At 63.1% G+C, this 53,432-nt stretch carries 66 protein-coding genes and 1 tRNA gene (2 of these 67 cut by a window edge); 33 read left to right on the top strand and 34 right to left on the bottom strand.

From position 1 onward, the window contains the following. Positions 1–70, bottom strand: the start of a protein-coding gene (locus DXY02_RS11475) for a circadian clock protein KaiA (protein WP_114989468.1). 815 nt of this gene lie to the left of the window's left edge; only the first 70 of its 885 coding nucleotides appear in the window; the start codon lies at positions 68–70; the stop codon falls past the left edge of the window. A gap of 132 nt (positions 71–202) precedes the next feature. Between DXY02_RS11475 and rplU the strand changes: the two genes are divergently transcribed. After that, on the top strand, positions 203–568 hold the full coding sequence (gene rplU, locus DXY02_RS11480) for a 50S ribosomal protein L21 (RefSeq protein WP_011365073.1): 366 nt from the start codon (positions 203–205) through the stop codon (positions 566–568). Positions 569–613: 45 nt separating this feature from the next. After that, the gene (gene rpmA / locus DXY02_RS11485) at positions 614–880 is read left to right on the top strand and encodes a 50S ribosomal protein L27 (RefSeq protein ID WP_114989469.1); all 267 of its coding nucleotides are present in this window, start codon (positions 614–616) and stop codon (positions 878–880) included. Between the two features lie 82 nt (positions 881–962). Here the strand turns inward: rpmA and DXY02_RS11490 are convergent, their stop codons facing one another. Beyond that, positions 963–1,715 carry a bifunctional 2-polyprenyl-6-hydroxyphenol methylase/3-demethylubiquinol 3-O-methyltransferase UbiG gene (locus DXY02_RS11490; RefSeq protein WP_114989470.1) on the bottom strand — a complete coding sequence of 251 codons (753 nt, stop codon included), beginning with the start codon at positions 1,713–1,715 and terminating at the stop codon, positions 963–965. A gap of 41 nt (positions 1,716–1,756) precedes the next feature. On the opposite strand from DXY02_RS11490, the gene truB reads away from it, so the two are divergent. The 3 genes from truB to DXY02_RS11505 all read left to right on the top strand — a co-directional run bounded on the left by truB (position 1,757) and on the right by DXY02_RS11505 (position 3,738). Further along, entirely contained in the window at positions 1,757–2,665 is a 909-nt protein-coding gene (gene truB / locus DXY02_RS11495; protein WP_114989471.1) for a tRNA pseudouridine(55) synthase TruB, read from the top strand. A 53-nt stretch (positions 2,666–2,718) separates the two neighbouring features. Then, positions 2,719–3,462 carry a YebC/PmpR family DNA-binding transcriptional regulator gene (locus DXY02_RS11500; protein WP_114989472.1) on the top strand — a complete coding sequence of 248 codons (744 nt, stop codon included), beginning with the start codon at positions 2,719–2,721 and terminating at the stop codon, positions 3,460–3,462. Positions 3,463–3,567: 105 nt separating this feature from the next. Then, complete coding sequence (locus tag DXY02_RS11505) at positions 3,568–3,738, top strand: Nif11 family protein (RefSeq protein ID WP_071823080.1); 171 nt, start codon at positions 3,568–3,570, stop codon at positions 3,736–3,738. Between the two features lie 30 nt (positions 3,739–3,768). On the opposite strand, the gene DXY02_RS11510 is transcribed toward DXY02_RS11505, so the two are convergent. Genes DXY02_RS11510 through DXY02_RS11520 form a run of 3 tightly spaced genes read right to left on the bottom strand, consistent with a single transcriptional unit; the run spans position 3,769 to position 6,266 of the window. Further along, complete coding sequence (locus DXY02_RS11510) at positions 3,769–4,032, bottom strand: hypothetical protein (RefSeq protein ID WP_114989473.1); 264 nt, start codon at positions 4,030–4,032, stop codon at positions 3,769–3,771. 19 nt (positions 4,033–4,051) lie between these two features. Further along, the gene (locus DXY02_RS11515) at positions 4,052–4,819 is read right to left on the bottom strand and encodes a glucosamine-6-phosphate deaminase (protein ID WP_244276319.1); all 768 of its coding nucleotides are present in this window, start codon (positions 4,817–4,819) and stop codon (positions 4,052–4,054) included. After that, positions 4,779–6,266: a SpoIID/LytB domain-containing protein gene (locus DXY02_RS11520; RefSeq protein WP_114989475.1), complete on the bottom strand. Its 1,488-nt coding sequence runs from the start codon at positions 6,264–6,266 to the stop codon at positions 4,779–4,781. Before DXY02_RS11520 ends, DXY02_RS11515 begins: the two co-directional genes overlap by 41 nt. Positions 6,267–6,271: 5 nt before the next feature. On the opposite strand from DXY02_RS11520, the gene rnz reads away from it, so the two are divergent. Continuing rightward, positions 6,272–7,231, top strand: a complete 960-nt coding sequence (rnz, locus tag DXY02_RS11525; protein WP_114989476.1) for a ribonuclease Z — start codon at positions 6,272–6,274, stop codon at positions 7,229–7,231. Positions 7,232–7,304: 73 nt separating this feature from the next. After that, positions 7,305–7,817 carry a photosystem II cytochrome c-550 gene (gene psbV / locus DXY02_RS11530; RefSeq protein WP_222929014.1) on the top strand — a complete coding sequence of 171 codons (513 nt, stop codon included), beginning with the start codon at positions 7,305–7,307 and terminating at the stop codon, positions 7,815–7,817. Between the two features lie 14 nt (positions 7,818–7,831). Here psbV and DXY02_RS11535 read toward each other — a convergent pair whose 3' ends face one another. The 4 genes from DXY02_RS11535 to serA form a co-directional block, all read right to left on the bottom strand. Further along, positions 7,832–8,254: a hypothetical protein gene (locus DXY02_RS11535; protein WP_114989565.1), complete on the bottom strand. Its 423-nt coding sequence runs from the start codon at positions 8,252–8,254 to the stop codon at positions 7,832–7,834. 99 nt (positions 8,255–8,353) lie between these two features. Then, positions 8,354–8,653, bottom strand: coding sequence for a ferredoxin (locus DXY02_RS11540; RefSeq protein WP_006043345.1), 300 nt, complete (start codon positions 8,651–8,653; stop codon positions 8,354–8,356). Between the two features lie 155 nt (positions 8,654–8,808). Then, positions 8,809–9,696, bottom strand: a complete 888-nt coding sequence (prmA, locus tag DXY02_RS11545; RefSeq protein WP_114989478.1) for a 50S ribosomal protein L11 methyltransferase — start codon at positions 9,694–9,696, stop codon at positions 8,809–8,811. Then, positions 9,696–11,282, bottom strand: a complete 1,587-nt coding sequence (gene serA / locus DXY02_RS11550; RefSeq protein WP_114989479.1) for a phosphoglycerate dehydrogenase — start codon at positions 11,280–11,282, stop codon at positions 9,696–9,698. The genes prmA and serA overlap by 1 nt, the downstream gene beginning before the upstream one ends. Before the next feature lie 106 nt (positions 11,283–11,388). Here serA and DXY02_RS11555 point away from each other — a divergent pair, with 106 nt between their 5' ends. From DXY02_RS11555 to DXY02_RS11580, 6 genes are all read left to right on the top strand, one after another. Beyond that, positions 11,389–11,889, top strand: coding sequence for a hypothetical protein (locus DXY02_RS11555; RefSeq protein ID WP_114989480.1), 501 nt, complete (start codon positions 11,389–11,391; stop codon positions 11,887–11,889). Beyond that, entirely contained in the window at positions 11,889–12,665 is a 777-nt protein-coding gene (locus tag DXY02_RS11560) for a photosystem II S4 domain protein (RefSeq protein WP_170951577.1), read from the top strand. The genes DXY02_RS11555 and DXY02_RS11560 overlap by 1 nt, the downstream gene beginning before the upstream one ends. 72 nt (positions 12,666–12,737) lie before the next feature. After that, positions 12,738–12,809: transfer RNA gene (locus tag DXY02_RS11565), tRNA-Val, on the top strand. A 42-nt stretch (positions 12,810–12,851) separates the two neighbouring features. After that, positions 12,852–14,237 carry a UDP-N-acetylmuramoyl-L-alanine--D-glutamate ligase gene (murD, locus tag DXY02_RS11570; RefSeq protein ID WP_114989482.1) on the top strand — a complete coding sequence of 462 codons (1,386 nt, stop codon included), beginning with the start codon at positions 12,852–12,854 and terminating at the stop codon, positions 14,235–14,237. 85 nt (positions 14,238–14,322) lie between these two features. Beyond that, entirely contained in the window at positions 14,323–14,769 is a 447-nt protein-coding gene (locus DXY02_RS11575) for an EVE domain-containing protein (RefSeq protein ID WP_114989566.1), read from the top strand. After that, positions 14,753–15,481: a hypothetical protein gene (locus DXY02_RS11580; protein ID WP_170951578.1), complete on the top strand. Its 729-nt coding sequence runs from the start codon at positions 14,753–14,755 to the stop codon at positions 15,479–15,481. The genes DXY02_RS11575 and DXY02_RS11580 overlap by 17 nt, the downstream gene beginning before the upstream one ends. Here the strand turns inward: DXY02_RS11580 and DXY02_RS11585 are convergent. From DXY02_RS11585 to DXY02_RS11600, 4 genes are all read right to left on the bottom strand, one after another. After that, positions 15,433–15,678 (bottom strand): DUF2811 domain-containing protein, encoded by a 246-nt coding sequence (locus DXY02_RS11585; RefSeq protein ID WP_114989484.1) that lies wholly within the window; start codon positions 15,676–15,678, stop codon positions 15,433–15,435. The genes DXY02_RS11580 and DXY02_RS11585 overlap by 49 nt on opposite strands. A gap of 313 nt (positions 15,679–15,991) precedes the next feature. Then, a complete protein-coding gene (locus DXY02_RS11590) occupies positions 15,992–16,363 on the bottom strand; it encodes a DUF1818 family protein (RefSeq protein WP_114989485.1) in 372 nt (123 codons plus the stop codon). A gap of 10 nt (positions 16,364–16,373) precedes the next feature. Further along, positions 16,374–16,601 (bottom strand): DNA-directed RNA polymerase subunit omega, encoded by a 228-nt coding sequence (locus DXY02_RS11595; protein WP_025362489.1) that lies wholly within the window; start codon positions 16,599–16,601, stop codon positions 16,374–16,376. A gap of 42 nt (positions 16,602–16,643) precedes the next feature. Beyond that, the gene (locus DXY02_RS11600) at positions 16,644–16,928 is read right to left on the bottom strand and encodes a hypothetical protein (protein WP_114989486.1); all 285 of its coding nucleotides are present in this window, start codon (positions 16,926–16,928) and stop codon (positions 16,644–16,646) included. Positions 16,929–16,990: 62 nt separating this feature from the next. On the opposite strand from DXY02_RS11600, the gene DXY02_RS11605 reads away from it, so the two are divergent. The 3 genes from DXY02_RS11605 (at position 16,991) to DXY02_RS11615 (ending at position 19,764) form a co-directional block, all read left to right on the top strand. Continuing rightward, positions 16,991–18,565 carry an Hsp70 family protein gene (locus DXY02_RS11605; protein WP_114989487.1) on the top strand — a complete coding sequence of 525 codons (1,575 nt, stop codon included), beginning with the start codon at positions 16,991–16,993 and terminating at the stop codon, positions 18,563–18,565. A 101-nt stretch (positions 18,566–18,666) separates the two neighbouring features. Next, on the top strand, positions 18,667–19,512 hold the full coding sequence (locus tag DXY02_RS11610) for a hypothetical protein (protein ID WP_114989488.1): 846 nt from the start codon (positions 18,667–18,669) through the stop codon (positions 19,510–19,512). 30 nt (positions 19,513–19,542) lie between these two features. Beyond that, positions 19,543–19,764: a ferredoxin-thioredoxin reductase variable chain gene (locus DXY02_RS11615; RefSeq protein WP_025362490.1), complete on the top strand. Its 222-nt coding sequence runs from the start codon at positions 19,543–19,545 to the stop codon at positions 19,762–19,764. On the opposite strand, the gene pyrR is transcribed toward DXY02_RS11615, so the two are convergent. Then, positions 19,748–20,299: a bifunctional pyr operon transcriptional regulator/uracil phosphoribosyltransferase PyrR gene (pyrR, locus tag DXY02_RS11620; RefSeq protein WP_114989567.1), complete on the bottom strand. Its 552-nt coding sequence runs from the start codon at positions 20,297–20,299 to the stop codon at positions 19,748–19,750. The two genes, DXY02_RS11615 and pyrR, sit on opposite strands and share 17 nt — an antisense overlap. Before the next feature lie 107 nt (positions 20,300–20,406). Here pyrR and gpmI point away from each other — a divergent pair, with 107 nt between their 5' ends. Both gpmI and secG read left to right on the top strand, forming a co-directional pair. Next, the gene (gene gpmI, locus DXY02_RS11625; protein WP_114989489.1) at positions 20,407–22,044 is read left to right on the top strand and encodes a 2,3-bisphosphoglycerate-independent phosphoglycerate mutase; all 1,638 of its coding nucleotides are present in this window, start codon (positions 20,407–20,409) and stop codon (positions 22,042–22,044) included. After that, the gene (gene secG / locus DXY02_RS11630; RefSeq protein WP_114989490.1) at positions 22,044–22,274 is read left to right on the top strand and encodes a preprotein translocase subunit SecG; all 231 of its coding nucleotides are present in this window, start codon (positions 22,044–22,046) and stop codon (positions 22,272–22,274) included. Before gpmI ends, secG begins: the two co-directional genes overlap by 1 nt. Positions 22,275–22,551: 277 nt before the next feature. Here secG and DXY02_RS11635 read toward each other — a convergent pair whose 3' ends face one another. From DXY02_RS11635 to groES, 3 genes are all read right to left on the bottom strand, one after another. Beyond that, positions 22,552–22,905, bottom strand: a complete 354-nt coding sequence (locus tag DXY02_RS11635) for a hypothetical protein (RefSeq protein WP_006851842.1) — start codon at positions 22,903–22,905, stop codon at positions 22,552–22,554. A 213-nt stretch (positions 22,906–23,118) separates the two neighbouring features. Then, positions 23,119–24,753, bottom strand: coding sequence for a chaperonin GroEL (gene groL, locus DXY02_RS11640; RefSeq protein WP_006851861.1), 1,635 nt, complete (start codon positions 24,751–24,753; stop codon positions 23,119–23,121). A 77-nt stretch (positions 24,754–24,830) separates the two neighbouring features. Then, positions 24,831–25,142, bottom strand: a complete 312-nt coding sequence (groES, locus tag DXY02_RS11645; protein ID WP_006850452.1) for a co-chaperone GroES — start codon at positions 25,140–25,142, stop codon at positions 24,831–24,833. A gap of 222 nt (positions 25,143–25,364) precedes the next feature. Here groES and atpD point away from each other — a divergent pair, with 222 nt between their 5' ends. Then, positions 25,365–26,828: a F0F1 ATP synthase subunit beta gene (atpD, locus tag DXY02_RS11650; protein WP_114989491.1), complete on the top strand. Its 1,464-nt coding sequence runs from the start codon at positions 25,365–25,367 to the stop codon at positions 26,826–26,828. A gap of 74 nt (positions 26,829–26,902) precedes the next feature. Continuing rightward, the gene (gene atpC, locus DXY02_RS11655; protein ID WP_114989492.1) at positions 26,903–27,313 is read left to right on the top strand and encodes an ATP synthase F1 subunit epsilon; all 411 of its coding nucleotides are present in this window, start codon (positions 26,903–26,905) and stop codon (positions 27,311–27,313) included. 169 nt (positions 27,314–27,482) lie between these two features. Here atpC and DXY02_RS11660 read toward each other — a convergent pair whose 3' ends face one another. Continuing rightward, positions 27,483–27,998 (bottom strand): 30S ribosomal protein PSRP-3, encoded by a 516-nt coding sequence (locus tag DXY02_RS11660; RefSeq protein WP_114989493.1) that lies wholly within the window; start codon positions 27,996–27,998, stop codon positions 27,483–27,485. Positions 27,999–28,052: 54 nt separating this feature from the next. Between DXY02_RS11660 and DXY02_RS11665 the strand changes: the two genes are divergently transcribed. Beyond that, positions 28,053–28,823: a TIGR01548 family HAD-type hydrolase gene (locus DXY02_RS11665; protein ID WP_114989494.1), complete on the top strand. Its 771-nt coding sequence runs from the start codon at positions 28,053–28,055 to the stop codon at positions 28,821–28,823. A 41-nt stretch (positions 28,824–28,864) separates the two neighbouring features. On the opposite strand, the gene DXY02_RS11670 is transcribed toward DXY02_RS11665, so the two are convergent. Further along, the gene (locus tag DXY02_RS11670) at positions 28,865–30,190 is read right to left on the bottom strand and encodes an aminopeptidase P N-terminal domain-containing protein (protein WP_114989495.1); all 1,326 of its coding nucleotides are present in this window, start codon (positions 30,188–30,190) and stop codon (positions 28,865–28,867) included. Between the two features lie 87 nt (positions 30,191–30,277). On the opposite strand from DXY02_RS11670, the gene DXY02_RS11675 reads away from it, so the two are divergent. The 5 genes from DXY02_RS11675 (at position 30,278) to ald (ending at position 36,049) form a co-directional block, all read left to right on the top strand. Then, the gene (locus tag DXY02_RS11675) at positions 30,278–31,276 is read left to right on the top strand and encodes a CNNM domain-containing protein (RefSeq protein WP_114989496.1); all 999 of its coding nucleotides are present in this window, start codon (positions 30,278–30,280) and stop codon (positions 31,274–31,276) included. After that, the gene (locus tag DXY02_RS11680; protein ID WP_114989568.1) at positions 31,273–32,568 is read left to right on the top strand and encodes a GTP-binding protein; all 1,296 of its coding nucleotides are present in this window, start codon (positions 31,273–31,275) and stop codon (positions 32,566–32,568) included. Before DXY02_RS11675 ends, DXY02_RS11680 begins: the two co-directional genes overlap by 4 nt. Position 32,569: 1 nt before the next feature. Next, positions 32,570–33,151, top strand: a complete 582-nt coding sequence (locus DXY02_RS11685) for a nicotinate-nucleotide adenylyltransferase (protein WP_114989497.1) — start codon at positions 32,570–32,572, stop codon at positions 33,149–33,151. After that, positions 33,151–34,836: an NAD+ synthase gene (locus DXY02_RS11690; RefSeq protein WP_114989498.1), complete on the top strand. Its 1,686-nt coding sequence runs from the start codon at positions 33,151–33,153 to the stop codon at positions 34,834–34,836. Before DXY02_RS11685 ends, DXY02_RS11690 begins: the two co-directional genes overlap by 1 nt. A 73-nt stretch (positions 34,837–34,909) precedes the next feature. After that, a complete protein-coding gene (gene ald / locus DXY02_RS11695) occupies positions 34,910–36,049 on the top strand; it encodes an alanine dehydrogenase (RefSeq protein WP_114989499.1) in 1,140 nt (379 codons plus the stop codon). Here the strand turns inward: ald and DXY02_RS11700 are convergent. The 14 genes from DXY02_RS11700 to DXY02_RS11765 all read right to left on the bottom strand — a co-directional run bounded on the left by DXY02_RS11700 (position 36,046) and on the right by DXY02_RS11765 (position 45,710). Further along, the gene (locus DXY02_RS11700; protein ID WP_114989500.1) at positions 36,046–36,474 is read right to left on the bottom strand and encodes a YchJ family protein; all 429 of its coding nucleotides are present in this window, start codon (positions 36,472–36,474) and stop codon (positions 36,046–36,048) included. The two genes, ald and DXY02_RS11700, sit on opposite strands and share 4 nt — an antisense overlap. Further along, positions 36,474–37,526, bottom strand: a complete 1,053-nt coding sequence (locus tag DXY02_RS11705) for a DUF3326 domain-containing protein (protein WP_170951579.1) — start codon at positions 37,524–37,526, stop codon at positions 36,474–36,476. Before DXY02_RS11705 ends, DXY02_RS11700 begins: the two co-directional genes overlap by 1 nt. Next, positions 37,523–37,663, bottom strand: coding sequence for a hypothetical protein (locus tag DXY02_RS11710; protein ID WP_244275848.1), 141 nt, complete (start codon positions 37,661–37,663; stop codon positions 37,523–37,525). The genes DXY02_RS11705 and DXY02_RS11710 overlap by 4 nt, the downstream gene beginning before the upstream one ends. 41 nt (positions 37,664–37,704) lie before the next feature. Beyond that, positions 37,705–38,034, bottom strand: coding sequence for a 2Fe-2S iron-sulfur cluster-binding protein (locus DXY02_RS11715; protein WP_114989502.1), 330 nt, complete (start codon positions 38,032–38,034; stop codon positions 37,705–37,707). A gap of 32 nt (positions 38,035–38,066) precedes the next feature. Beyond that, a complete protein-coding gene (locus DXY02_RS11720; protein WP_114989570.1) occupies positions 38,067–38,777 on the bottom strand; it encodes a putative 2OG-Fe(II) oxygenase in 711 nt (236 codons plus the stop codon). Between the two features lie 103 nt (positions 38,778–38,880). Continuing rightward, positions 38,881–39,831 (bottom strand): F0F1 ATP synthase subunit gamma, encoded by a 951-nt coding sequence (locus DXY02_RS11725; protein ID WP_114989503.1) that lies wholly within the window; start codon positions 39,829–39,831, stop codon positions 38,881–38,883. Positions 39,832–39,844: 13 nt separating this feature from the next. Beyond that, positions 39,845–41,365 carry a F0F1 ATP synthase subunit alpha gene (atpA, locus tag DXY02_RS11730; protein ID WP_114989504.1) on the bottom strand — a complete coding sequence of 507 codons (1,521 nt, stop codon included), beginning with the start codon at positions 41,363–41,365 and terminating at the stop codon, positions 39,845–39,847. A 58-nt stretch (positions 41,366–41,423) separates the two neighbouring features. Then, complete coding sequence (gene atpH, locus DXY02_RS11735) at positions 41,424–41,972, bottom strand: ATP synthase F1 subunit delta (RefSeq protein WP_114989505.1); 549 nt, start codon at positions 41,970–41,972, stop codon at positions 41,424–41,426. Beyond that, positions 41,972–42,454, bottom strand: coding sequence for a F0F1 ATP synthase subunit B (locus DXY02_RS11740; protein ID WP_114989506.1), 483 nt, complete (start codon positions 42,452–42,454; stop codon positions 41,972–41,974). Before DXY02_RS11740 ends, atpH begins: the two co-directional genes overlap by 1 nt. Further along, positions 42,454–42,918 (bottom strand): F0F1 ATP synthase subunit B', encoded by a 465-nt coding sequence (locus DXY02_RS11745; RefSeq protein ID WP_114989507.1) that lies wholly within the window; start codon positions 42,916–42,918, stop codon positions 42,454–42,456. The genes DXY02_RS11740 and DXY02_RS11745 overlap by 1 nt, the downstream gene beginning before the upstream one ends. A 69-nt stretch (positions 42,919–42,987) precedes the next feature. Beyond that, on the bottom strand, positions 42,988–43,236 hold the full coding sequence (gene atpE / locus DXY02_RS11750) for an ATP synthase F0 subunit C (RefSeq protein WP_006851467.1): 249 nt from the start codon (positions 43,234–43,236) through the stop codon (positions 42,988–42,990). A 170-nt stretch (positions 43,237–43,406) separates the two neighbouring features. Next, the gene (gene atpB, locus DXY02_RS11755; protein ID WP_006852023.1) at positions 43,407–44,132 is read right to left on the bottom strand and encodes a F0F1 ATP synthase subunit A; all 726 of its coding nucleotides are present in this window, start codon (positions 44,130–44,132) and stop codon (positions 43,407–43,409) included. 24 nt (positions 44,133–44,156) lie between these two features. Next, positions 44,157–44,495: a hypothetical protein gene (locus DXY02_RS11760; RefSeq protein WP_114989508.1), complete on the bottom strand. Its 339-nt coding sequence runs from the start codon at positions 44,493–44,495 to the stop codon at positions 44,157–44,159. Positions 44,496–44,540: 45 nt separating this feature from the next. Further along, entirely contained in the window at positions 44,541–45,710 is a 1,170-nt protein-coding gene (locus DXY02_RS11765) for a class I SAM-dependent methyltransferase (RefSeq protein WP_114989571.1), read from the bottom strand. Between the two features lie 146 nt (positions 45,711–45,856). On the opposite strand from DXY02_RS11765, the gene DXY02_RS11770 reads away from it, so the two are divergent. From DXY02_RS11770 to DXY02_RS11785, 4 genes are all read left to right on the top strand, one after another. Then, positions 45,857–48,808, top strand: a complete 2,952-nt coding sequence (locus DXY02_RS11770; RefSeq protein ID WP_114989509.1) for a phycobilisome rod-core linker polypeptide — start codon at positions 45,857–45,859, stop codon at positions 48,806–48,808. Between the two features lie 406 nt (positions 48,809–49,214). Further along, positions 49,215–49,700, top strand: a complete 486-nt coding sequence (locus tag DXY02_RS11775) for an allophycocyanin (RefSeq protein WP_114989510.1) — start codon at positions 49,215–49,217, stop codon at positions 49,698–49,700. A 39-nt stretch (positions 49,701–49,739) separates the two neighbouring features. Next, positions 49,740–50,228, top strand: coding sequence for an allophycocyanin subunit beta (apcB, locus tag DXY02_RS11780; RefSeq protein ID WP_114989511.1), 489 nt, complete (start codon positions 49,740–49,742; stop codon positions 50,226–50,228). Between the two features lie 5 nt (positions 50,229–50,233). Further along, complete coding sequence (locus tag DXY02_RS11785) at positions 50,234–50,434, top strand: phycobilisome linker polypeptide (RefSeq protein WP_006851140.1); 201 nt, start codon at positions 50,234–50,236, stop codon at positions 50,432–50,434. 57 nt (positions 50,435–50,491) lie between these two features. On the opposite strand, the gene DXY02_RS11790 is transcribed toward DXY02_RS11785, so the two are convergent. Continuing rightward, positions 50,492–51,298, bottom strand: coding sequence for a TlyA family RNA methyltransferase (locus tag DXY02_RS11790; RefSeq protein ID WP_114989512.1), 807 nt, complete (start codon positions 51,296–51,298; stop codon positions 50,492–50,494). Between the two features lie 96 nt (positions 51,299–51,394). On the opposite strand from DXY02_RS11790, the gene DXY02_RS11795 reads away from it, so the two are divergent. From DXY02_RS11795 to DXY02_RS11805, 3 genes are all read left to right on the top strand, one after another. Next, a complete protein-coding gene (locus tag DXY02_RS11795; protein ID WP_114989513.1) occupies positions 51,395–51,595 on the top strand; it encodes a hypothetical protein in 201 nt (66 codons plus the stop codon). Between the two features lie 184 nt (positions 51,596–51,779). Beyond that, a complete protein-coding gene (locus DXY02_RS11800; protein ID WP_371634549.1) occupies positions 51,780–52,943 on the top strand; it encodes an FtsW/RodA/SpoVE family cell cycle protein in 1,164 nt (387 codons plus the stop codon). A 54-nt stretch (positions 52,944–52,997) separates the two neighbouring features. Continuing rightward, a protein-coding gene (locus DXY02_RS11805) for a cytochrome c biogenesis CcdA family protein (RefSeq protein WP_114989515.1) crosses the window boundary here: on the top strand, positions 52,998–53,432 show its 5' portion. 279 nt of this gene lie beyond the right edge of the window; only the first 435 of its 714 coding nucleotides appear in the window; its start codon is at positions 52,998–53,000; its stop codon lies off the right edge, out of view.

Raw genomic sequence — 53,432 nt, forward strand, 5'->3', positions numbered from 1 at the left:
AGGGGCGGCAGGCTTCCACCAAGGCTGGGCTGGCCAGCACGAGAGCAACAGTGAGGGCCGGCCTGGCCATCCGGGCATCCGCATCGTCTAGGTATCTGAATCTTGACGATGGGGCGCGTCAGAGACGAAGATCTTTGTTTGTCTTTCGATTGCGGCTCAGGCCTGAATCGGTTCGCCGAGCCTGAACGCGTCTTTTCACCTTATGGCCGACACCAAACCAGCCGCGGAACAGAGCGGTACCTACGCCATCGTTGAGGCGTCGGGCACCCAGATCTGGCTGCAGCCCAACCGCTACTACGACATCGATCGGCTTCAAGCTGAGGTGGATGACACCATCAAGCTTGAGAACGTTCTCCTGGTGAAGGACGGCAAGGGCACCACCCTCGGCCAGCCCTACGTCAAGGACGCGACCGTGTCCCTGAAGGTGATGGCCCATCGCCGCGGACCCAAGGTGATCGTTTACAAGATGCGCCCAAAAAAGAAAACCCGCCGCAAGAATGGTCACCGGCAGGAACTCACCCGGGTGATGGTTGAGTCCATCTCCGTGGGCGGCAAGGCCATCAGCTGACCTCTCCCCCTCGCTTCATCAACCGCCCCACCAGCATCTCTTCTCATGGCACATAAAAAAGGCACAGGCTCAACCCGTAACGGCCGCGACTCAAACGCCAAACGCCTTGGTGTGAAGGCCTACGGCGGCGAAACCGTCACCGCCGGTTCCATCCTGATCCGCCAGCGCGGCACCTCCGTTCTGCCTGGCGTCAATGTCGGCAAAGGCAAGGACGACACCCTATTTGCCCTTACCGACGGCATCGTGAAGTTCGAATCGATACGCCGCGGCCTGCGCAACCGCAAGCGCATCAACATCACTGCAGCGGTCTGAGTTTCAAGGCCAACGTCAATCCAAAGCCCCGATGCCAGCTGGCACCGGGGCTTTTTTGTTGGGAGCTTGTGTTGCCGCAGCCTCAGGAACGCCGGTACAGCCGAGCCGTGATCAACAAGGGGTGAAACACCTCAAGGAACTGAGCCTGCAGGGTGCGGAAAAACCCATCCACGAGGGCCGGATCATCGAAATGAAAGGGGTACTCGCCCTGATGCCCTTTGAAGAAGTACCAGTTCAGAAGCGCGATAGCCCCGGGGGCCATCCGCTGGTGAAACTCCAGCAACTGCGCCGAGGGATCCGGCAAGTGTTCCAGCACATCGAGGCAGACCACCGCATCGAAACGAACATCGCCCGTGCCGCTGAGGTCGCGATGCACCGAGAGCTTGTCCGCCAGCCCCAGGCTTTGCGCCCGTTGCTGAACAAAAGCCTGGTTATGGGGATTGAGGTCGACAAACCAGACGTGGTCGACCTCCGGCAGCGCCGCCGCTGATAGGGCGTGGGTGCCGATGCCACCGCCGAAATCCAGCACCTGGCCCTGCACCGCCATGCCCTGCAGCCGCAGCGTGTTGGCGATGTAGTCCGCACTGGAGAGGTGCCAGGCCGCCAGCTCCAGCAGGTGTCCCGTGCCCACCGTGTCCTCATAGAAGGCGGTGGCGTCCTCCGGCCGGAACGCACCGGGATGGAGATCCGCCAGGTCGTCGGTGCTGCTGGGCAGACGCTGCTCAAGCTGATCCAGCGTCAGGTCGAGGTAGCGACTGAGGTGTTGCTTGATGCCCAAACCGTCCGCCAGAAAAGCGGAGACGTCCGCGTCCGTGCTGCTGCGGAGCTGGGGCATGGATGGGCATCAGATAGCAGCCAACCTACGCAGCCGGCGGAATGCAACAGTCAGGGCACCCCGCTCCAGCCCCGGTGAACGGCCCCTTCGGCTTCGTGGTGATCGACAAGCCCGCAGGCCTCACCTCCCACGCCTGCGTCAGCCGTCTGCGCCGCAGCTACGGCCTCAAGCGCGTGGGCCATGGCGGCACCCTTGATCCTGCCGTCACCGGGGTTCTCCCCATTGCCCTAGGGCCGGCGACCCGATTGCTGCCCTACCTCCCCGGGGAGAAGACCTACACCGGGGTGATTCAGCTGGGCCGGCGCACCATCAGCGACGATCTGGAAGGAGAGCTGCTGGAGCAGCAGGCCTGGCCATCCCTCAGTGAAGCCGAGCTCAACAGCAGCCTGGAGGCGTTCCGGGGCTCGATTGAACAGCGTCCGCCGCAGGTCTCCGCCGTCCATGTGGATGGCGAACGAGCCCATGCCAGGGCACGGCGCGGTGAAGCCATGGATCTGCCGCCACGGGCCGTCACCGTGCACCGGCTGGAGCTGTTGGATTGGAATGCGGCCCTGGGGCAGCTGAGCATCGAGGTGCACTGTTCCGCCGGCACCTACATCCGCTCGATCGCCAGGGATCTGGGGGAGCGCATCGGCTGCGGAGGTTGTCTGGCCTCCCTGCGCCGCACCCAAGCCCTGGGGTTCCATGCGCATCAGGCCCATCCCCTGCCAGAGCGAGACGCTATGCCGCCCGATCCCCTCTCGCCGCTGCTGGCCCTGGGGGCCCTGCCCCGACGTGATCTCAGCGAAGCCGAGCAGATCGACTGGCGCTGCGGCCGACGCATCGCGATGGATCCAGGGCCTGGAGAGGCGGTGGTGGTGTGCAATGCGGATGGAAGCATGGCCGGCATCGGCCACCGCGAGAGCGAAGGTCTGCTGCGACCCAAGGTGGTCTTCGATGCAGCAGGCTGAAACCAACCGGTCGCTCAGTACTCTCCGAGCGCATCCCGCCCTGCCCTGACGCGATGGCTGGCCACAGCAAATGGTCCCAGATCAAACGCACCAAGGCCGTCGTCGACGCCAAACGTGGTGCGGTATTCACCCGGCTGGGGCGGGAAATCATGGTGGCGGCCCGTGCCGGAGCCGATCCCGCCGGGAATTTTCAGTTGCGCACGGCCATCAGCAAAGCCCGTGCCGCTGGGGTGCCCGCCTCCAACATCGAGCGGGCCATCGCCAAGGGGTCAGGTCAGGCGGGTGATGGAGCCCAACTCGAGGAGGTGCGCTACGAGGGCTACGGTCCCGGCGGCATGGCGGTGCTGGTGGAAGCGCTCACGGACAACCGCAACCGCACCGCGGCGGATCTGCGGCTGGCCTTCAGCAAGAACGGCGGAAATCTGGGGGAAAACGGCTGCGTGGCCTACCTGTTTGAACACCGCAGCGAAGTAATCCTCAACGCCGGCCCCGACGATGAGGAACGGTTACTGGAAAGCCTCCTGGAGCTGGAGGCCGATGGCTATGAGCTGTTGGACGAATCAGTGATCGTGCACGGCCCCTTTGAGGCCTTGGAGAGCCTTCAGGACGGCTTGCGACGGGCTGACTGGAATGTGCGGGAATGGGGCCATCACTGGTCCGCCCAGACCAGCGTCTCTGTGAACAATCCCGACACCGCCCGCAGCTGCCTCAAGCTGCTGGATGCCCTCGACGGGCTCGACGATGTGCGCAGCGTCAGCGCCAACCTCGATCTCGCCGACGGACTGGAGCTCGACTGACGCCTCCTTGAAGTTTGTCGTCAGCAAATCCGTACCAAAGCTTGAGGCCCTGAGCACCGATCGACCCCAGCGCTAGGCCGAAGACATCCCTTCTGGAGGATCGCCATGTCCATGAAACAGCTGGAGACGTTCATGTCGCGGGTGCAGAGCAACGACTCGATCCGCGATGAGGTGCAGCGCTGCGGCAAGGACAACTCCTGCGTGGTCAAGGTCGGGGCCAAACACGGCCACAAGTTCTCGCCAGCACACCTGAGCCGCTGGCAAAAGGAACACTGACACCCGACCAGGCTGGCGGCTGGGGCCCCCTCAGGGGGACTCAGTCGCCTTCTCCTCCTCGCCATCGGGTTGCTGACGGATCATCCGCGCCAGCATCTCCAACTTGGCGTTTTCCGATTCCGAGGCCCGGGTGGCCATCCAGGCACTGGCCGCCTTCTGCTGGGCCAGCTGCTGCACCAACGCCAAGGCCGTCTCGCGCAACTGCTCAAGGTCCTGACAGTCCTGAATGAAGCGCGTCCAGCGTTCTGCCTCAAAGCTCTGCTCAAGGCGCCGTTCCACGGGGTCGATGCTCATCGCCGCTGCTCTCGGCTGTTCAAGCTAAAGCCGCTGCATCGCACCAGAGCCAGACATTGGGATGGGTCAGCAGCCAGCTGGCGGGCAGCGCAGGATCCGGCTCCCTTAAGTCCAACAACCGCTTGAGGATGCCGGCCTTGGCGGCGCCGGTCACCACCAGATGAATCTCAGCAGCCTCGAGGATCTCCCACAGGCCCAGGGTGATGGCCCGCTGCGGCACAGCCTCAACGCAACCATCGAAGAGCACCGCGTTCTGCTGCCGGGTTGCAGGGGTCAGCTCCACCTCATGGCAGTGCTGATCAGAGGGACAAGGCGGCTCGTTGAAACCCACATGACCATTGCTGCCGAGCCCCAGAAGCTGCAGGCCGATGCCGCCACAGCCGCTGAGCTGCTCGCCGTAGCGCCGCGCGGCAACCGCTCCGTCAGCGGCAGTGCTGTCGGGCAGATGCACCGCTGAGGCGGGCAAGCCCAAGGGTGCAGCGAGGTGGTGGTTGATGTAGGCCCTGTAGCAACGGGGATCGTCCGCCGAAAGCCCGAGGTATTCGTCCAGATTGAAGCTGCACCACCGGGCCCGCAGGGCCTCCAGCTCATCGGCAGACCACGACTGCAGCCGGTCCACCAGGGTGCGATAGAGCGGCTCCATGGTGCGGCCCGTGGCGAGGCCCAAGGGCTTCAGGGGATCAGGCCCCTGCCAACTGCGCAGATGACGCTCCAGATGGGCCGCCAGCACAGCGCAGAGATCCGTGTCACTGGAATGGCGTTGCAGACGACAGGGAAACCGTGCCAAAGGGCGAAACCGGCATGTCTCTCCAGAATGGCTTCGTTGGGGGCTTCAGCGCCAGCGATGGATTGTGGTGCGGCTGGTAGGGAACAACCTCAGCCCCGCGGTAGTAGTGCCGAAGAATCGAGCGGAAGTGAGCCCCCTGCTCCGCCAGACCATGGGCTCCCCACTGACTCATGCCAACGCCATGGCCATAGCCCTGGCCCTTCACCAGCAGCTGGAGTCCGCCAGCGGACCAACGACGCACCGACGTCTTGCTAACCAGCACCGGCGGAGGGGCCACCAATAGGGGCGGCCGTGCTCCCCGCTGGCGAGCCACCGATGCGGTGATCCGATCAATGCGGGAGCCCGGGCGGGCGGTTGCAGTCCCCCGCCGCACCGGAAGCTCCACGGGAGAACGCTGCCCCCCCGTGACCATCTCAAAGTTCACCAGCGTGCTTTTGAGTCCCAACCGCTTGCGCAGCTCGCCGCCGCTGAGCACCAGCGATCCGCGGGGCCCGCGCACGCGGGCCTCACGCACCCGTCCACTGGCGGAACGACTCAGCACCTCAACGTCCTGGAGCCCACCGGTTTCGGGCAGCCGCTGACGCAGCCCAGCCGAATCAAACCATTGTTCCCAGCGGTGCACCGGGCTGTGCTGATCGTGATCGGGGACGCTGACCAGATAGGGATGCTGGCGGCGCCAGACCATCCCACTCGCCTCGGTCACCCCGCCAGAACTGCTGTGGAAGACGGCATCGATCAGGCGACCCCCGTGCACGAGCACCAGCGAACGGGTGCTCGCCACCGCCTTGAGTGTGCTCGGCGTTTCCGACTCCACTCCGCGGTACACCTGACTCGCCACCGTGGCCTTCACATCCCAGGCACCACCGCGGCTGCGTTGTTTCAACGCATAGGTGCGAGCGGCCACGGCCTGGGCCTGCAGGGCAGCCAGTGGCCAGCGGTGGGGCATTTCGCTGCCGACAACACTAGCGAGATAGGTCTCAACGCCCAGGCTGTTGACCACCCGCAAGGTGCCGCCGCGGCCGCTGACGCTGAGCACACCGCGGTAGCGACGCCCTCTCAACCAGATGCCCCGTGGATCGTCGTTCTGCACCGTCACCAGGGTGCTGGGGGCCAGCCGCATCGATCGGCCATCCACAGTGGCGCTCAGGCGGGCCCCTTTAAGGCTGAGCTGCAGCCGCTGTGGCCGTCGCTCGCCGCCGGGGAGTCCCTGCACCCGCAGCGGCAATGCGCCATCGGAGTGCAGGCTGACCTGGTTGCTCTCCAGCAGCAGCACGCGCATCTGCGGCTCGCGGCCGCGGGCCAGCACCACCGGTGATGGAGCGATCACAGCGACGAGCACCAGACCGACGGCAACGGAGGCGCTGCGCACGCTGGAGATCAAGAGGCGCCCCAGTGTGCCGCCTGTTCCTGGGTTCAGCCAGATGGCAGCATGAGTCCTGAGGAGCACCGGCCTTGCAGGTCACATTTCTCGGTACGAGTTCTGGGGTACCCACCCGGGCCCGCAACGTTTCAGCCGTGGCTTTGCGCTTGCCGCAGCGCTCGGAGATGTGGCTGTTCGACTGCGGCGAGGGAACCCAACATCAGTTTTTACGCAGTGATCTGCGGCTCTCGCAGCTACGCCGGGTGTTCATCACCCACATGCATGGCGACCACGTGTTCGGCCTGCCTGGTCTGCTCGCCAGCCTCGGGCTCGCCGGCAGCAGCGCCGCAGGGGTGGATCTCTACGGGCCGGACCCGCTGGAGAGCTACCTCAATGGTGTGCTGCGCACCAGCTCCACCCGGATCGGCTATCCCCTCGCTGTCCATAGGGTCCGGGATGCAGCCGAGCAGGGCACGCTGCTGTTCGAGGACGACGACTTCATGGTGCGCTGCACCCCGCTCACTCACCGAGTGCCGGCCTACGCCTATCGCATCGAACAGAAGCCCCTGGCCGGTCGCTTCGACATTGAGAAAGCACGGGAACTGAACATCCCACCCGGCCCCGTGTACGCACAGTTGAAGCGGGGTGAAACGGTGACCCTGGAGGACGGTCGCAGCATCGACGGCACCAGCCTCTGCGGTGAGGAACGGCCCGGTGTGAGCGTCGTCTATTGCACCGACACGGTGTTCTGCGAAGCGGCCGTCGAGCTTGCCCGCGGCGCGGATCTGCTGATCCATGAATCCACCTTTGCCCATGGCGAGGCAGAGATGGCGTTCCAGAAACAGCACTCCACCAGCACCATGGCTGCCCAGACGGCCGCCGAAGCGGGTGTGGGGCAACTGGTGCTCACCCACCTCAGCCCGCGCTACGTGCCGGGCAACCCGGTCACGCCCCAAGACCTGTTGGACGAGGCCAAGGCGATCTTCCCCAACACGCTGCTGGCCAAGGACTTCCTCAGCATTGACGTCAAACCACGCTGCAACAGTTCGTGATCCGGCCACTGAGGGTCACTTCCCCGTGATACAAGAGCTTGGTGCGGTGAATGCGTCACACCCCCTTACCTTCATGGCCTCTGTGTTCTCTTCCTTGCGACGGTCCCTGAAGGGCCTTCTGGTCCTCATCCCGGTGCTGATCGGTTTGGCCGTTATCTCTCCGGCTCAGGCGGCCCAGTGGGACGCTGAGACCCTGACGGTTCCGGCAGATCCCTCCGGCACAGAGGTGACCTTCAGCGATCGTGAAATCGATGCTGGCCGCAAGGTGTTCAACACCAGCTGCGGCACCTGCCACGCCGGCGGCATCACCAAGACCAATCACAACGTGGGCTTGGATCCTGAGACCCTGGCCCTGGCCACCCCGGCCCGCGACAACGTTGAGGCCCTGGTCGACTACATGAAGGACCCCACCTCCTACGACGGTGAGTACAGCATTGCTGACCTGCACCCGAGCATGCGCGACGCTGAGCTCTACCCCGCCATGCGCGATCTCGATGATGAGGATCTGCGCCTGATGGCTGGCTACATCCTGGTGTCGCCCAAAGTCCAGGGCAGCGCCTGGGGTGGCGGCAAGATCTACTTCTGATCAGCTTCTGCCGATCAACTCCAATCAAAATCGTTTGTCCCCGGCGGCCTCAGGTCGTCGGGGCTTTTTGTTGGGGGACTCACCTGCTCAGGGGCCATGGAGTTGGGATGGCGGCTATACCACCACTCCTGCAGATCCCGACTGAAACGAACGGAGAACAGGGTCAGCACGGTGGGTGTAGGCCTGCCCCCTGGTTGCAGCAGTTCCACGGCGTAGGAGGGGCAACGCCGGGCCGCCAGGTCGGGCACAAACCGCCGTCCGATCCGTCGCCAGCTCGGCTCCTTGCTGCGCCAGGCCAGACGACAGCAGGGCCAGGGCAGTTCTTCGCGATCAAACAACCGGCAACAGGGCCCGATGACGCGGAAGCTGTACTGACCGCCGGGGCTGGTGTGAACGCTGCCGGGCTCCAGAAGATCGTCGACTTCGGGGCGGCTCACGGCAGGAGAAGACAAGGGACACGCATGGAAGACGACCAGACCAAAAAAAACCACCCCCGAAGGGGTGGTTGAAGACACGTCCAGTTGAAGGACAGAGGCTCAATAGAGCTCTTCTTCGGCGTGGGTCTTGATGGTGCAGTCGCTGGTGGGGTAGGCGACGCAGGTCAGCACGAAACCAGCTTCGATCTGGTCGTCGTCCAGGAAGCTCTGGTCGGACTGGTCGACGGTGCCAGCGGTGATCTTGCCGGCGCAGGTGGAGCAAGCGCCAGCGCGGCAGGAGTAGGGGAGGTCGATGCCCTGCTCTTCAGCAGCGTCGAGGATGTACTGGTCGTCGGGCACTTCGATGGTCTTGTTCAGACCTTCGCTCTCGGAGACCAGGGTGACCTTGTAAGAAGCCATGATTGATGAATGCGTACAGGGTTCCGGAAAACCCGGTCCTGCAGAACGATACATTTTTACTTCAAATAGGTGCTCAACCTGACGATTCCGGGGGCACTGGGGAGGAGGACCAATCGGAGACCCCACTCTGATAAGCCTGGCTTATAGGGCCAGGTCTAGCGGCGGCGGATCTCCAGCAGCCCCCAGCGGCCCTGTGCCGCCTCGGCGGTGACCGACCAGCCCAAGCCCCCGAGAACCTCCTTCAGGCGCGGTGCCTGATCCACCAGGAGCCCACTGAGCAGAGCGCGCCCATCGGGCTGAAGCAGCCCCTCGAAACCCGGGGAGAGGGCTTCAATCACCGGAGCCAGGATGTTGCAGAGCAGCAGATCAGCGCGGCGGGGCGCGAGCAGATCGCTCAGGGTCTCCACAGAACCGAAAGCCACCTGAAGCTCAGCCTCCGATCGGTCGTTGAGGCCGCGGTTGTCCGTTGTGGCACGCACCGCCAGGGAATCGGTATCAGCGGCCACCACCGACTCCGCCCCCAGACCCAGCGCAGCGAGGCCCAGCACCCCGCTGCCGCAGCCCAAATCGGCCACAAGCGCCCCCAGGGGAGGCGACTGTTCCAACGCCTCCAGGCAGAGCCGGGTGGTGGGGTGACTTCCGGTGCCGAAGGCACTGCCGGGGTCCATCTTGATCACCAGCCGATCGGCATGCTCTGGCGGTACCTCCAGCCAGGCCGGCAGGATCAACAGCCCCGTACCGACAGGATCGGCCTGCCAATGCTGTTTCCAGCTGAGGCTCCAATCCTCGTCGGCCACATCGTCCCAGTGCCCGTCGGGCAGGCTGAGTCCAAAGGGCTCCGCCAGCGGCTGCAGGCTGGCGACCAGCTCCCGCCGCTGAGGCTCCGGCCACTCCGGTTTCGGGAGCCAGACCAACAGCGTCTTGCGATCAGGCGTTTCCGGCGCATGCTGCACCGCATGGCGATGCAGCCCCAGATCCGTCAATTTCCACACCAGCGACTCCTCCAGCTCCGGAGGACATGGGAGTGTGAGGCGCCACCACATCAGAGCGTGACCGGGTGTGCTTCCTGGATGCCATCGATGGCCGTGATCGTCTGCAGCAGATCTGCTGGGATCGGATCATCGATGCTGAGCACCATCACCGCATCACCGCGAACGATTTTGCGGCCCACCTGCATGGAGGCGATGTTGACGTTGTGTTCGCCCAGCAGAGAGCCCAGGTGACCAATGATTCCGGGCATGTCCCGGTGCCGGGTGAACAGCATGTGGCTGCTGGGGGTCACATTCACCGGGAAGGCATCGATGCTGGTGATGCGCAGATCGCCATCGGCAAAGACGGCACCGGTGACGCTGCGGCTGCCCTGATCACCACGGGTGGTGATTTGCAATGAGCCTCCGGCGAAGTCGCGGCTGCTCTCATCTTTGACCTCTAGCACCTGGATGCCGCGGGCCTTGGCCTCGAGCGAGGCATTCACGAAGTTGATGCTGTCACCCAGGCCAGCGCTGAGCAGACCCTTCAGGGCAGCAATCACCAGAGGCTGGGAGGGATGGCTGGCGAATTCACCTTGCAGGCGCAGTTCCATCTCCTTCACATGACCGCCAGCCAGCTGACTGACGAGCAGACCGACCGTCTCGGCGAGCTGGAGATGGGGCTTGAGCCGCTCCATGATCTCGGCGCTGAGGCCGGGAATGTTGACCGCACTGCGGGCCGGCAGACCCAGCAGCACATCACGGATCTGCTCCGCCACATCGATCGCCACATTCTCCTGAGCCTCTTCCGTCGATGCACCGAGGTGGGGCGTCAGCACCAGACCACGCTCCACCGCCCGCAGGGGGGAGTCTTCCGCCAGGGGCTCACTGGCGTAAACATCCAGGCCCGCACCGGCGATCACACCGTTGTTGATGGCTTCAGCGATCGCCGCCTCATCCACCACGCCGCCGCGGGCGCAGTTCACGATCCGCGCCGTGGGCTTCATCGTGCGCAGCAGCTCCGCATTCACCAGGTTCTCGGTGTCCTTGGTGCGCGGGATGTGCAGGGTGACGTAGTCGGCGGTTCGGAACAGCTCATCCAGCTCCAGCAGCTTCACCTGCATCCGTTGAGCCCGGTCAGCAGCAATGAAGGGGTCGTAGGCGATCACATCCATGCCCATGGCCTGGGCAACCCGGGCGACGTGGGATCCGATCTTGCCGAGACCGACCACCCCCAGAGTCTTCTTGTAGAGCTCGTTGCCGACGTATTTCTTGCGGTCCCACTTGCCGGCCCGCATGCCGCCATGGGCCTGAGGGATGTGCCGCGAGAGGGTCAACATCATCGCCAGAGCGTGCTCCGCTGCAGCGATGGTGTTGCCCTCCGGCGAGTTCACCACGAGCACACCCCGCTGGGTGGCCGCAGGCACATCAACGTTGTCGACGCCGACGCCGGCGCGGCCAATGATCTTGAGACGACTCGCCGCCGCGATCACCGCTGCGGTCACCTGGGTGCCGGAACGGATCATCAATCCGTCGTACTCACCGATGATCCCGATCAGCTCCTCCTCCGAGAGGCCGGTGCGCTGATCCACCTGCGCCACTTGGCCAAGGATGTCGATCCCGGCCTGGTCGATCGGATCGGAGACAAGAACTTTCGTCATCGAAAGGCGCAGAACTGCCGCGGTGAACTGTAGAGATCGACATCCACCACCGCCTCCAGTTCGAAGCACAGGGTTCAGAATTCAGCGCATTGGATCTGAATGCCCCATGCCCGTCTGTGTGATGGTGATGGCCGATGCCCCTGCGGCGGAAGGCCTGACCCAGCGGCTCCGGGACACCGATCTGCCGCTGCTGAAGTGTCTGACCATCCCCCCTGATGGGGATGCCATCGACAAGGTTGCCCTGCTAAACCCCAACCTCACGCGCCAACAGCGGCAGCGAGGCATGGCCCGCTGGCTGATGCCCTTCGGTTTCCTGGCAGGGGTCACCTTCACCAAGATCACCACCCTCACCACCTTCGCCAGCTTTGGCCCCTGGGGCGAAACCCTGATCGGCGGCCTGCTGGGCATGGGCTCCGGCCTGATGGGGAGCTACGCCGCAGCCGCCAGCGTGGATTCAGACAACGATGCAGGCGTGCGGATCCTGCGCAACCGCCGCGACGAAGGACGCTGGCTGGTGCTGCTGGAAACACCTAATGGCATCGAAGCCCCCTGGCAGGTGATTCAAAAGTCGCGGCCGCAGCAGGTGGTTCGCCTCGACGACCTGTGATGCTGCCCCGGGAGGAGCTGCTGGCGGGGGCCCAGAACCCGGAAGGGCTGACGTTGCTGGTCGATCTCGCGGAGCAGGTGTTGCGCACCTGGCAACCGGCCTGGAGTCCCTTTCTCAGCGCACCGCTGCGGGAGGAAGCCTTGGCACGCCTGGGCAGTCTAAGTGAATTGACCTGGATCAGCGATGGCGGCTATCCAGGCGCCGAACGCCAACGGCTGCTCTGCCACCGTCGCGACGACAGCCCTGATCCAGCAGCCCCGGTTCAAGGCCTGCTGATTGAAGGCAATTTCCTCTTCGACCCCCTTTCCCCCGAGGATCTGCGCGAAGCGTTGAAGGCCATGGGCGTCGATGTAGACAACATCGGCGATCTCTGGGTGCGCGGCGATCGCGGCGGGCAAGGGATCTGCACCCCCAGTGCTGCCGAAGCCCTGCATGGCCGCCTGGGGGCCGTGCGCGAGGTGGAGATTCGCTGCGAATCTCGTCCTGTGGAGCAGTTGCAGCAGCCTGTGCAACGCAGCGTCCGCACCCTGCAGACGGTGGAAGCCTCCTGTCGCCTGGATGCGATTGCATCGGCTGGATTCGGGCTGTCCCGAGCCAAGATCGTGACCCACGTCAAAGCTGGGCGTCTACGGCTCAACTGGGGCAACGTGCGTCAAGCGAGCCGTGAACTGGTGGTGGGCGACCGGCTGCAGCTGCAGGATCGCGGCTCGGTGGAGGTGCTCTCGCTCACGCGCACCAAACGGGAGCGCTGGCGCGTTGAACTGCGCCGCAGTTGAGTTGAGCTGCCCACCAGCTGCTACTGTTCAACCTCGGTCGTTGAAATCACAAGATTTCAACTGATCGATGTCGGGCGATTAGCTCAGGGGTAGAGCACTACATTGACATTGTAGGAGTCACTGGTTCAAATCCAGTATCGCCCACTTTCCCTGTAGGGACTGCGTTTTATAACTTCAGACCTCGCGATGACACGTACGATTGTCGTTGGCTTGGGTCGCTCAGGTTTGGGAGCTGCGCGTCTGCTCAAGCAGCAGAATCGCGATGTTGTTGTGTTCGAACGGGGCGATAACGAAGCCCTCCAACACACCTCGAAAATCCTCGCCAAAGAGGGCATTGAGGTGGTACTTGGGCAGCCCCTGACCCTGGAGAGCTTTGACGCCTGGCGCGACAACCTGGACGCAGTGGTGATCGGCCCTGGCATCCCCTGGGATCATCCAACCCTGGTTGAGCTGCGAGCCGAGGGCATCCAGGTGCGCGGCGAGATGGATCTGGCCTGGGATGCCCTTCAACAGATCCCCTGGATCGGCATCACAGGAACCAACGGCAAAACCACGGTCACCCATCTGCTCAACCACGTGCTGGAAGCCTCAGGCCTTACGGCACCGATGGGGGGAAACATGGGCCTCTCCGCCGCTGAACTGGCCTGCCAGATCAGCGGCGGAGCCACACCGCGGCCGGATTGGCTCGTGATGGAACTGAGCAGCTACCAGATTGAGGCGGCGCCCGCCGTGGCCCCAAAGATCGGCATCTGGACCACGCTGACCCCAGACCATCTCGAACGCCACGGCAGCATGGAGGCCTACCGGGCCATCAAACGCGGGCTGCTTGAACGCTCGGCGTGCGCCCTCTTCAATGCCGATGATCCAGACCTGCGCCAGCAGCGCAGCAGCTGGAACCGCGGCACCTGGGTGAGCAGTGAAGGCGCGCGTCCGGACAACCAGCCCGCCGACCTCTGGATTGATGACGAGGGCATGGTGCGCAACACCACCACCCGCTTGTTTACGGCTGATGCCCTGGCGATGCCGGGCTGCCACAACCGCCAAAACCTGTTGCTGGTGACAGCTGCCGCCCTCGAGGTCGGCCTCTCCCCCCAGCAAATCGCCGACGCCTTGCGCACATTTCCGGGCGTACCGCACCGGCTTGAGCAACTGGGCACGTTGGCAGGAGCTAGCGTGTTCAACGACAGCAAAGCCACCAATTACGACGCAGCCGAGGTTGGCTTGCGGGCCGTGCAGGGGCCCGTCGTGGTGCTGGCCGGGGGGCAGACCAAACAGGGCGATGCCAGTGGCTGGCTCGAGCAGCTGCACACCAAGGCCTGCAGCCTGATCCTGTTCGGTGCGGGGGCCGATGAGCTGGCCAGCCTGGCCAAAACGGCTGGATACCCCGGCGAACTGCTGCAGTGCCCGGAGCTCGAGAGCGCTGTAAACCTGGCTGAAACGGCCATACAGCGGCATCAAGCCTCATCGCTGCTGCTGTCACCGGCCTGCGCCAGCTTTGATCAATACAGGGATTTCGAGGCCAGAGGAGACCACTTCCGCACCCTGATCACCCCCCTGCTGGACGTCGCCTGAGACCAAACGAACGCAATGGGATGCATCTGGGCCTAACGGTCCGATGATGGTGTGAAACAAGCCTTGCGACGTGGCCTTCTGGTTGATGAAAAGCGAACCCGACGCCTACGGGATCGATGATCTGCGGCGCGAGGGCACCACGCTGTGGGACGGCATTCGCAACTACCAGGCCCGCAATTTCATGCGCAGCATGGAGGTGGGAGACCAAGCATTTTTTTATCACTCCAATTGCAAGCCCCCCGGGATCATCGGGCTGATGGAAGTGATGAAGACCGGCCTGGTGGACCCCACGCAATTTGATCCCACGGCCAAGTACTACGACCCCAAATCAAGCCCCGAGAAACCACGCTGGGACTGCGCACGCCTGCGATTCCTCGGCGAATTCGACGCCCTGCTCAGCCTCGACCAACTGCGGGAGCTCTACAGCGAAGAGCAGCTGCCCGTGATCAAACGCGGCAACAGGCTCTCGATCCTTCCGGTCCCCACCGATACCGCCAACGACCTCCTTTCACGGCTTGGCCAGCTCCACTGAAATCCCACTGGTCACGCTGCTGCCACGGGCCTGGATCGGCTTCAGCCGGGGGCCCTGGCGCTGTATTGGCTTGGCGGCGCTGGTGTTGATCAGTGCCAGCGGCCCTGCGGTGATCGGCCACGACCTGCGCCTGGCGGGATCCCCATGGCTCAATCGGTTGGGGGACCTCTCAGTGTTGATCGGCCTGGTGCTTCCGCTGCTGCCTCTCCTGGGCCTGCTGCAACTGACGGATGGCCTGCTCCCCGACCGACGCGACGACCGCCCCCAACAGAGCTGGAGACAGCTGCTGCGCCGGGCCTTCACCCTGGTGATGCTTGAGCTGGTGCTGGTGCTGGGGGGCGTCGGATTGATTCAGTCGTTGAGCTGGGCGCTCGGACGCTGGAGCACGGCCTTGGCAGGTCTGAGCGTGCTGCTGGGGGGAGTGGTGCTGCTGAGCTGGCTGTTCAGCCAAACCCTGGCCCTGCCCCTGCTCGTGCACGAGCGCTGCCGAGCGCTTCAGGCGATGGACCACAGCCGACAGCTGGTGCACCGCAATGGGCTCAAGGTGCTGGCGCTGTTGGGGATGCTGCTCGGCCTCAATCTTCTGGGGCTGATCGGGGCCACCCTGGGGCTGCTGCTCAGCCTCCCATTCAGCGCCCTGGTGCTGATGGCCTGCTGCCGGCCTCAGACCCCATTGATCAGCGTTTCTCGGCGGAACATGTTTCCGACGTAAACCCGGGTGATCTCCCGGGATGCCTGACCATTCTGCATCAGGAAGCCGGCAAGCGCCGCCTGAACCAAACGGTATTGATCCCAGTTCGGATGTTCTTCGATGAAGTGGGTCATGGCCTGCTGGAGGGGCTGCGGCACTTCCGATTGGAAACTCACAACACTGGTCTCAGCCGCGGCTTGCTCAAGGCCTTCCGGCATCTTTTCACTTCGAAACGAACACTAGTTCTCCACACCACGGCGCCGCCGTCAAGAGCCCCCAACACGGGGCCATTCTCACGAATCTCCAAGCGAGATCCCTGCCAGAAAGCCACTCCTGCACTGGTCGAAGCGCCGGCCTAGACGGAACTGCGCAGCCCGCTGCCATCGTCAAGCAAAAACAACGACAAACGGGGGATTTCCACAGAAACCCGCCAGGGCGGCGTTAACGGCCCATGGCCTGTGGAAAAACTGTGCAGAGCGACAGGCAAAGGGCGGGGGAAATCAATGACTCAAAAACGATTAGCTGGATTAATCAATGCTGCGAGTCCCACAACGTTCTCAAGGCCGCTGCGGCCGCCGCCGCCGCTGGGGCCGGCCACTCCCCCTGCGCCGCACGTCCCTCCAACGGGGTGAGCAGGATGCGCAACTCCCATTGGCTGCGATCACCGCTCAAGCATCCCCACCACACGCCACGATCCAGCTCCAGCTCAATCGATTCCTCGGGCATCAGTTGGTCAACCAGACCCCTGTGCTGCTGCTCCAGGGTTGCCACAAGATCCACCAGATCCCGCCACTCCGACTCGGTCAACTCAAACGCCCAGCGCTCTCCCCCCACAAGAACGCAAAATTCGCCGCGGGAGGGGTCGTGCGACACCCGCCATCCGTCCCCCTCCTGCTGAATCACAGCCGATGGATCAACCAGGCAGCAGATCGGGCTGGTCTTGCTCGTCGCTCAATTCCACGATGGCCCGTTGCACCGGCTTGACGCTGGACTCCTCCAGCAGACCGTCGAAGTCGTCGAAGCGGCGCTGCTTGGCCCGGAAGGCGATCCGCACCGTCGTCAGATAGCGGTTACTTGATTGACGAATCAAGCTTTCGCCACGCTTGGCGAGATCCTTGGAATCCACTCCGGCCGAAAGCACAGGCTTCTTGATCAAACAAGTTCAGATTAATTGGTGACCGTCTCAGGCCAGCTGATCGGTGTGAAAGGGCACGTGCATGGGGTAAGCCCGCTGACGGGAGCCTGGAACCCGCAACACGATCTGGCGCCCCATCCCCAAAGCCGCCAGGGGCAAGCGCAGATCAGCGACCAAACCACTCAATTCCTCGAGATGCGCATCATCGATGCACTCGATGCGGATGCTGCCCCAGCTGCGACGCATGCGACAGCTCCGCAGCGGCTCCAGCCTCTCCTGCAGTTCAGGATCTTCCCGGTAGAAGGAGAAGATCAGCTGTTGCAATCGATCCATCGCCGCCAGTCCCCCTAGTCTCATCCTGACTTCACCGTGCCCTGAGCACGGTCAGAGATCGCGTGGGCGAAGAAAAGCTTCAGCATTCAGACCAACGGGGCGGAACACTCGCCATCGATTTGGGCAGCACCACCACGGTGGTGGCCTATCAGGGACCGACCTCCACAAGGGCCGATCTGCTGAACCTGCCCGCCATCTGCAGCCGGGCCGGTGAAATTCCCACCCTGGTCTGGGAGGCATCCCAATGCCCCCTAATTGGTCGGCAGGTGCTCGAGTCAGGCCTCAATGACTCCGTTGACAGCCGTCTGCATCGCGACTTCAAAGGCCGCATCGGTCAAGCGGATGCCCCAGAGCAGGACGCAGCCCGCTGGGCTGGAGAACAGCTGCTTCAACAGATCTGGAGCCGGCTCCCCAGCGATCTCCCGGTGGAGCGGCTGGTGCTGACCGCCCCGGTGGAGTGCTACCGGGCGTATCGCAGCTGGTTGCTGCAGGCCTGCACCACGCTGCCGGTGGCCGAGATCGCCCTGGTGGATGAACCCACAGCAGCCGCCATGGGTGCAGGGCTTCCCGCTGGTTCCACTCTGCTGGTGGTGGACCTGGGCGGAAGCACGCTGGATCTGGCCCTGGTGGCTCTGGAAGGAGGGGAAGGTCGTGCCGCACCGATAGCCCAATTGCTGCGGCTGGGGGGGCGCAGCCTCGGGGACAAAAGCCGCCAGATGCTGCGCACAGCAAAGGTTCTGGGCAAAGCCGGGCTGCGCCTCGGGGGCCGTGACATCGATCGCTGGATTGTGGACCGCTGCTGCCCGGGTCAACCCGCCAGCACCCCCCTGCTCAATGCCGCCGAACGGCTCAAATGCCGGCTGAGCAACACCGACTTAGGCGAACGCGAGCCCCTGATGGAGTTGGCGGTGGATGAGCAGGAGCATGAGCTCCGCCTGTCGCGCAGCGAACTCAACGCGCTTCTGCTGGAGCGCGGCTTCGGAGACGCCCTCGAACAACTGCTGGAGAGCTGTCTCGCCGGCGGTCGCCGCAATAACTGCAGCCTTGAAGATCTGGAGGGCGTAGTGGCCGTCGGCGGCGGTGCCCAGCTGCCCCTCCTGCGCCAGTGGCTCTCCGAGCACACGGCGCCAGCGCCCTTGCTCACCCCGCCACCGGTGGAGGCTGTGGCCCTGGGTGCGCTTCAACTCACGCCAGGGGTTGCCATTCGGGATGTGCTGCAACACGGTGTTTCCCTGCGTTTCTGGGATCAGCGCAGCAACAGCCACCGCTGGCACCCCCTCTTCGTGGCCGGTCAACCCTGGCCGAGCCCCGCCCCCCTGGAGCTGGTGCTGGCCGCCAGCCGCACCGGTCAACGCAGCTTGGAGCTGGTGCTGGGGGAGCCCATCCCGCAGGGGAGCCACAGCGTGGTCTTCATCAATGGTTTGCCGACCCTGCAGGAGCAGACCGCCGGGGAGGTCTCCCATCAGCCTTGGCCCGGCATCGAGCTGGTGCTGCCTCTGGATCCCGCCGGAGAGCAGGGCGAAGACTGCCTACGGCTGCGCTGGAGCATTGATCAAGAAGCGCAGCTTCAGCTGGAGATCAACGATCTGCGTTCAGGTCGGACGTGGTCCCAGCCAACGCTGGGGGCTGTCCGATAAGACTGACCCATAAAGACTGTCCGATAAGACGTCCGTCCACAGGCCCTTGGAACGGGAGCCGTCACTCCATAAAACAGAACCAACGTTCAGCTCCACCCTTCGTGGCGGCACCGCGTCAACTGCTGCTTCGGCTCTGGGGTGTTGGAACTCTGGGATTGGTGCTGGCGATTGCGACAGGTGCCTATTGGTGGGAACAACAACTGCCGAAGCGGCTGCAGAGTGCCCTCGCTGCCAACGACTACGAGGCCTGCATCCGCACCAGTGAGCAACTCGCCTCCCTGCGCTGGTTGGGACAGGGCGCACCGCAGGAGCAGGCCCTCTGCCGCCAGAAGCACGCCGAACATCTCTGGGACCAAGGCGATGCGATCGCTGCCCTCACGCTGCAGCAGCAACTGGTCGCCTCGGGCCATGGCGACCTTGCCCTCCATCGCAAGACCCTCGAACGCTGGCGCCAGGCTCTGATGGATCAGGCGATTGCTCTGTTTCGTGAGGGAGACCTGCAGCAGGCACTCGCGTTGCTGGATCCCCTCAAAGGCAGCGCGCGCAGCTCCATCAGCCAACTCAGTGCAACGCTGATGGAGATCTGGAACCGCAACCAATTGGAACAGCGTCGGCTAGTTCAACTGGTGGAGCAAGAACGCTGGTGGGAGGCCTTGGACAGCCTCAACAAACTCGACCATCCCTGGTGGCAGCAGCAGGCAAGTGCCACCCGTCAAGAGGTGGAGAGTGCCATTCAGGCCCTCGATGAGGCCCAGCAACACCAACAGCACCCAGCGGTGCGTGCCGACGTCATCAGCGGTGACCGGCTGGATGCCGCCGTCGAGGATCAGTTGCTCCAAGGTCTGGACCCCTGGACGGCCTTTTCGATGGGCTGCAGCGACCTTGGCGGTCGCGTCGAAGAGGACGGACCGGAAAGTTTCTGTCGACGCTCGTCCCCGAGCCCGTGACAAGATGAACCCGTGGATGACTCAGGTGCAATGCAGGCGGGCGACAGGGTGACGGTGGAGGCATCCGTCGTTGTGTTCAACCATCCCGAACACCGGGGCCAGGCCTTTGACATGAAAGGGCAGACCGGAGAGGTGGCGAACGTTCTCAATGATTGGAAGGGTCGGGTGATCAGTCCAACGCTTCCTGTGATCGTTGCCTTCGGCCGCTACAAGGCCCATTTCCGCGCCGACGAACTCAAGCCTGCCGGCTGAGTCGGCTCAGGAACACCCCCTCCTCACCATCAACATCCCTGAGGCGGAGCTCGATGGTTTCGCTGCGTCGAGTCGGCACAACGCGACCACAGAAATCAGGCTGAATCGGAAGCTCCCGATGGCCTCGATCCACCATGGCCAGCAACATCACTCGCTGCGGGCGCCCCCAGCTCTGCATGGCTTCCAGGGCGGCGCGCACCGTCCGCCCTGTGAAGATCACATCGTCCACCAGAATCACCTGGCGGTCCTCAATGCTGGTGGGGAGAGTCGTGAGCTGGGGCAGACGGGTGCCGATGCGCTCCAGATCATCGCGATGGAACGTGGGATCAATGGCCCCCTGGGAGATGGCGTGGCCTGTCAACCGCTCCAATTCCCGCGCCAAAACCCTGGACAACTGAACGCCGCGGGTGGGGATCCCCAACAGCATCAACCGACGGCTGTCTTCGGCGCTCTCCAACACCTGCGACGCCAAACGCGACAGCGTTAGACCAAGCTCACGCTCCGAGAGAATTTCGATCCGTTCAGGGTCGGCCATGGAGGATTGAGCGCTGCGGGGTGTGGGAATTGGCTGAAACTGCAGCTTGAGGGCTGGCGTGGCGTTAAGTTGATTCTGCAAGAGTCCTTAAGAACCGTCGGTCGCGGGTGAACGTGGGGAAAAGCATTACCAACGGTTCAGGACGCTCCGGGACAGTGGCACCGGTCGTTCTCGCCATTCTTGATGGATGGGGTTACAGGAACGCGAGCGAGCACAACGCGATTCAGCAAGGCGGCACTCCTGTGATGGATGCCCTGTGGCATGCATATCCACACACCTTGATTGAGGCCAGTGGCTCCCATGTGGGCCTCCCCGATCAACAGATGGGTAACTCTGAGGTGGGCCACCTCACCATCGGAGCCGGCCGCATCATTCGCCAGGAGTTGGTGCGAATCAGCGACACGGTGCGCAGCAACCAACTGGGCGACACGCAGGCACTCAAGGAATTGGCAGAGCGCACCCAAGGACGAGGCGGCACCTTGCACCTGCTCGGCCTCTGCTCCGATGGGGGCGTCCACAGCCACGTGGACCATCTCTGTGGACTGATCCAGTGGGCAGCGGACAGCGGCATCTCTGATGTCGCCGTGCATGCCATCACCGATGGTCGCGACACACCGACCCAGAGCGCTCCGGGATACATCAGCCAGGTGGAAGCGGCCCTGAGCCAAAGCGGCGTTGGCCAGCTCGCCAGCCTCTGTGGCCGGTACTGGGCCATGGACCGGGACCAGCGCTGGGAGCGGATCGAAAAGGCTTACAACCTCTACACCAATCCCAACATCGCCGTCGACAGCCGGACGGCAGAGCAGGTGCTGGCGGAGAGTTATGCCGAGAACATCACCGATGAATTCCTCGAACCGGTGCGGCTTCAGAACAGCGTCATCAAAGACGGTGACAGCGTTCTGGTGTTCAACTTCCGACCCGATCGCGCCCGCCAGATCGTACAAGCGCTCTGCCTCACCGATTTCGAGGGCTTCGAGCGCAGCCACACGCCGAAATTGGATGTGGTCACCTTCACCCAGGTGGAACAAGACCTTCCCGTTCAAGTGGCCTTCCCCCCCGAGCCGCTCGACCAACTGTTGGGGCAGGTGGTGGCAGACGCCGGGCTGAAGCAGTACCGCACCGCTGAAACGGAGAAGTATCCCCACGTCACGTACTTCATGAACGGTGGCATCGAACAGCCACTGGCGGGAGAAGACCGTCACTTGGTGCCATCGCCGAGGGTCGCCACCTACGACCTCTCACCGGCGATGTCGGCGGAGCAACTCACCGACAGCTGTATTTCTGCCATTGAGAAGGCGGACTATTCGCTGATTGTGATCAACTACGCCAACCCCGACATGGTGGGGCACACCGGTGTGATGGAGGCCGCCAAGGAAGCCATCCAAACCGTGGATGCCTGCATTGGCCGGTTATTGGATGCGGTGGGACGCCAAGGCGGAACCATGCTGATCACGGCTGATCACGGCAATGCCGAATTGATGAAGGGTCCGGATGGCCAAGCCTGGACAGCCCACACCACCAATCCTGTGCCTGCGATCCTGATCGAAGGAGAACGGCGCAAACTGCCTGGCCATGGCAACGCCATCACACTGCGCGATAACGGGGGGCTGGCCGATATCGCTCCGACGTTGCTGCAAATTCTTGACCTTCCGCAACCGGCTGCCATGACTGGCCAAAGCCTGATTGCCCCCATGTCCAACATGGACCCCACCCCCAAGACCGCTCGCCTTCCTCTTTCCGTTTGATGCTTACCTCAATTTTGTCCTGGAGCTGGATCGGCACCGGCCTTCTGTTGATCGTCTTGGTGCTGCTCCATAGCCCCAAAGGTGATGGCATGGGTGGCTTGGCGGCAAGCGGCAGCTCCATGTTCAGCAGCGCCAGCAGCGCCGAAGCAACGTTGAACCGTCTGACATGGACATGCCTGGCGTTGTTTTTGACCTTGGCTGTGATCCTGAGTGCTGGCTGGTTGAACTAAACCAACCCGCTCACAAACTCAATTTCCAGCACACATATTTTGAAGGCAGCTTCAAGCTGATGGTTGGAATGCTGCTCATCAACTTGCCGCTCTGTTCCAATCAATTTTGCGACCAGAAGTTACACAAGAAAGCACATAGAGAACGAATCAAGAAGACTGAGGAACAACTTAGGCGGTATTGCAAGATCAACAAACCAAGAATTCTTCAAGCAGCCTGAATTAATGAGAACCCTAGCGGCCTTGAACTTAAGCCGTCAGACTTCAGATTCCAGAAACATTACTCAGGGCTTTGCAACCCTGATTTCAGAAAAGCGATTTCCTTGTAGACCCGATCAAGCTCGTACAACGTTTTTGTTTCCTTCTTTTCAAGGATTTCAACCCGCTTCAACAGATCCTCCAACAACTTGTTTTGCAAAGATTCAACCTGAACTTGCCTTTTTTGCACGCCTTTTGAGGGAGCAGAAGCCGTGCTGGCCGGGGAAAGAATGCCTCCATCCGTTTCGACATACAACAAGGCAAGACGCTCCAACACCTTGGAGTAGGCCTTGTCTTGTTGTCGGCAAAGGGCTTTGAAACGCTGCAGCGTCTCCGGAGCGAACTGGGCGGCGAAAGCTCCGGGGCGCTGGGGCATTTGTCCCGACACATCGATACACAGCAAGACGTTAGCCGGCACCTCTCCGCACCTCCCAATCCTTCATGGCCGGCAACCAACGCCGGCCCCAGGCGCCACATGTCTTGTAAAAACTAGTTCTTACAAGACAGCATCCGAACATAAAAAAGAGGCCCCGCAGGACCTCTTGGCATGACTTGAGTTCGGGTGGTCTCCCAACCACCCGAAGGTCGATCAGTAGTCGAAGTCGCCGCCGCCCATGCCGCCGCCGGCAGGAGCTGCTTCCTTCTTCTCAGGCAGATCAGCCACGATGCACTCGGTGGTGAGCACCATGCCAGCGATGGATGCGGCATTTTGCAGACCGGAGCGGGTCACCTTGGCGGGATCGACGATGCCGGCAGCCAGCATGTCGACGTACTCGCCGGAGGCAGCGTTGAAGCCTTCGGCACCAGCGCGAGCCTTGACGTTCTCAGCCACAACAGCGCCGTTGGCACCTGCGTTTTCAGCGATGCGCATCAGCGGAGCGGTAAGAGCAGCAGCCACGATGTTGGCGCCGATCAGTTCCTCGCCGGACAGGCTGGAGGCTGCCCACTGCTCCAGGGCCGGAGCCAGGTGAGCCAGGGTGGTGCCACCGCCAGGAACGATGCCTTCCTCAACAGCCGCCTTGGTGGCGTTGATGGCGTCCTCGAGACGGAGTTTCTTGTCCTTCATCTCGGTTTCGGTGGCCGCACCCACCTTCACCACAGCCACGCCACCGGCCAGCTTGGCCAGGCGTTCCTGCAGCTTCTCCTTGTCGTAGGTGGAGTCGGTCTCGTCCATCTGCTTCTTGATCTGTTCGCAGCGGGCGCCGACAGCCGCCTCGTTGCCCTCGGCAACGATGGTGGTGGTGTCCTTGTTGATGGTGATGCGACGGGCGGTGCCCAGCATCTCGAGCTTGGCGTTCTCCAGCTTGAGACCGGCATCTTCGGTGATCAGCTGACCGTTGGTCAGCACAGCCATGTCTTCCAACATGGCCTTGCGGCGATCACCAAAACCAGGAGCCTTCACAGCGGCCACGTTCAGCACACCGCGCAGACGGTTCACCACCAGAGTGGCCAGGGCTTCCTTCTCGATGTCCTCAGCAATGATCAGCAGAGGCTTGCCGGTGCGGGCGATTTGCTCCAGCACGGGCACCAGATCCTGCACCAGACCGATCTTCTTGTCGGTGAGAAGGATGTAAGGCTCGTCGAGGACGGCTTCCATCCGCTCGGTGTCGGTGGCGAAATAAGGGGAGATGTAGCCCTTATCGAAACGCATGCCCTCGGTGACCTCGAGTTCGGTCTCCATGGACTTGCCCTCTTCGAGGGAAATCACACCTTCCTTGCCAACCTTGTCCATGGCATCGGCAATCATCTTGCCGACTTCTTCATCGTTGCCAGCGGAGATGGTGCCGACCTGAGCGATGGCATTGCTGTCAGCGATGGGCTTGGCCATTTCCTTGATCTTGCTGACCAGGAAATCGGAAGCCTTGTCGATGCCCTTCTTCAGAGTGATGGCGTTGGCACCGGCAGCCACGTTGCGCAAACCCGCCTTGACCATGGCGTGGGCCAGAACGGTGGCGGTGGTGGTGCCGTCACCTGCGGCGTCATTAGTTTTGGAGGCGGCCTGACGGATCAGAGCAACACCGGTGTTCTCGATGTGGTCTTCGAGCTCGATCTCCTTGGCGATGGTGACGCCGTCATTGATGATCTGGGGTGCACCGAACTTCTTCTCGAGCACCACGTTGCGGCCCTTGGGACCCAGGGTCACGGCAACGGCTTCGCAGAGGATGTCGATGCCTTTTTCGAGAGCGCGACGGGCGTTCTCGTTGTAGATGATGCGCTTTGCCATGGAAGGCGGTTCCTAATGAAGAGGATGGTTAAAGGAGGCTGAGTTGAGACTCAAGCCGCAATGCAGCAGGGCTGATCTCAGTTGACGACAGCCAGGATGTCCTTCTCGGACAGCAGCACGTATTCATCGCTGCCGAGCTTGATGTCGGTGCCGGCGTACTTGCTGTAGAGGACCTTGTCGCCCACACCAACTTCGGGAGCCTGACGGCTGCCGTCGTCGTTGCGCTTGCCGGGGCCCACCTGAACCACTTCACCCACCTGGGGCTTTTCTTTGGCGGTGTCAGGCAGAAGGATGCCGCCGGCGGTCTTCTCTTCGGATTCAGAGACCTTGACGAACACGCGGTCGCCGAGGGGTTTAACGGTCGAGACGCTGAGAGAAACAGCAGCCATGGGTACTTGCAGGAGCAGGGACAGGGCGCAATGCGCCACGCATCGACGCGAGTTGGCACTCGATGCCGATGAGTGCCAACGTATGCAAGCGACCACCCCCCGGGCCATACCCCAAGCTGTGCGGGTGACCGAACCGGGGGGGCGCAACCACAGCGGTGGTATGGTTGCGCCGCTCTGAATGGGTCCGAGCGCGCAGCGCCTGTTCCCGCAACTCTCCTTCCTATGGTCGCTTCTGCTCCTGCATCTGCTGGCACCAAGGGTGTGATCCGTCAGGTGATCGGCCCGGTTCTGGACGTTGAATTTCCCGCCGGGAAACTGCCCAAGATCTATAACGCCCTGCGCATCGAGGGGAAAAACCCCGCAGGTGACGACGTCGCTCTGACCGCTGAGGTTCAACAGCTTCTGGGTGATCACCGGGTTCGTGCCGTTGCCATGAGTGGCACCGACGGTCTGGTGCGCGGCATGGAAGCCGTTGACACCGGTGCACCGATCTCCGTACCCGTGGGTGAAGGCACCCTCGGCCGCATCTTCAACGTGCTGGGCGAGCCCGTCGACGAGCAGGGCCCCGTCAACACCACGGCGACCGCTCCCATCCACCGGGATGCCCCCAACATCACTGAGCTTGAGACCAAGCCCAAGGTGTTCGAGACCGGCATCAAGGTGATCGACCTCCTGGCTCCCTATCGCCAGGGCGGCAAGGTCGGCCTGTTCGGCGGCGCCGGCGTGGGCAAGACCGTGCTCATTCAGGAGCTGATCAACAACATCGCCAAGGAGCACGGCGGTGTGTCTGTGTTCGGTGGTGTGGGTGAGCGCACCCGTGAGGGCAACGACCTCTACGAGGAATTCAAGGAATCCGGCGTGATCAACGCCGGCGACCTGTCCAAGTCGAAGGTGGCCCTCTGCTACGGCCAGATGAACGAGCCCCCCGGCGCCCGGATGCGTGTGGGCCTCTCCGCTCTGACCATGGCTGAGCACTTCCGCGACGTGAACAAGCAGGACGTGCTGCTGTTCGTGGACAACATCTTCCGCTTCGTGCAGGCCGGCTCCGAGGTGTCCGCACTGCTGGGTCGCATGCCTTCTGCTGTGGGCTACCAGCCCACCCTGGGCACCGACGTGGGTGCCCTGCAGGAGCGTGTTGCATCCACCGTTGAAGGTTCGATCACCTCGATCCAGGCCGTTTACGTGCCTGCTGACGACCTGACCGACCCCGCACCGGCCACCACCTTTGCCCACCTCGACGCCACCACGGTGCTGAACCGTGCCCTGGCTTCCAAGGGCATCTACCCCGCTGTGGATCCTCTGGATTCCACCAGCACCATGCTCCAGCCAGCTGTGGTGGGTGATGAGCACTACCGCACCGCCCGCGCTGTGCAGTCCACCCTGCAGCGCTACAAGGAACTGCAGGACATCATCGCAATTCTGGGTCTCGACGAACTGTCGGAAGACGACCGTCGCACCGTGGACCGTGCCCGCAAGGTGGAGAAGTTCCTCTCCCAGCCTTTCTTCGTGGCTGAAATCTTCACCGGCATGCCCGGCAAGTACGTGAAGCTGGAGGAGACCATCGCTGGTTTCAACCAGATCCTTTCCGGTGAGCTGGACAGCCTCCCCGAAGCCGCCTTCTACCTGGTGGGCAACATCGAGGAAGTGAAAGCCAAGGCCGAGAAGATCGCCGCCGAAACCAAGTGATCCCTGCGGGGGTGTGATTCACACCCCCGATCACGTGTTTCTCGACAGTCCGTTCTCTTTTCGAACCAAGGTTCATGTCCCTCACCCTCCGCGTGCTGGCAACAGACCAGAACGTCTTTGATGGCAGCGCCGACGAGGTGATCCTGCCCAGTACCACCGGTCAACTCGGCATCCTGCCCGGCCACATCTCCCTGCTCACCGCCATCGACATCGGTGTACTGCGGGTGCGTGCCAACGGTGCATGGAACTCCATCGCTCTGATGGGTGGTTTCGCCGAAGTGGATGCTGATGAAGTCACCGTTTTGGTGAACAAGGCCGAACTTGGCAGCTCCATCGATGCCGCCACCGCCGAAGCCGCTTTCCAGAAGGCCTCCACCGTGGTGGCTGGCATGGAAGGCCAACCCGCTTCGCCGGAAAAACTCAAGGCACAGCAACAGCTGAATGAAGCCCGCGCTCGCCTTCAGGCCAGCAAAACGGCCGACTGATTCATCCCCCTGTTTCAAGGATGACGTCGCCAAAGGCCAGGGGTTACCGCCCCTGGCCTTTTTCGTGGTGTGGTTTGTCCGTTCGTTTTCCCAACACCAGCCAAGCCACGTGAAGGCATAAAAAAACCTGCCCGAAGGCAGGTTTGCATCATCAACTTGAAAAGCGGAATCAGGCGGTACCGCAGAAGGTGACGTCGGGGAACTTGGCCTTGGCCTCGTCGAGGCTCTTGCCTTTGCCCTCTTCCTGCCAGTAGTTGATCACCTCAGTGGCCTGGTTGAGCACTTCAACCCGCTCGTTGTCAGTGATCCAGCTCTTGCCTTCCAGCTCGGTCTTGAGGCTTTCCCAGGCATCCTCACGGGGCCAGAAGAAGTAGGAGGTGAGGGGGCTGGGGCCACCGCCAACGATCTGATCAACCGCAAGGGCCACGTTGTCGGGAAGCCAGAGGATCTTCAGCAGGAAGCGGCCCTCATCGGCCTTGGGGGTGTAACCGGAAGGAACACCATCAGCATCGATGGTGGCCGTGGCCAGAGCCGCGGCGGCGCCCTTCAGCACAGGACGGCCTTCAGCTTCGCTGGCTGCAGGCTTTTCAGTGGTTTCAGCTGCCTGGGTGGCGCCTTCAGCCGCGTCGGCGGACGGAGTCGCGACCTCCTGGTCGGTAGGGGCAGCGCCTTCGGTGACCGTCATGGTGTCAGCGCTCAAGACAGAAATACAAACAACTAACCTACCAGCCGCTCCCCATTGGACGTTCTGGGATCCCTAACCATCCTGCTGTTCGACATCGATGGTGTGATCCGCGATGTCGCGGGCAGCTATCGACGGGCCCTTCAATGCACTGTGCAGCACTACTGCGGTTGGCAGCCCAGCGCTGATGTCATCGATGCGTTGAAGGCTGAAGGAGCCTGGAACAACGACTGGGACGCCAGCCTTGAACTTCTGCGGCGCCATGGTGCTGAGCTGCCGGATCGCGCCGCGCTGATCGATGTGTTCAGCGGCTTCTACTTCGGCGGAGATCCGGACGGAGACCCCAGCCAATGGACGGGCTTCATCGGTGATGAGCCTCTTCTGGTGGACGCCAGCTTTTTCACCACGCTGTCGAAGCGCGAGTTGCGCTGGGGATTTGTGAGTGGCGCGGAACCACCCTCAGCCCGCTTCGTGCTTCAACAGCGCCTGGGGCTCCAGGACCCGCCCCTGATCGCGATGGGAGATGCCCCCGATAAACCGGACCCCACAGGCTTGATCCGCCTGGCCAAAGCACTGGGGGCCAGTGCCGAGGGAGTTCAGGTGGCCTATCTCGGCGACACCGTGGCCGATGTGCACACCGTGATCCAGGCCCGGGAACGCTGGCCGGAACAACCATTCGTAAGCCTGGCGGTGGCACCGCCTCACCTGCAAACCCCAGAGCAGGCTGCGGCGCGCGACATCTATGAGCAACGGCTGCGGGAGGCGGGCGCTGATCAAGTGCTGACGACCACTGAAGCGGTCTTGCAGTGGGAAGGAGCTGCGGGATAAGGGCAACTGCGGTCCGCGAAACTCCCCGCTGATCGAGGCGATCAGCGCTCCATTGCAGCAACGCTCTTGAGGGCGCCGGCAGTGAGCACCTCATGTCCGGTCTCGGTGACGGCAACGTCGTCTTCGATGCGGATACCGATGCCTTTCCAGCGATCGTCAATCTCTGGCTGTCCTTCCGGCACGCTGAGGCGATCGCTGACGTAAAGACCGGGCTCAACGGTGAGCACCATGCCTGGCTCCAGCGGCGCAGGTTGCTCACCGAGCCTGTAGGCCCCCACGTCATGCACATCCAGACCAAGCCAATGGCCGGTGCGGTGCATGTACAGGTGGCGGTAGTCGCCTCGCTCGATGATGCCGTCCACATCCCCGATCAGCAGGCCCAGGTCCACCAGGCCCTCCACCAGAATTCGCAGGGCGGTGTCGTGCACCGCCTCCGCCGTGCCGCCGGGAGCCACAACGGCAACTGCAGCTTCCTGAGCCTCCAGCACCAAGCTGTAGAGCTCCCGCTGTTCCGCCGTGAAGCGGCCATTCACCGGGAAGGTACGGGTGATGTCGCCGTTGTAGTAATCCTCCAGCGAACAACCGGCATCGATCAGCAGCAGGTCACCGTCCTGCAGCGGGGCCGTATTGGCGGTGTAATGCAGCACGCAGGCGTTATCACCACCAGCGACGATGGATCCGTAGGCAGGACCGCGGGCCCCGTTGCTGCGGAAGTGGGCCTCCATTGCCGCCTGCACCTCGGCTTCGTTCATGCCCGGACGGGTCATCGTTCGGGCTAGCTCGTGGGCTTCTGAGGAGATGCGGCAGGCCTCCCGCAAACGCTCCAACTCATGGGACTCCTTGCGCAGCCGCAGGCGATGCAGGATCGGCGTTGGTGCCACCAGGCCCAGGGCCGCCGTCCCCGTGCGGGCATAGGTGTCCAGTTGCCGCCCCCAGGCCGAAAGCACCATCGATTGCACCGATGTATGGCGGCCCACCCGGAAGGCGATGGCTTCGGCACCGGCGAGGTACTCGGGCAGTTTTTCGCTCAACTGATCCAGCGGATGGGCCAGGTCCGCCCCATAGCGCTCCACCGCGCCTTCGGTGCCCCAGCGGAAGCCGGTCCACACCTCAGCCGCCGGGTCCTTGGGCTGCACAAACAGCACGTAGCGCTCCCCTTCCGGTCGATGCGGCAGCAGCAGAGCCACCGCATCCGGTTCATCAAAACCGGTGAGATAAAAGAAATCGCTGTCCTGCCGGAAGGGCCATTCGCAGTCGGCGTGATGGGTCGCCAATGCCGCGGCCGGAATCACCGCGGCGGCAGCGCCGAGTTGCTCCATGAACAGGGCGCGACGACGCGCGTGGATGCCGGAGTCGAAACCGTTCACAGCAGCAGAGCGTTCAGGGGAACAGGATGGCAGTTGGCAAGGCCGAACTGGCCAGGGCCTCTACGATGCAAGGAGTTTCAGACGGCAATGAGCTCCGATCTCCTGGTGCTGTTGCTGCTGGTTTTGGTGGTGCTGCTGGGTTCGGCCCTCTGTTCCGGAGTGGAAGCCGCTCTGTTGACCGTGAGTCCAATCCGAGTGCACGAGCTGGCGGCCCGGGAACGTCCCGTGGCCGGGGCACGGCGGCTGGCGCAGTTGCGTCAACGGCTGGGGCGCACCCTGTCGGCTCTGGTGATCGCCAACAACGGCTTCAACATTTTCGGCAGCCTGATGCTGGGCGGTTATGCCGCCTGGGTGTTCGAGCAGCGCAACATCAGCGGTGTGGCACTGCCGGTGTTCTCAGTGGGTCTGACTGTCCTGGTGATCCTGCTGGGTGAAATCCTGCCCAAAGCCCTCGGAAGCCGTCTGGCCCTTCCGGTGGCCCTGGCCAGCGCACCCCTGTTGCATTGGCTCGGCCTGGTGCTCAGGCCGCTGGTGCTGCTGCTGGAACGGATGCTGCCGGCCATCACCGCCGAAGCGGAACTCAGCACCAATGAAGAGGAGATCCGTCTGCTGGCTCGCCTGGGCTCCCAGAAGGGAGAGATCGAAGCCGATGAAGCCGCGATGATCGGCAAGGTGTTTCAGCTCAACGACCTCACCGCCCGCGACCTGATGACGCCGCGGGTGGCGGCACCCACCCTGGATGGGAGCCTCAGCATCGAAGCCCAGCGGGCCAAGCTGATGAGCACGAACGACCCCTGGTGGGTGGTGCTGGGCGATCAAGTGGACAAGGTGCTTGGCGTGGCCAGCCGCGAGCGCGTGCTCACTGCCCTGTTAGAGAACCGCGGCCTGCTAACACCCGTTGACCTCTGCGAACCGGTGGAATACGTGCCCGAGATGATCCGGGCTGATCGACTGCTGACGGGCTTCCGGCGCGACAGCGGTGGTGTGCGCGTGGTGGTGGATGAATTCGGTGGCTTTGTCGGCGTGATCGGTGCCGAATCGGTGCTGGCCGTGCTGGCCGGCTGGTGGCGCAAGCCGGCAGCATGAGCGGGATGCAACCCACCCCGCCCCATACCGTTGAGCGCTGCCAGCTGCTGCTGGAGCACTGGCGCAGTCAGCTTCAGCTGAGCCCACGGGACCAGGGACTGCTGGGGGGTGAATTGCGGCTGCTGGATCGTCAGCTGCAACGGCTGCAGCAACAACGCCTGCGCATTGCTCTGTTTGGTCGGGTGGGGGTCGGCAAATCCAGCCTGATCAATGCCTTGATCCGCCGGCCACTGCTGGCAACGGATGTCGCCCACGGCAGCACCCGCCATCAGCAGGCGGTGGACTGGCCCGTGGAGATTGCCGGGCTGACCAGGGTGGAACTGGTAGACACCCCCGGCATTGATGAAATCGATGCCGCCGGGCGGGCTCGCTTGGCCTCCCGCGTAGCTATGGGGGCTGATCTGGTGCTGCTGGTGGTGGACAGTGACCTGACCCGGGCCGACCTGGAGGCCTTACAAACGCTGCTGGAGAGCGGCAAGCCCCTGCAGCTGGTGCTGAACCGGAGCGACCGCTGGCCAGAGCAGGAACGTGCCGAACTGCTGCGCAGCATCCGCGCCCGGCTGCCGGTGGATCTACCGATCACCGCGGCAGCGGCAGCGCCCCGCAGCCCCCAAATCCAGGCCGATGGGCGGGTGCGCAGCACGATCACGACGCCGCAGGTGCAGGATCTGCAGAAGCAGCTCTGCCGGCAGCTGGAGAACGAAGGCACCCTGCTGTTGGCGATTCAGTCGCTGCGCCAGGCCGACCGCTTCCAGAGGGCCTGCCAAGCACTGCGGCTGCAACAGCACCGCCGCACGGCCCAGAGCCTTATCGGTCGTTATGCAGCCGCCAAAGCCACCGGCGTGGCCGTCAACCCTGTAATGGCATTGGACATGGCCGGAGGCATGGCCTGCGACACCGCCCTGGTGCTGCAGCTCAGCCGTCTCTACAACCTGCCGATGACGCCAGCGGCGGCACGGCTGCTGCTCACCCGACTCTCCAGCCACAACGCCTTGTTGGGCGGGGTGCAGCTGGGGCTGGCGGCCCTCAAGCAGGCCCTGCTGCTGCTGGTGCCGGTGAGCGGCGGCGCCAGCATGGCACCTGCAGCCCCGGTGGCCGTGGCCCAGGCCGCCCTGGCGGTGCATGCCAGCCGCCGAACGGGGCGTCTGGTGGCGCAGCAGTTGCTGCGACGGCGCGGTGGACAACCCGGTTCGCTGTTACGCCGCCTGGCCGAACGAGATCCCGTGGTGCACCACTGGCTGTTGCGCTGGCCCAAAGCCCTGGAGCAGGATCTGCAACCACTGCTGCCCTGAGATGACCGCTGCTGCCATCGCTTTGCTGGGCACCAGCGCCGATCCACCCACCCGCGGCCATCAGGTGCTGCTGGAGGGGCTGTTGAACCGCTTCGGCCAGGTGGCGACATGGGCCAGCGACAATCCCCTGAAACAGCACGATGCCCCCCTGGAGTTGCGAGCGGTGCTGCTCGGCCAGCTGGTGCAGCAACTGCAGGATGAACGTCTCGAGCTGGCCCAGCATCTGAGCAGCCCTTACACCTTGATCACCTTGCAACGAGCCGCCCAGCATTGGCCTGATCGCAACCTTGTGTTTGTGGTAGGCAGCGATCTCGCTGGCCAGATTCCCCGCTGGAAACAGAGCGATTGCTGGCTGCCGCAGTGCCGCCTGGCCATCGCCCCCCGCAAGGGTTGGCCCCTCGAGGAGGCGACGCTGCAGGCCTTGCGCGACCTGGGCGGACAGGTGGAGCTGCTGGATCTGGAGGTTCCCGCCACCGCCAGTTCGCAACTGCGCCAGCAACCGAATCCAGCGCAGATCCCTGAAGCGGTATGGCCGCTGTTGCTCCAGCACAATCTGTACGGCCTTTCGGGGAGCCTCTGCTGATGCGCATCGCCCTAGCGCAACTCAACCCCGTGGTCGGCGACTTCGAGGGCAACGCGAAGCGGATTCTGGAGGCCGTGCGCAGGGCAGAAGAGCAGGCTGTTGATCTGGTGCTCACCCCTGAACTCTCCCTCTGGGGGTATCCCCCTCGGGACCAGTTGCTCGAGCCCAGCCGCATCCAGCTACAGAACACGGTGCTGCAGTGGCTGGTGAACCAACTGAACAGCAGCGTCACCCTATTGGTGGGAGCTGCGCTGCCCGCATCAGATGCCCGCAGTCCACGGCTGCACAACAGTGTGGTGCTGGTGAATCGCCTGGGCTGGCGGCCGATTGCCCAGAAACAACTGCTGCCCAGTTACGACGTCTTTGATGAGCGGCGCTACTTCCGCCCCGGTGATGGCCCCTGCCTGCTCAGCCTGCCCAACGGGAAGCGACTGGGCCTCACCATCTGCGAAGACCTCTGGGTGGATGACGGCCTGCAGCGCGAGCGCCTGGACGGACCGGATCCCATCGATCAACTGATCCCCGAACAGCCGGATCTGGTGATCAATCTGGCGGCTTCCCCCTTCGATGCCGCCAAGCCAGCCTTGCGCCAACAGCTGGCGGCGGCGGCGGCGCAACGCCTCAATTGCCCACTGATCTACCTCAATCAAGTGGGGGGCAACGACGAGCTGGTGTTCGACGGGGCCAGTTTTGTGGTGGAAGCCGATGGCGCCGTGCAGCTGGAGCTCCCCGTCTGTGAGGAGCACCTGGCGGTCTGGGACAGCGGTCATCCCACCCCTGTGCAGTCCCACGGCCAGATTCAACCCATGGATCCCCTGGAGCGGCTGTTCCGCGCCCTGGTGCTTGGGGTGCGTGACTACGCCCGGAAATGCGGGTTCAACAAGGCATTGCTGGGGTTGAGCGGCGGCATCGACTCAGCGCTGGTGGCCGTGATCGCCAGCGCAGCCCTTGGGAACGAGGCGGTCTCAGCGCTGTTGATGCCCTCCCCCTGGAGCTCGGCTGGATCCATCGACGACGCCTTGGCCTTGGCCGAACGGTTGGGACTGCAGACCAACACAGTGCCGATCGCCGGCCTGATGGAGGGCTACGACCAGGCCCTCACCGCACCGCTGGGGGAAACGCCCCAGGGCGTGACGGCGGAAAATCTGCAATCACGCATTCGCGGCACCCTGCTGATGGCCGTGGCCAACCAGCAGGGCCAACTGCTGCTCACCACCGGCAACAAATCCGAGCTGGCCGTGGGGTACTGCACCCTCTATGGCGACATGAACGGCGGGCTTGCGGTGATTGGCGATCTCTACAAAACCAGCGTGTTTGCCCTGTGCGACTGGCTCGACAGCGACGCAGCCCGGGGCTGCCGCAAGGCGCTGGGACTCCCGACCCACGGGGAGCTGGTGGGGGAGGCGATTCGACGCAAACCACCGAGCGCCGAGCTAAGGCCCAACCAGAAAGACAGCGACTCCCTGCCCGACTACGACGCTCTGGACGCCCTGCTCAAAGCCCTAATCCAGGAGCGCCAGTCTGGACCAACCCTGGTGGCGGCCGGCCATGATCCCGCCCTGGTGGAGCGGGTGGAACGGCTGCTGAAACGGGCCGAGTTCAAGCGACGCCAGGCGGCACCGTTGCTCAAGGTGAGCCCCCAGGCCTTCGGCAGCGGCTGGCGGTTGCCCATTGCAGCGACCTAAAGCCATCCCACCCTGGTGATGTGGCGGGTTGTGCGCAGCGGAGCCAGATTGAAGGGATCTCCTTAAAGCCGCCATGGCAGCATCCGTTCTCTCGGCCCCGATGGCCAGCATCGGTGTGCCGAAGGAGATCAAGCTCGATGAGCAGCGCGTGGCGCTGACTCCCGATGCGGTGCGGGAACTGGTGAGCCAAGGCTTGGAGGTGCGCATCGAAACCGGAGCCGGGGCTGGAGCGGGAATCGGTGACGACGCCTTCGCCGCCGCCGGTGCCCAAATGGTGAGCCGCGACGAGGCCTGGGGCGCCCATTTGGTGGTGAAGGTGAAGGAACCGCAGGCGGAGGAATTTGTCTATCTGCGGAAGGACATGGTGCTGTTCACCTACCTGCACCTGGCCGCCTATCCCAGCGTTGGCGAGGCTCTGCTGGAGGCAGGCACCGCTGCCATCGCCTACGAAACCGTGCAGCTGGAGAACGGCAGCCTGCCGTTGCTGGCACCGATGAGCGAAATCGCGGGGCGCTTGGCAGCCCAGGTTGGAGCTCACCTGCTGGAGAAACCCCACGGCGGCCGCGGCGTGCTGATGGGGGGCTGCACCGGCGTGCAACCGGCCCGGGTGGTGGTGCTTGGCGCCGGCACCGTGGGATGGAATGCCGCACGAACGGCCGCCGCCATGGATGCCGAGGTGTTGCTGCTCGACCGCTCACCCCAGCGGTTGCGCAGCCTGGAGGCCGACCGGCGCGGTCGCTTGATGAGTGTGGTGAGCAGCCGCGGGCTTCTGGAACGGTTGGTGCCAACGGCGGATCTGGTGATCGGAGCCGTGCTTACCCCCGGTGGGCGCGCCCCCACCCTGGTGGACGAGCAGATGGTGAAGCAGATGCGGCCCGGTTCGGTGATCGTGGATGTGGCCATCGACCAAGGCGGCTGCATCGCCACCAGCCAGGAGACAACCCACCGCGATCCCACCGTGACCATCCACGGCGTGCAGCACTACGCCGTGGGCAACATGCCTGGTGCGGTGCCGTTCACCTCCACCGAAGCCCTGGTGAGCGTGACCCTCCCGTACATCCTGGGCATCGCCGGGCGGGGCCTGGAGGAAGCGGTGACGGAACGACCGGAACTCATCTCCGGCCTGAACACGGTGCAGGGATCGGTCTGCCACCCCGGCGTGGCCAAAGCACTTGGGGTGCCGCCGCGGCATCCGATGGCCTGCCTGCGTTAGCCCTCCAAGTGGAGTGCACCCACATAGAGCCAAGGACCATCCTCCGCGCCGTCGCGCCGCTGAAACAGGGAGGTTTCCTTCAGCACCCCACCGCGGTAACGGGCTTCAAAATGCACCGTTCCCTCCAGATCCCGCAGGCCGCCGGCGCTGACAGCCAGCACCGTCAAGCCGAGCCAACGGGTCTGCCGGCAACTCCGCTCCAGGGAACGACGCCGCTGCTGTGCTGGAACATTCGGCTCGGGATGGGTGGCCAACAGATAGTCGATCTCGCCACGCGCAAAAGCTGAATATCTTGAGCGCATCAGCTGTTCAGCCGTTTCGGCACGCCGATCGCCGCGATGCAGGGGCCCGCAGCAGCTGCGATAAACAGCACCCCCACAGGGGCAAGGGCTCTGATCGAAGGCTCCACCAAAACCGCCAGGCATCAATCCAACCGTTGCAGCGCTGGTAGTGGCCGGCCCAGGGACGCCGGACTCAATCCCTCCCGCAGCGCCAGCACCAACCCTGCTGCCTCGCTGTAACTACTGGCCTGAAGAACGCCCTGGCTCAAGCCAAGGGCATCGGCCGTGACCGACAACACCGCAGGGTTCTCCACTGTGATCAGCGGAACATTCCGTTCCAGACAAGCCAGCACCGCTTCACCCCCCAGGGCGCCTGCGGGCACCACAACCGCCCCCAATTGCGTCGCATCAAGATCGCCAGGCTGCCGGGGGGCGCTCACCAGATCCGGTGCCCGGCTCAGCCCCACCAGCACGCAGGCCAGGAAGGTGTAGCCGAGCTCCTCACCCGCCGCCCTTGGATCCAGCTGCGAATCCAGGGGCAAGGGGTCCAAGGCCGGAGCGTGGGCACAGGGGATCTGCAGGTGCTGGACCAGCAGGTGGCTGATCACCGCTTCAGCTCCGGCCAGAGCATCCACGCCACTGCCCTGGCGATACGCCGCCAACGCGTCACTCTCCGGATCCTCCGGGAAGCGGGCCACCACCGCAATCGCCGTCGCCCCGGCCTGCTTCAAGCGTTCACCGGCTCGCAACAAGGCATCAGGACGCCCCAATCGCCCCCAGCTGGCGCCACTGGCACCACACTCAAGTGTCACCTCAAGCGGCGCATCCGTTGAAACCACCGGGCCGATCTCCAAACCCAGGCTGGCTCGGCAGCCCTCAGCCACCTGAATCTGGCGCTGGGCCAGCTCGGGCTCGATGCCGGCATCCAGCAGCAAGCCGATCCGTTGCCTTCGCACCGGCCGCAGGGCCCAGTCACCCACGGCAAACCGATCGAGGCCATAACCCTCTACATAGAGCACGCGGGAGTCGCTCCAATACAGCGAAGCCCCGTTCATCACATTGGGATGGGTGATCAGGCAGCCGCTCGCTGCAGCAAGCAAGCGGGCTGACGGCAGGGCGTCACCGGCGTAGCCACCGATGTCACAACCGATGCCCGTGGGCACCAGCATCAGCGTTGGCATCGGTGCCGAGCTCACGCGCTGATCACTGCCTCCACCTGGATCATTCGGCCACCATCGGCACTGGAGTGCACTGCGGTAAGAGCCCAACGCAGCAGATCACCATCCTGAGCCAACTGCTGACGGATCCAGCTGCGCAGCTCAACCAATGGCACATCAGCAGGCCAAGGAAACTGCCGTTGCAGGCTGATGAGCCTCACTTCTGGTATTGACCGAACTGGGCTTCGTAGAGCGCATCCTCTTGCCCCGCCTTGAGGGTGAGATCAGCCCGCGGGAAAGCAACACAGAGCAGGCTGTAGCCCTGCTGCTGAAGCTCACCCTTCACGCCCATGGCATCGGGCTGCTCAACACTGCCCTCGCTGATCACCGCAGCACAAGTGGTGCATACCCCGGAGCAGCAGGAGCTGGGGAGGGTGATGCCAGCGGCCTCAGCAGCATTCAGCACCGTCTGGTCAGCGCGGCAGGGGAAGCTGTGGGTTTCGCCTTCGAACTCGGCGCGGACGGTGTAGGTGGCCACGTCGGACATGCCGGGCTCAACAAGGAAGACGCCGCATTCTCTCAGGCAATGGGCTCGTCCAGCGAGTCCCAATGGCGGGGGTGGGGCGCCAGATATTCCGGCAAACCACCCTGCACGGGTGCTGTCAGCGCGAAATCAAAACTGATGGAACAGCGCAGCTCGTCTGGGGCGTCGTTGGGCAGAACGCTGTGGTGCAGGCTCGACGGAAACAGCACAAGTAAACCGGGGCGTGGGGCCAGATCCCAGTGGGCCTGATTGAACGGGTGGCCTTCAGCAATCGGGCCGCCGTAACCCACCGCCAAGCCCGCCACCAACTCATTGGGTTGATGGGACGCATGCAGCCGCAACATGCCTTCTTCTCCCGAGCCGTTACCCGTGAGGTACAGAACAGCACTGAGATGGGCATTGGGGTGATGGTGGCGGCCAACCGCTTGATCCCAATCGCTGATCACCGGCCAGCAACGCTGCAGATGCAGGGCCACTTGGCTTCGCGCAAACCCAAGCGAATCGAGATAACTCCAGGCCTGCTCAACCACCAACTGAGCCAAGGCCTGAAAGGGCTGCTGTTGATGCAGCTGCCACACCCCATGCAGGTCCCCCGTCCAGGCGCAGCCTTCATTGGGGTTGCCCTCGGCCGCGCCGCGAAGCTCCAGCAGAGCCTGCATGCAGGACGCCTGCTGCAGAGGGTCGAGAGGAAATTGCGTCGTTGCCACGACGGTGGGGAAGAGCTGATGAAGCTGAAGCACGCCCACACCCTCAAACCGCTCCGATTCACCGTTAACACGGCACAAAAAAACCGGCCCCGAAGGACCGGCATTCGAATGATCGATCGACCGAAAAGACCAGCCGAAATGGTTAGCCAACAGCGGCCGCACCGCCTGCAACTTCCAGGATCTCCTGGGTAATCGCAGCCTGACGGGCCTTGTTGTAGTCAAGGGTGAGGCTCTTGGCCAATTCCTTGGCGTTGTCGCTGGCGTTGTTCATGGCCGTCATCCGGCTGGCCAGCTCGGAGGCTGCCGATTCCTGCAGGGAACGCAGCATCTGGTTCTGCAGATACAGCGGAAGCAGTGCATTCAGCAACTGTTCAGGGGTCTGCTCAAACACGATGTCGGAAGGAATCTTCGGCTCGGTGTTGGCAGGACCTGCACCAGGCTCCACGGTCAGAAGGCCGTCCTTGGTGGTGAGACGGAAGATCTCATCCTCGGGATCAGCGATGTCCTGAGGATCCAAGGGCAGAAGTGTCTGAACCACGGGCTTGCAACTCACCAGGTTGATGAACTTGGTGAAGATCAGCTCGACGCGATCGGTGCTTTCAGCCAGGAACTCAGCCAGCAGATCCGTGGAGATCGTGTTGGCCTCATCGGCGGTGGGCACCTGTTCCAGACCGGAGAAGGTGGCCTGGATCGGGTAGTCCCGACGGGTGAAGTAGCCGATGGCTTTGGTGCCGATCAGCAGCAACTTCACGTCGAAACCCTTTCCCTTCAGCTCAGCAAAACGCTGTTCCGTGCGCTTGATGATGTTGGCGTTATAGCCCCCACACAGGCCGCGATCGCCGGTGACCGCCACCAGGGTGATGGTCTCCACATTGCGCTGCTGCATCAGGGGAGATGCCGCATCTTCGAAACCCATGCGGGACTGGAGGTTTTCCAGGATCCGGGCCAGCCGATCCGCGAAGGGACGGCTGCGGAGCACTTGCTCCTGGGCGCGGCGCACCTTGGCCGCAGCAACCAGGCGCATGGCCTCGGTGATCTTGCGGGTGTTTTTGACCGACTTAATTCGGTCTCGGATTTCCTTGAGATTCGCCATGTCGGCAGCTCCTTCAGGCCGCGGAGGCGACCATGGTGGACACGACTTCGGTGATGGCGTCCTTGAGGATCGCCTCAGCCTCAGGGCTCATCACTTTCTTCTCCTGGATTTCGGTGATGAACTCAGCCTTGTTGGACTTGAGGTACTCACGCAGTTCGCGGGAGAAATCAACAACCTTGTCGACGGGGACGTCGTCGATCAGGCCCTTCACACCGGCGTAAACGATGGCGACCTGCTCAGCCAGGATCAGGGGGCTGAACTGAGGCTGCTTGAGCAGTTCCCGCAGACGCTTGCCGCGCTCCAGCTGCTGCTGGGTGGAAGCATCCAGGTCAGAAGCGAACTGGGAGAAGGCAGCCAGCTCGTCGAACTGGGCCAGCTCCAGCTTGAGGGTGCCGGCAATCTTCTTGATGGCCTTGGTCTGGGCAGCACCGCCCACCCGGCTCACGGAGATACCCACGTTGATCGCAGGACGCAGACCGGAGTTGAACAGGTCAGAGCTGAGGAAGATCTGACCATCCGTGATCGAAATCACGTTGGTGGGGATGTAGGCCGAAACGTCACCGGCCTGGGTCTCAATGATCGGCAGGGCGGTCATGGAACCCTTGCCCATGGCGTCAGACAACTTGGCTGCACGCTCGAGCAGACGGCTGTGGCAGTAGAAGACATCGCCGGGGTAGGCCTCACGACCGGGCGGACGACGCAGCAGGAGCGACATCTGGCGGTAGGCAGCAGCCTGCTTCGAGAGATCGTCGTAGATCACCAGGGTGGCCTTGCCCTTGTACATGAAGTACTCGGCAATGGAGGCGCCGGTGTAAGGAGCCAGGTACTGCAGCGCAGCGGGCTCGGACGCGTTGGCCGCCACGATCACGGTGTAGTCGAGGGCGCCACGCTCACGCAGCACTTCAACGACGTTGGCCACGGAAGCAGCCTTCTGACCCACGGCGACGTAGACGCAGATCATGTCCTGATCTGCCTGGTTCAGGATTGTGTCGATCGCGATGGCGGTCTTGCCGGTCTGGCGGTCACCAATGATCAGCTCGCGCTGGCCACGGCCGACGGGGATCATCGCGTCGATGGCGGTGATGCCGGTCTGCATCGGCTCATGCACCGACTTGCGCTGAATGATGCCGGGCGCCATGGATTCGATCAGGCGCGTCTCGCTGGTGGCGATTTCACCCTTACCGTCGATGGCACGGCCCAGGGAGTTCACCACCCGGCCCAGCATGGCTTCACCCACGGGCACAGCGGCGATCTTGCCGGTGGCCTTCACCGTGCTGCCTTCCTGGATGCCGTATCCCTCACCCATGAGCACCGCGCCGACGTTGTCGTCTTCGAGGTTCAGGGCGATGCCTTCGGTGCCGTCCTCGAATTCGAGGAGCTCACCGGCCATGGCTTGCTGCAGGCCGTAAACGCGGGCGATGCCGTCGCCCACGGTGAGAACGGTGCCGACATTGCTGACGGAAACCGACTTGTCGTAGTCCTCAATTTGCTGCTTGAGGATGGCGCTGATCTCGTCGGGACGGATGGAAACCATGGCGTGTGATCCCAGCTGGGAGTGGGGGGGGGAAGAAGCGGTGGAGGAAGAAGTGAGGTCAGCTCGCCTTGGCGAGTGCCAGACCGAGGCGACGAACCTGGCCAGACAGGCTGGCGTCGATCACCTGAGATCCGAGACTCACGACGAAACCGCCGATTAGGGACGGATCCACACTGAGGTCGATGTCGACCTTGTTGGTGCCGGCCATGGCCTGCACCTTCTTGGAGAGGGCCGCTTGCTGCTCTTCGCTGAGAGCCTGGGCTGAGCGGACCTGAGCCAGGGTGATGCCCTGCTGCTCGCGATAAAGCTCGAGGTAGCGAAGCATCACCGCATCAAAGGCAAGGAGTCGCTGCCGATCCGCCAAGACCTTGAGAAGGTTGAGAACGGACGGCGTGACCTGATCACCCACGATGGCCTTAAGAGCCTGCTTTTTGGCATCCGGCTCAAGAACCGGAGACACCATGGCGTCGCGGAAGTCTTCGGAATCGTTCCAGATCGCAAGCAGTTGCTTGCATTGATCGGCAACGATTTCAGACTCACCTCGGGCTTCGGTGACCTGAAGCAATGCTTCGGCGTAGGGGGTGGCCAGAGAGTTGAGGAGAGGCATCAGGCGTTCTCCAGATTTTTGATGGTGGAATCGATCAACTTGGCCTGAGCACTGGCGTCGAGACGACCCGGAAGCTGGGCAAGAACATTGTCGATTGCCGCCAGAGCAGCTTCACGACGGAGACTGTCCTTGATCCGGGCAGCATCGGCCTCTGCATCAGCATCGGCACCGGCCTTGACGGCAGCCATCGCAGAGATGGTGCGCTTCTCGCCTTCGGCACGAATGCCTGCGGCTCGGGCCTGACCATCAGCACGAATCTTCTCGGCTTTCTGCTGGGCAGCAGCCAACTCGGACTGAGCCTGGCTCAGGTTTTCGGTGGCGGTCTTCAGGCGGGACTCTGCGTCCTGCAGGTCCTGAAGGATGGCGGCGCGGCGGCGTTCCAGGATTCCTCCCAGGAAACCACGCAGGAACCAAACCAGGAGACTGATCACAATGACCAGGTTGACCAGATTGGTTTCGAGCGGATTGAAATTGAGAGACATCACGCGGCCAGCAAACGGTTGATGATCGTGGTGCTCAGCTGATCCACCTGGCCCTTGAGTTGGGTTCGGGCGGACTCACGCTCGGCCTCGATGGCACGACGGCTTTCCTCTTTGGTGCGGTTGGCTTCAGCTTCCGCCTGGGCCAGTGCTTCGCGGTAAAGCCGGTCAACTTCTTGTTCCGCCTCGATGATCACGGCCTGAGCGGCCTGGCGGGCACCTTTCAGCTGTTCAGCCAGATCAGCCTCCAGGCGTTCAACCTGGGCGAGCTTCTGCTTGGCATCAGCACGACTGGTGGAGATGTAGCCCTCGCGATCTTCCACGACCTTGCCGACCGGACGGAAGAAGAGGACATTGAGCAGGAAGGTGAGGAGAACCACCTGAACCGCCATCAGCGGAAGGGTGGCATCGAGGTCAAAAAGACCTCCCTCCGGAACACCTGCTTCAGCGAGCAGAAGCCAGGTCATGGAAAGGTGCGCTGGGAAGGAATCGAAACAAGAAGCTCAGGAGGGGGATCTGCGATCCCCCTGCACTGATCAGCCGGCGAAGGGGTTGGCGAACAGAAGCACCAGAGCCACCACCAGGCCGTAGATGGTCAGCGATTCCATGAATGCCAGGGACAGCAGCAGGGTGCCGCGGATCTTGCCTTCGGCTTCGGGCTGACGGGCGATGCCCTCAACAGCGCCGCCGGACGCGGTGCCCTGACCGATACCAGGGCCGATGGCGGCGAGGCCGACTGCCAGGCCAGCAGCCACAACGGAAGCGGCGGAGGTGATGGAATCCATGTTGGGTGGTGTAAGGGGAAGCGCTGGGAAGCGCTGTACGGAATGGACTTGGGGATCGGTTCCCCCCGCGCAGGGACATTCCCGAAGGAACGGGCCCGGGTGCAATGCCGGACCTGCGCGCGGATGTGTTTAGCAGATCGCCGTTCTCAGGCGATAGAGGAGTTCGGCTTTTAGTGGGCCTCGTGGAGGCCTTCACCGATGTAGAAGGACGCCAGGGTCGCGAAGATGAGAGCCTGAATGGCACTGGTGAAAAGACCTAGAAGCATCACAGGCAGGGGCACGATCAGCGGAACCAGGTACACCAGCACGCCCACAGCCAATTCGTCGGCAAGGATGTTTCCGAACAGACGGAAGGAGAGGGAAAGAGGCTTGGTGAATTCCTCGATGATCTTGAACGGGAGCATGATCGGGGTCGGCTCCACGTACAGCTCGAAGAAGCGCAGACCTTTACGGCTCAGGCCGGCATAGAAGTACGCCAGTGACACCAGCAGAGCCATCGCCACGGTGGTGTTGATGTCTGCGGTGGGAGCGCCGAGCTCACCCTCAGGGAGTTCGAAGATCTTCCAGGGGATCAGGGCTCCGCCCCAGTTGCTCACGAAGATGAACAGGAACAGGGTGCCGATGAACGGCAGCCAGTCGCGGTAGTACTTCTCGCCGATGTTGTCGCGGGCGATGTCGCGAATGAAATTCCAGAGGAATTCGAGCAGGTTCTGCAGACCGATCGGATCACGCTTCATCCCGCGGGTGCCGACAAGCACCACAGCCAGGAGGATGCCGATCAGGATCCAGGAGCTCAGGAACACCTGACCGTGCAGATACAGATCGCCGATCTGCCAGTACAGGTGGTGACCCACTTCCAGTTCAGCGAACGGGAGTGGTAAGGGCAACAAAGCCATGGGTGCAGAGGAAAGTGCTCAGACTCAGCGGTCGTCGAAGACGTGCTGAAGAATCAGGGCGGGCTTGTAGAGAAGGAATCCCAGGAAGGCCGGCAGCAGATCGAGCTGAGGCAGCTTGGCCGAACCAACCACAAGCAGTGTTGGAACGATGAGCTGAAAACGCCCCAGTCCACGGGACTGGTCACTGAGCCGGGCCACACTGCGAGCCAACAAGCGCACGTACAGAAGTCCGGCGCAGGAGCCCACAAGAACACTGCCAGCCACCGAAAGATTCATGGTGAGAGCCACGATCGGAACCGTGACGAGTGACACCAGAACGGTGGCCAACAGCAGGCGACGTTGAAGACGGTAAAAATCTTCCAAGCGCTGCCTGAATGGCGCGCGGAATCTATCACGCGTTCGCTGCTGTTATTCCTGCAACAGAAGCAGCTGGCGATCCACAAGATCGCGGATCTGATCCGGAGACGCAAGGGCCCCCAGCCTCTGTTGCGGCTGCTCAGCGACAGTCCGCAGCAGGGAGCGATCGGCATCCGTGAGCTGAATGGGCTCCATGTTGCGACCAAGAATCGGATCGGGTTCTCCCCAGAGGCAGGGCTGAACCAAACCCCTGGCCAGGCCGAGGGCCTCATCACTCCAGCGGGCTCGCTCCACTGGTGCCGCAGAGAGAAAGAACTCGAAGTGGCTTATGTCGGGATCCAGCTGCTCCACAAGCTCCCACTGCTGACGCGGTGGCAAGGCCTGGGCTCGCTCCAGCAGTTCTCCCTGCAGAAGGCGGGATGGATCCCAAACCTCCGGATTGGAGAAGCCGGCGAAATGCAGACCCGCCGTTTCGATGAACGCGAAAAGACGCTCGAGGTTGTAACTGGTTTCCTGCGGGTGCAGGTACATGTCCGCGAAATTTGCGTCAGGTGCGCAATCCACGGCCCAGCGTTCCCGGTGATGACGGGCAAGGCGGTTGCCCTCAGGCAGGGTCTCGAACAGCTCCCGCCCCAGATGCAGGCCCTCCGAGCCTGTGCCGGCATTCAGAAGACTCAGCGCTTTCTGGGTGCGGTGGATCTCCCAGCGACCGGCATCGGCATAAAGAAAGAGATGCAGCAGACCCGACGGAGCCAGGCGATCCGCCAGGGAGCGCAGCCCCGCTTCCGGCTGATCCAGGTGATGCAACACCCCCACCGAGTTGATGTAGTCAAACGACCCTTCGTCGGCCAGATCAAGAAGACTGCGCTGCTCCTGACGCAGGGAGGTCACTTGCTCAGGCGCCCCGGAGCGCTGGCAGCGTTCCCGCGCCACCGCCAGAGCCCCATCACTGATGTCCACCCCGAGCACGTCAGCACCCGGATTGAGATGGCAGAGGTAATCGGTGCTCACCCCGGTTCCGCAACCGGCATCGAGGATCCGCGGCGCCTCCATCCCTGCAGGGATCGAGCCGTGCACAGCGGCCAGAACGCTGCGATGACACCAACGCCAGTTGTATCCAGGTGGCGGGCCGTCCTGCAGTGGATCCCCCGGGAAGGGGAAGCGGTCATAAAACGCACTCACCACGGGAGTCGCAGCATCACTGGGCTTGGGGTGGGTCATGCAGCGCTGATTTCGCGCCTGCGAGCTTTTCACGTCAGGCCCGTGAATCCCCTGCAGCACCGCAAGGCCTGCAAACATTTGTTCATGGGGCCACGGAGGGCCATCCCAGCAGCCGTAACGTGGCGCGATCCGGCTTGCTTTCGTCGATGACAGTGACCGCCAGCAGCGGCAGCCCGCGCGTGTCTCCCCAACTGTTCGACACGCTGCCGCTCTCCAGCGTCCGTCAGGCAGAGCAGCAGGATCGATTCCCTGACAACGGGGAACTAGACAGTCTTGTGACCTTCTTCCGAACCGGTCAGGACCGGATCGAAGCGTCCCGGATCATTGCGGCCAACGCCGAGGCCATCGTGGCACGCGCCGCCAACAGAATTTTTGTGGGAGGAACGCCCCTCTCCTTCCTTGAAGCGCCTCTAACAACGGGCGAAACCGCACGTTCAACAGGTCAGGAAGGCACTCCGCTGGCTGCCGACCAAGCCGCGTTTGAGCAGTCGGTGCGCACCTTCACCGGCGACAGCAACAGCACCAAGCGGGGCAACTTCCTCACCCGCCTGCTGGAAGGAGCCGGTGGCGATGCCGACGTGCGGGTTGTGCTCCCCACCGGTTTCAACGCCATCAGCGTGGCCAAGTACGGCCCGGCCTTCATGCGCAAGTCGGTGCGCGACATGGGTTGGTTCCTGCGCTATGTGGGCTATGCCCTGGTGGCAGGTGACCCCAGCATCCTGGCGGTGAACACCCGCGGCCTGCGGGACATCCTTCTGGAGAACTGCTCTCTGGCGGCCACCAACGTGGCTCTTCAGGAGATGCGGGCTGCTTCAGCGGAACTGCTGCGGGATCGTCCTGAAGCCCGTCAGATGACCATCGACTGCTTCAACGTGCTGTTGCAGGAGCTGGCCATCCCCACCCCCAGCACGAAGCAGCGCCAGGGGAGTGCAGTGCAGCAGGGCCTGCAGCTGCCGGCGATCTATGCCCTGGCCTCAGAGGGACGCCAGCTGTTTGAAATGCGTCCCGGTCTGTCCGGAGCCGAGAAAGCTGAAATCATCCGCGCCGCCTACCGCCAGGTGTTTGAGCGCGACATCGCCAAGGGCTACTCCCAGACCCCCTGTGCGGACAAAGCCAGTGCCGTCGCCCAGGGACAGATCTCAATGCGTGAATTCGTTCGCGCCCTCGGCCGCAGCAAGGAATATCGCCAGCAGTTCCACGACGGTTTCGTCAACAGCCGCGTGGTGGAACTGGCGTACCGCCACTTCCTCGGCCGTGGCATCAGCTCCCTTGAGGAATTCCGCAAGTCGTTCGCAATTCTCAGCGACCAGGGCCTCAACAGTCTGGTGGATGTGCTGGTGAATTCCTCGGAATACGCCCAGGCCTTTGGTGAGGAGACCGTTCCCTACCTGCGGGATCTCGGCACTGAAGCTCAGGAGAGCGCCGGTTGGGGCTCCAATCGCAAGCTGTTCAAATTCAGCGCCCCCTTCGAAGGCGCGCCGCAATACGTCACCCTCTACGCCTCCTATCGCCAGCCCTTTGCTGATCAGCACGTCTACGGCGGCGGCAATGATCCGGTGGCCAACCAGTACGGCGCCATCTTCCCCAGCGGAACCGCTTCGGTGGCCACACGGCCGGCGCCATACGGCTACGACAGCCGCCGCCTGCTGGTGAGCAACGGTCTCAACAGCCCCGGACAGCTGGACAGCGCCAGCTTCCGCGGCAGCCGCCCCCGCAAGGTGGGACCACGGGTGGTTCGGCTTCAGCAGATCGCAACCGGGGGAACCGTCAATCCCCGTCGCGGCGGAAACCCCAGTGTTCGTACCACTGAAGCCAGCACCCAAGCCGTGATCAAAGCGGTGTATGTACAGGTGCTGGGCAACGGTGGCTATGCAGGAGAGCGCATGGGTTCAGCCGAAGCCCGACTCGAGAACGGTGACATCTCCCTGAAGGATTTCGTGCGCGCAGTCGCCCGCTCTGATGCCTTCCGTCGCCGCTACTGGAGTGGCCTTTACATCGTGAAGGCGATCGAAGTGATGCACCGCCGTCTGTTGGGACGTCCCACCTTCGGCCGCTGGGAAATTGATGCCCTGTTTGACACCGCTGCCCGCCACGGCTTCTACGGGGTGGTGGACGCCCTGATCGACAGCCGTGAATACAGCGAAGCTTTTGGATCCGACACGGTCCCCTTCGAGCGATTCATCACCCCAGGCGATGTGAACGCTCGTCGTGCGCCCGGCTGGGCCCGCCCGCTCAACCTCGCTGCCGTGGCTGATCTCACCCAAAGCAGCCGCCCGGAAGCGCGGACATCGGAAGGCTTCCGCAGCAGTGGCACGATCACACCGAGGAACCTGGTCGATACCAAGTCGGCGTCCCAAGCAACCTGGACGCCCACCAGTGGAGCCAGCGGTGCCGACTCCCGTTGGCTTTCTGTGGTGCGCCAGCAAAGCCTGGCCTCGAAACAAACCGGCTTCCCGATGCGTCGGGCCAGCGGATCCGAGCCCAGCAAGCTTGATGGCCCCTCATGGACGGTCAAGAGCCGCTCCGTGGCGACCGGCAAGACCCAGGCCCTCTCGACCATGGGGCAGGCACTGGCCAACGCCGATGCCTCTGGATTCCAGCTGCGGGCAGGGCTCCCGGCGATGGTGGAGCTGAAACAGCCCTGCAGCGAGTCTGAACTTCGCACGGTGCTCGATGCGACGTATCGGCAGCTGCTGAACCGTGTCCCAACGGAAAGCGAGCGCCTGGTCTCCGCCGAGTCCCGACTGCGCAATCAGGACATCGACCTGCCTGATTTCATCGCTGAAGTGGCCATGAGCGAAGCGTTCCAGAACCGCATCGCCTCAATGGCCCCGCTTCGGGCCGCCTCCGCTGCAGGCCTGGCGCTGCTGGGACGGGCCACCACCCCAGCAGAGACCAGTCGCTTCTTGATCACCCGCGCTCAAGCAGGTCAGGGTGCAGCTGTCACCGAACTGTTGGCGGAACGTATCAGCACAACGGTGCCCCGCATCGACGGCATGTCCACGGCCTCAGGGGTCAGCCAGGCCACCATCCAGCGCACGGCTTCGCTCTACCGCGGCAATGCCGGCCTGAATCCCCCCACGGGCGACGCGATCTGAGCCAAACGGCGATTTTCCTGACAAACAACCGCCCCAATTGCCAGCGGTTGTTCTCATTGGATCCCGGTGAAGTGCCGCTTCATCGGGATCATTTTGTGCGTCTTGGGAGCCTCTCGAACCGTGACGCAAATCGCAGTCATGGCAACGGCTTTCGAGCCACGGTCGATGCCGTGAAGAACTGTTACCCGGGCAAAAATCCCAGGCCGTCGCCAGCGCAGAATGCCTCAGCCGATCCCAACGGAGCGGGGCCACAACGATCAGTGTTGACCGTTGTGAACAAGTCTCACTCCCGACGCTTCGACCCCCTGTCTCAGCCTTTAGTCTGAGACGCGATCCCTCGGGATCACCCCTTATTCACCGGATACCGGTCTCCTACGGGCGGCCGCTTGTTTCGAGGCAGAACTGCATGAGCATCGTCTCCAACTCGATCATCAACGCGGACGCCGAAGCCCGCTACCTCAGCCCTGGCGAACTCGACCAGATCAAAGCCTTCGTCACCGGCGGTCAACGCCGTCTGCGCGTGGCCCAGGTCCTGTGCGAGAGCCGCGAGCGCATCGTCAAGCAGGCTGGTGGTCAGCTGTTCCAGAAGCGTCCCGACGTCATCTCCCCCGGCGGCAACGCCTACGGCGAAGAGATGACCGCCACATGTCTGCGTGACATGGACTACTACCTCCGCCTCGTTACCTACGGCATCGTCGCTGGTGACGTCACTCCGATCGAAGAGATCGGTGTGATCGGCGCGAAAGAGCTCTACCGCTCCTTGGGCACTCCCCTGGAAGCCATGGCAGAAGCCGTGCGCGAGATGAAGATCGTCGCCATGGGCCTTCTCACCGGAGCCGACGCAGAGGAAGCCGGCACCTACTTCGATTACGTGGTTGGCGCTCTCGCCTGAACCGCTCGCTGAATTTCCCTCTCGTCTCCTCACGGATCCATGCAAGACGCCATCACCAACGTCATCAACAAGTCGGACGTCCAGGGCCTCTACCTGGACACGGCTTCGATGAGCAGCCTCGAGTCGTATTTCGCCAGTGGTGAACTGCGCGTGCGCGCTGCCGCCACCATCAGTGCTAATGCTTCGGCCATCATCCGCGATGCCGTGGCCAAGGCCCTGCTGTACTCGGACATCACCCGTCCCGGCGGCAACATGTACACCACCCGCCGCTACGCAGCCTGTATCCGCGACCTGGATTACTACCTGCGTTATTCCACCTACGCCATGCTGGCTGGCGACACCTCGATCCTCGACGAGCGTGTTCTGAACGGCCTCAAGGAGACCTACAACTCCCTGGGTGTGCCCATCGGCGCCACCGTTCAGGCCATCCAGGCCATGAAGGAAGTCACCGCAGGACTGGTCGGCCCTGATGCTGGCAAGGAAATGGGTGTCTACTTCGACTACATCTGCTCCGGCCTCGGCAACTGAGCCACATGCGGTTGTTCAAAGTCACCGCCTGCATTCCCAGCCCTGAAAAGGTTCGGACGCAGCGCGAATTGCAGAACACCTTCTTCACCAAGTGGGTGCCCTATGACAGCTGGTTCGCTGAACAGCAGCGCATTCAAAAGCAGGGTGGCCGCATCATCAAGGTGGAGCTCTGCACCGGGGGTCAGCAGGTCAACGTCGGCAACTGAATTCCGCTCCAAAGCGAACTCCGAGCCCGGTTCAACACCGGGCTTTTTTATTGGCCATCAACTCTGGAGGGTCTGCGCCACCAAGGCATCGAGATCCTGAAGAACAGCGGCATCTCCCTCCCCCAACCAGAGCACATACTCGTGGTTGCCGGCAGGCCCAGTGATCGGCGAAGCCACCAAGCCCTGGGGCTGCCAACCCGATTCTGCTGCCGCTGCAATCACGGATTCAATGGCATCCCGGTGGGCCACGGGGTCACGCACCACGCCCCCCTTGCCGACGCGGCTCTTGCCCACCTCAAACTGCGGCTTCACCAGCACCAGAGCATCGGTGTCGGGACCCCGCAACAACCGGCGCAACGCCGGAAGAATCAGCCGCAGGGAAATGAACGACACATCGGTGACCGCCAAACTGGGCCAGGGGTCGTCGGCCCCATAGAGATCGTCGGGCTGGAGATGGCGCAGGTTGGTGCGTTCCCGCAGCACAACCCGTTCGTCGGTTCGCAGGCTCCAAGCCGTTTGGCCATAGCCCACATCAACGCCATAAACACGGGTGGCGCCATGCTGCAGCAGGCAATCGGTGAAGCCGCCGGTGGAGATGCCGCCATCCAGGCAGACGCGCCCCTCCACCACTACAGGGAAAGCCTTCAAGCCCGCCAACAGTTTTTCACCCCCTCGAGAGACGAAGCGGGGGGGCTGCTCCACCCGCAGTTCTCGCTCCGGCGTCACCTCCGTTCCGGGCTTGTCCAACAGGGTGCCGGCGCCATCCCGCACCTTTCCAGCACGAATCAATTGCTGCGCCTGTTGGCGTGAACTGACCAATCCACGGGTCAGGAGTTCCAGATCAAGACGCTGTTTGGACGCCATTGCGACATAAAAGCAGACCGATCCCGAAGAAAACCGGCGATCCAGCGACTGGAGCCTGTTCTGCCAAGAGGATTGCCTCAATTCGCGTCGAGGGACGTGTCCAACCACCGCCCCCAACCCGCCAAGGTGGTGCCGCTGTTGCAGCCGGGCAGCTTTGTGCGACTCGACAACCAGCCCTGCGACCTGCCGCCTTTCCAGGTGCTTCACTGCCGCGGCGGACGCTGCTGGGTGCGCCAGCAATCCTGGGGATCCCACGTGCAATGGGAAGTTGAGCATGAGCGGTTGAACGTTGCATAAGCGAAACCGCTGCTCATCAAGCCCTGCAAAGACTCCCAGCCAACAATTCTCTTCAATCAGTGCCTTGGCAAGGCAACCATTTCACGGCTCAATGGTGCATTGATTTTGGTTGAGCAAACATTTGGGTCAGGCGACAGCCCTACAAAGAGCTTCGAGACGACGGGGTAAGCAAGAAACTCAGACGTTGGCTCTGATTCAGCGGCTGCTGCCCTTGCCGTGGCAGCTCTGGCCAGCAGAAGCTCGCCTGTTGATGGGGCTGGCGGGATTCTGGAGTGTGGCAGGGCTGGTGGTGTTGGCGTCCGCCAGTTGGTGGGTGGCCCTGCGGGAAATGGGCGATGGCGGTTTCTATCTGAAACGGCAGGCGATCTGGCTCTTAGCCAGCTGGAGTTTGCTGGGGATCACGATCTCCACCAACCTGCGGCGATGGCTGCGCTGGTCAGGCCCAGGGTTGTGGATGGGCTGCCTACTGATCGCCGCCACCCTTGTGATGGGCACCACGGTGAACGGCGCCAGCCGCTGGCTGGTGCTGGGTCCGCTGCAGATGCAGCCCTCAGAGCTGGTGAAACCCTTCGTGGTGCTGCAGGCCGCCAACCTGTTCGCCCCCTGGAGCCGTATGAGCCTCGACCAGAAGCTCCTCTGGCTTGGGAGCTTCGGAGGGCTGCTGCTCCTGATCCTCAAGCAACCCAACCTCTCCACAGCGGCCCTGATGGGACTCACCCTCTGGATGGTGGCCCTAGGGGCCGGCCTGCGCTGGCGCAGCCTGTTGGGCACCGCCCTGGCGGGATCGCTGCTTGGCACAGCAAGCATTCTGATCAATGAATACCAGCGGATCCGGGTGGTGTCGTTTCTGGATCCCTGGAACGACCCGATGGGAGATGGCTATCAGCTGGTGCAGAGCCTGCTGGCGATCGGATCAGGCGGTTGGATGGGGCAGGGCTATGGCCTCTCCACCCAGAAGCTCCAATACCTGCCGATCCAGAGCACTGACTTCATCTACGCGGTGTTCGCCGAGGAATTTGGATTCGTGGGTTCAGTGCTGCTGCTGCTGTTCCTGATGCTGGTGGCCTGGGTGGGGCTGCGGGTGGCCCTGCGCTGCCGAAGCAACCAGGCCCGGCTCGTGGCCATCGGCTGCACGACGATCCTGGTGGGCCAGTCGATCCTGAACATCGCAGTGGCCTCTGGGGCGATGCCCACCACCGGTCTGCCACTGCCCTTGATCAGCTATGGCGGCAACTCGCTGATGTCGAGCCTGGTGATCCTGGGTCTGCTGATCCGCTGTTCACTGGAATCCACCGGCTTGATCGGGGGACGATCCAACGGACGCCAACGGTCGTTGCGTCAACGCTGAGCCTGGTCTGGTGACCGCCGTGCCTGGATAGGCTTTGCACACTCAAGGGCACCTGTGGACCTGCTGCTGCTCTCCGATTTGGCCCAGAGCAGCGAGCAGCTGCTGCAGCGCGCCCTGGCTGATCCAGGCCCACTGACACTGGCACTGGTGTTCGGTGGCGGAGCCCTCACCAGTCTTGGGCCGTGTTCCCTGTCCTTGCTGCCGGTGACGCTGGCCTACCTGGCGGGCTTTGACGATGGCCAACCGGCCTGGCAGCGCAGCCTCGCCTTTTGCGGCGGCATCGTCGGTGCCCTGGTGGTGCTGGGAAGCATCAGCGGACTGCTGGGCCGGATCTACGGGCAGGTGCCGGCACTGATCCCCACATTGGTGGCGATCCTGGCGGTAGCGATGGGGCTCAACCTGCTGGGGGTGCTTCGGATTCCACTGCCCAGCGGTCCAGACCCGGAGCAATGGCGTCAGAAGGTGCCGGCCCCGCTGGCGCCGGTTGCA

It is taken from the genome of Synechococcus sp. N19 (assembly GCF_900474045.1).
Lineage (GTDB): Bacteria > Cyanobacteriota > Cyanobacteriia > PCC-6307 > Cyanobiaceae > Parasynechococcus.

Bases quoted from the DNA above. Each gene is read 5' to 3' on its own strand.
- atpA (WP_114989504.1), bottom strand. From the start codon at position 41,365: ATGGTTTCCATCCGTCCCGACGAGATCAGCGCCATCCTCAAGCAGCAA.
- DXY02_RS11770 (WP_114989509.1), top strand. From the start codon at position 45,857: ATGACAGTGACCGCCAGCAGCGGCAGCCCGCGCGTGTCTCCCCAACTG.
- murD (WP_114989482.1), top strand. From the start codon at position 12,852: ATGACACGTACGATTGTCGTTGGCTTGGGTCGCTCAGGTTTGGGAGCT.
- truB (WP_114989471.1), top strand. From the start codon at position 1,757: ATGCAACAGTCAGGGCACCCCGCTCCAGCCCCGGTGAACGGCCCCTTC.
- atpH (WP_114989505.1), bottom strand. From the start codon at position 41,972: ATGCCTCTCCTCAACTCTCTGGCCACCCCCTACGCCGAAGCATTGCTT.
- rpmA (WP_114989469.1), top strand. From the start codon at position 614: ATGGCACATAAAAAAGGCACAGGCTCAACCCGTAACGGCCGCGACTCA.
- DXY02_RS11775 (WP_114989510.1), top strand. From the start codon at position 49,215: ATGAGCATCGTCTCCAACTCGATCATCAACGCGGACGCCGAAGCCCGC.
- DXY02_RS11680 (WP_114989568.1), top strand. From the start codon at position 31,273: ATGAGCGGGATGCAACCCACCCCGCCCCATACCGTTGAGCGCTGCCAG.
- DXY02_RS11700 (WP_114989500.1), bottom strand. From the start codon at position 36,474: ATGCCTGGCGGTTTTGGTGGAGCCTTCGATCAGAGCCCTTGCCCCTGT.
- ald (WP_114989499.1), top strand. From the start codon at position 34,910: ATGGCAGCATCCGTTCTCTCGGCCCCGATGGCCAGCATCGGTGTGCCG.
- atpD (WP_114989491.1), top strand. From the start codon at position 25,365: ATGGTCGCTTCTGCTCCTGCATCTGCTGGCACCAAGGGTGTGATCCGT.
- DXY02_RS11600 (WP_114989486.1), bottom strand. From the start codon at position 16,928: ATGGATCGATTGCAACAGCTGATCTTCTCCTTCTACCGGGAAGATCCT.
- rplU (WP_011365073.1), top strand. From the start codon at position 203: ATGGCCGACACCAAACCAGCCGCGGAACAGAGCGGTACCTACGCCATC.
- DXY02_RS11715 (WP_114989502.1), bottom strand. From the start codon at position 38,034: ATGTCCGACGTGGCCACCTACACCGTCCGCGCCGAGTTCGAAGGCGAA.
- serA (WP_114989479.1), bottom strand. From the start codon at position 11,282: ATGACGAAAGTTCTTGTCTCCGATCCGATCGACCAGGCCGGGATCGAC.
- prmA (WP_114989478.1), bottom strand. From the start codon at position 9,696: ATGTGGTGGCGCCTCACACTCCCATGTCCTCCGGAGCTGGAGGAGTCG.
- DXY02_RS11660 (WP_114989493.1), bottom strand. From the start codon at position 27,998: ATGACGGTCACCGAAGGCGCTGCCCCTACCGACCAGGAGGTCGCGACT.
- DXY02_RS11765 (WP_114989571.1), bottom strand. From the start codon at position 45,710: ATGACCCACCCCAAGCCCAGTGATGCTGCGACTCCCGTGGTGAGTGCG.
- DXY02_RS11585 (WP_114989484.1), bottom strand. From the start codon at position 15,678: ATGCCGGAAGGCCTTGAGCAAGCCGCGGCTGAGACCAGTGTTGTGAGT.
- secG (WP_114989490.1), top strand. From the start codon at position 22,044: ATGCTTACCTCAATTTTGTCCTGGAGCTGGATCGGCACCGGCCTTCTG.
- DXY02_RS11490 (WP_114989470.1), bottom strand. From the start codon at position 1,715: ATGCCCCAGCTCCGCAGCAGCACGGACGCGGACGTCTCCGCTTTTCTG.
- DXY02_RS11560 (WP_170951577.1), top strand. From the start codon at position 11,889: ATGCTGCCCCGGGAGGAGCTGCTGGCGGGGGCCCAGAACCCGGAAGGG.
- DXY02_RS11500 (WP_114989472.1), top strand. From the start codon at position 2,719: ATGGCTGGCCACAGCAAATGGTCCCAGATCAAACGCACCAAGGCCGTC.
- DXY02_RS11690 (WP_114989498.1), top strand. From the start codon at position 33,151: ATGCGCATCGCCCTAGCGCAACTCAACCCCGTGGTCGGCGACTTCGAG.
- groES (WP_006850452.1), bottom strand. From the start codon at position 25,142: ATGGCTGCTGTTTCTCTCAGCGTCTCGACCGTTAAACCCCTCGGCGAC.
- DXY02_RS11725 (WP_114989503.1), bottom strand. From the start codon at position 39,831: ATGGCGAATCTCAAGGAAATCCGAGACCGAATTAAGTCGGTCAAAAAC.
- DXY02_RS11615 (WP_025362490.1), top strand. From the start codon at position 19,543: ATGCAGGCGGGCGACAGGGTGACGGTGGAGGCATCCGTCGTTGTGTTC.
- atpE (WP_006851467.1), bottom strand. From the start codon at position 43,236: ATGGATTCCATCACCTCCGCCGCTTCCGTTGTGGCTGCTGGCCTGGCA.
- DXY02_RS11745 (WP_114989507.1), bottom strand. From the start codon at position 42,918: ATGACCTGGCTTCTGCTCGCTGAAGCAGGTGTTCCGGAGGGAGGTCTT.
- apcB (WP_114989511.1), top strand. From the start codon at position 49,740: ATGCAAGACGCCATCACCAACGTCATCAACAAGTCGGACGTCCAGGGC.
- psbV (WP_222929014.1), top strand. From the start codon at position 7,305: ATGGCCTCTGTGTTCTCTTCCTTGCGACGGTCCCTGAAGGGCCTTCTG.
- DXY02_RS11675 (WP_114989496.1), top strand. From the start codon at position 30,278: ATGAGCTCCGATCTCCTGGTGCTGTTGCTGCTGGTTTTGGTGGTGCTG.
- DXY02_RS11505 (WP_071823080.1), top strand. From the start codon at position 3,568: ATGTCCATGAAACAGCTGGAGACGTTCATGTCGCGGGTGCAGAGCAAC.
- DXY02_RS11635 (WP_006851842.1), bottom strand. From the start codon at position 22,905: ATGCCCCAGCGCCCCGGAGCTTTCGCCGCCCAGTTCGCTCCGGAGACG.
- groL (WP_006851861.1), bottom strand. From the start codon at position 24,753: ATGGCAAAGCGCATCATCTACAACGAGAACGCCCGTCGCGCTCTCGAA.
- DXY02_RS11785 (WP_006851140.1), top strand. From the start codon at position 50,234: ATGCGGTTGTTCAAAGTCACCGCCTGCATTCCCAGCCCTGAAAAGGTT.
- DXY02_RS11540 (WP_006043345.1), bottom strand. From the start codon at position 8,653: ATGGCTTCTTACAAGGTCACCCTGGTCTCCGAGAGCGAAGGTCTGAAC.
- DXY02_RS11790 (WP_114989512.1), bottom strand. From the start codon at position 51,298: ATGGCGTCCAAACAGCGTCTTGATCTGGAACTCCTGACCCGTGGATTG.
- DXY02_RS11510 (WP_114989473.1), bottom strand. From the start codon at position 4,032: ATGAGCATCGACCCCGTGGAACGGCGCCTTGAGCAGAGCTTTGAGGCA.
- DXY02_RS11555 (WP_114989480.1), top strand. From the start codon at position 11,389: ATGCCCGTCTGTGTGATGGTGATGGCCGATGCCCCTGCGGCGGAAGGC.
- DXY02_RS11740 (WP_114989506.1), bottom strand. From the start codon at position 42,454: ATGTCTCTCAATTTCAATCCGCTCGAAACCAATCTGGTCAACCTGGTC.
- pyrR (WP_114989567.1), bottom strand. From the start codon at position 20,299: ATGGCCGACCCTGAACGGATCGAAATTCTCTCGGAGCGTGAGCTTGGT.
- DXY02_RS11685 (WP_114989497.1), top strand. From the start codon at position 32,570: ATGACCGCTGCTGCCATCGCTTTGCTGGGCACCAGCGCCGATCCACCC.
- atpC (WP_114989492.1), top strand. From the start codon at position 26,903: ATGTCCCTCACCCTCCGCGTGCTGGCAACAGACCAGAACGTCTTTGAT.
- atpB (WP_006852023.1), bottom strand. From the start codon at position 44,132: ATGGCTTTGTTGCCCTTACCACTCCCGTTCGCTGAACTGGAAGTGGGT.
- DXY02_RS11575 (WP_114989566.1), top strand. From the start codon at position 14,323: ATGAAAAGCGAACCCGACGCCTACGGGATCGATGATCTGCGGCGCGAG.